General features: G+C 42.0%; 46 protein-coding genes. 21 read left to right on the top strand and 25 right to left on the bottom strand.

From position 1 onward, the window contains the following. Positions 1 to 299: 299 nt before the first annotated feature. Entirely contained in the window at positions 300 to 749 is a 450-nt protein-coding gene (locus RMY63_RS30035) for an orange carotenoid protein N-terminal domain-containing protein (RefSeq protein ID WP_322732212.1), read from the bottom strand. Positions 750 to 1110: 361 nt separating this feature from the next. Between RMY63_RS30035 and RMY63_RS30030 the strand changes: the two genes are divergently transcribed. Both RMY63_RS30030 and RMY63_RS30025 read left to right on the top strand, forming a co-directional pair. Beyond that, positions 1111 to 1830 carry a Uma2 family endonuclease gene (locus RMY63_RS30030; RefSeq protein ID WP_322732211.1) on the top strand — a complete coding sequence of 240 codons (720 nt, stop codon included), beginning with the start codon at positions 1111 to 1113 and terminating at the stop codon, positions 1828 to 1830. 158 nt (positions 1831 to 1988) lie between these two features. Further along, positions 1989 to 2723: a Uma2 family endonuclease gene (locus RMY63_RS30025; protein WP_322732210.1), complete on the top strand. Its 735-nt coding sequence runs from the start codon at positions 1989 to 1991 to the stop codon at positions 2721 to 2723. 280 nt (positions 2724 to 3003) lie between these two features. Here RMY63_RS30025 and RMY63_RS30020 read toward each other — a convergent pair whose 3' ends face one another. Next, positions 3004 to 4185: a serine hydrolase domain-containing protein gene (locus RMY63_RS30020; protein WP_322732209.1), complete on the bottom strand. Its 1182-nt coding sequence runs from the start codon at positions 4183 to 4185 to the stop codon at positions 3004 to 3006. Between the two features lie 143 nt (positions 4186 to 4328). Between RMY63_RS30020 and fdhD the strand changes: the two genes are divergently transcribed. After that, a complete protein-coding gene (gene fdhD, locus RMY63_RS30015; RefSeq protein ID WP_322732208.1) occupies positions 4329 to 5168 on the top strand; it encodes a formate dehydrogenase accessory sulfurtransferase FdhD in 840 nt (279 codons plus the stop codon). Positions 5169 to 5740: 572 nt separating this feature from the next. On the opposite strand, the gene RMY63_RS30010 is transcribed toward fdhD, so the two are convergent. Further along, on the bottom strand, positions 5741 to 6718 hold the full coding sequence (locus tag RMY63_RS30010) for a threo-3-hydroxy-L-aspartate ammonia-lyase (protein ID WP_322732207.1): 978 nt from the start codon (positions 6716 to 6718) through the stop codon (positions 5741 to 5743). A gap of 208 nt (positions 6719 to 6926) precedes the next feature. On the opposite strand from RMY63_RS30010, the gene RMY63_RS30005 reads away from it, so the two are divergent. After that, positions 6927 to 7739, top strand: coding sequence for an SDR family oxidoreductase (locus RMY63_RS30005; RefSeq protein WP_322732206.1), 813 nt, complete (start codon positions 6927 to 6929; stop codon positions 7737 to 7739). Positions 7740 to 8399: 660 nt separating this feature from the next. Then, entirely contained in the window at positions 8400 to 8930 is a 531-nt protein-coding gene (locus RMY63_RS30000) for a hypothetical protein (RefSeq protein WP_322732205.1), read from the top strand. A 322-nt stretch (positions 8931 to 9252) separates the two neighbouring features. Here RMY63_RS30000 and aroF read toward each other — a convergent pair whose 3' ends face one another. After that, positions 9253 to 10353, bottom strand: coding sequence for a 3-deoxy-7-phosphoheptulonate synthase (gene aroF / locus RMY63_RS29995; protein WP_322732204.1), 1101 nt, complete (start codon positions 10351 to 10353; stop codon positions 9253 to 9255). 58 nt (positions 10354 to 10411) lie between these two features. On the opposite strand from aroF, the gene RMY63_RS29990 reads away from it, so the two are divergent. Then, entirely contained in the window at positions 10412 to 10576 is a 165-nt protein-coding gene (locus RMY63_RS29990; protein ID WP_322732203.1) for a hypothetical protein, read from the top strand. A 54-nt stretch (positions 10577 to 10630) separates the two neighbouring features. Here the strand turns inward: RMY63_RS29990 and trpD are convergent, their stop codons facing one another. From trpD to scyA, 15 genes are all read right to left on the bottom strand, one after another. Beyond that, a complete protein-coding gene (trpD, locus tag RMY63_RS29985; RefSeq protein ID WP_322732215.1) occupies positions 10631 to 11722 on the bottom strand; it encodes an anthranilate phosphoribosyltransferase in 1092 nt (363 codons plus the stop codon). Between the two features lie 232 nt (positions 11723 to 11954). Then, positions 11955 to 13184, bottom strand: a complete 1230-nt coding sequence (gene trpB, locus RMY63_RS29980) for a tryptophan synthase subunit beta (protein WP_322732202.1) — start codon at positions 13182 to 13184, stop codon at positions 11955 to 11957. A gap of 73 nt (positions 13185 to 13257) precedes the next feature. Continuing rightward, positions 13258 to 14484: a tyrosinase family protein gene (locus RMY63_RS29975; protein ID WP_322732201.1), complete on the bottom strand. Its 1227-nt coding sequence runs from the start codon at positions 14482 to 14484 to the stop codon at positions 13258 to 13260. 138 nt (positions 14485 to 14622) lie between these two features. Beyond that, positions 14623 to 15456, bottom strand: coding sequence for a tryptophan synthase subunit alpha (gene trpA / locus RMY63_RS29970; protein WP_322732200.1), 834 nt, complete (start codon positions 15454 to 15456; stop codon positions 14623 to 14625). A 198-nt stretch (positions 15457 to 15654) separates the two neighbouring features. After that, a complete protein-coding gene (trpC, locus tag RMY63_RS29965; protein WP_322732199.1) occupies positions 15655 to 16488 on the bottom strand; it encodes an indole-3-glycerol phosphate synthase TrpC in 834 nt (277 codons plus the stop codon). A gap of 103 nt (positions 16489 to 16591) precedes the next feature. Then, positions 16592 to 18802, bottom strand: a complete 2211-nt coding sequence (locus RMY63_RS29960; protein WP_322732198.1) for an anthranilate synthase — start codon at positions 18800 to 18802, stop codon at positions 16592 to 16594. Positions 18803 to 19115: 313 nt separating this feature from the next. Beyond that, positions 19116 to 20312, bottom strand: coding sequence for a 3-dehydroquinate synthase (locus RMY63_RS29955; protein WP_322732197.1), 1197 nt, complete (start codon positions 20310 to 20312; stop codon positions 19116 to 19118). Between the two features lie 37 nt (positions 20313 to 20349). After that, complete coding sequence (gene tyrA, locus RMY63_RS29950; RefSeq protein WP_322732196.1) at positions 20350 to 21408, bottom strand: bifunctional chorismate mutase/prephenate dehydrogenase; 1059 nt, start codon at positions 21406 to 21408, stop codon at positions 20350 to 20352. A gap of 14 nt (positions 21409 to 21422) precedes the next feature. Then, on the bottom strand, positions 21423 to 22712 hold the full coding sequence (locus RMY63_RS29945; RefSeq protein WP_322732195.1) for a glycosyltransferase family 4 protein: 1290 nt from the start codon (positions 22710 to 22712) through the stop codon (positions 21423 to 21425). A gap of 114 nt (positions 22713 to 22826) precedes the next feature. Continuing rightward, positions 22827 to 24023: a scytonemin biosynthesis PEP-CTERM protein ScyF gene (gene scyF / locus RMY63_RS29940; RefSeq protein ID WP_322732194.1), complete on the bottom strand. Its 1197-nt coding sequence runs from the start codon at positions 24021 to 24023 to the stop codon at positions 22827 to 22829. A 172-nt stretch (positions 24024 to 24195) separates the two neighbouring features. Next, a complete protein-coding gene (locus RMY63_RS29935; RefSeq protein ID WP_322732193.1) occupies positions 24196 to 25572 on the bottom strand; it encodes a ScyD/ScyE family protein in 1377 nt (458 codons plus the stop codon). A gap of 158 nt (positions 25573 to 25730) precedes the next feature. After that, a complete protein-coding gene (locus RMY63_RS29930; protein WP_322732192.1) occupies positions 25731 to 27035 on the bottom strand; it encodes a ScyD/ScyE family protein in 1305 nt (434 codons plus the stop codon). Between the two features lie 207 nt (positions 27036 to 27242). Next, positions 27243 to 28211 (bottom strand): scytonemin biosynthesis cyclase/decarboxylase ScyC, encoded by a 969-nt coding sequence (gene scyC, locus RMY63_RS29925; RefSeq protein WP_322732191.1) that lies wholly within the window; start codon positions 28209 to 28211, stop codon positions 27243 to 27245. 25 nt (positions 28212 to 28236) lie between these two features. Then, positions 28237 to 29298 carry a tryptophan dehydrogenase ScyB gene (gene scyB / locus RMY63_RS29920; protein ID WP_322732190.1) on the bottom strand — a complete coding sequence of 354 codons (1062 nt, stop codon included), beginning with the start codon at positions 29296 to 29298 and terminating at the stop codon, positions 28237 to 28239. A gap of 303 nt (positions 29299 to 29601) precedes the next feature. Then, a complete protein-coding gene (gene scyA / locus RMY63_RS29915; protein WP_322732189.1) occupies positions 29602 to 31482 on the bottom strand; it encodes a scytonemin biosynthesis protein ScyA in 1881 nt (626 codons plus the stop codon). 1779 nt (positions 31483 to 33261) lie between these two features. On the opposite strand from scyA, the gene RMY63_RS29910 reads away from it, so the two are divergent. The 3 genes from RMY63_RS29910 (at position 33262) to RMY63_RS29900 (ending at position 36451) form a co-directional block, all read left to right on the top strand. Beyond that, complete coding sequence (locus RMY63_RS29910) at positions 33262 to 35253, top strand: scytonemin biosynthesis sensor histidine kinase (RefSeq protein WP_322732214.1); 1992 nt, start codon at positions 33262 to 33264, stop codon at positions 35251 to 35253. Positions 35254 to 35379: 126 nt separating this feature from the next. Continuing rightward, positions 35380 to 36258: a response regulator gene (locus RMY63_RS29905; RefSeq protein ID WP_322732188.1), complete on the top strand. Its 879-nt coding sequence runs from the start codon at positions 35380 to 35382 to the stop codon at positions 36256 to 36258. A gap of 7 nt (positions 36259 to 36265) precedes the next feature. Continuing rightward, positions 36266 to 36451 carry a hypothetical protein gene (locus RMY63_RS29900; RefSeq protein ID WP_322732187.1) on the top strand — a complete coding sequence of 62 codons (186 nt, stop codon included), beginning with the start codon at positions 36266 to 36268 and terminating at the stop codon, positions 36449 to 36451. Between the two features lie 115 nt (positions 36452 to 36566). On the opposite strand, the gene RMY63_RS29895 is transcribed toward RMY63_RS29900, so the two are convergent. The 3 genes from RMY63_RS29895 to RMY63_RS29885 form a co-directional block, all read right to left on the bottom strand. Beyond that, positions 36567 to 37769 (bottom strand): AAA family ATPase, encoded by a 1203-nt coding sequence (locus tag RMY63_RS29895; RefSeq protein WP_322732186.1) that lies wholly within the window; start codon positions 37767 to 37769, stop codon positions 36567 to 36569. Between the two features lie 864 nt (positions 37770 to 38633). Continuing rightward, complete coding sequence (locus RMY63_RS29890; protein ID WP_322732185.1) at positions 38634 to 39185, bottom strand: hypothetical protein; 552 nt, start codon at positions 39183 to 39185, stop codon at positions 38634 to 38636. Positions 39186 to 39266: 81 nt separating this feature from the next. Continuing rightward, a complete protein-coding gene (locus tag RMY63_RS29885; RefSeq protein ID WP_322732184.1) occupies positions 39267 to 39521 on the bottom strand; it encodes a UPF0175 family protein in 255 nt (84 codons plus the stop codon). A 161-nt stretch (positions 39522 to 39682) separates the two neighbouring features. Here RMY63_RS29885 and RMY63_RS29880 point away from each other — a divergent pair, with 161 nt between their 5' ends. The 10 genes from RMY63_RS29880 to RMY63_RS29835 all read left to right on the top strand — a co-directional run bounded on the left by RMY63_RS29880 (position 39683) and on the right by RMY63_RS29835 (position 49531). Next, complete coding sequence (locus RMY63_RS29880; protein ID WP_322732183.1) at positions 39683 to 40246, top strand: Uma2 family endonuclease; 564 nt, start codon at positions 39683 to 39685, stop codon at positions 40244 to 40246. Positions 40247 to 40273: 27 nt separating this feature from the next. Beyond that, a complete protein-coding gene (locus RMY63_RS29875; protein ID WP_322732182.1) occupies positions 40274 to 40438 on the top strand; it encodes a hypothetical protein in 165 nt (54 codons plus the stop codon). Positions 40439 to 40678: 240 nt separating this feature from the next. Further along, positions 40679 to 40909, top strand: a complete 231-nt coding sequence (locus tag RMY63_RS29870; RefSeq protein WP_322732181.1) for a hypothetical protein — start codon at positions 40679 to 40681, stop codon at positions 40907 to 40909. Positions 40910 to 41022: 113 nt separating this feature from the next. After that, positions 41023 to 41790, top strand: a complete 768-nt coding sequence (locus RMY63_RS29865; protein ID WP_322732180.1) for a GDSL-type esterase/lipase family protein — start codon at positions 41023 to 41025, stop codon at positions 41788 to 41790. Positions 41791 to 42193: 403 nt separating this feature from the next. Then, positions 42194 to 42628: a hypothetical protein gene (locus RMY63_RS29860; protein ID WP_322732179.1), complete on the top strand. Its 435-nt coding sequence runs from the start codon at positions 42194 to 42196 to the stop codon at positions 42626 to 42628. 179 nt (positions 42629 to 42807) lie between these two features. After that, on the top strand, positions 42808 to 43809 hold the full coding sequence (gene corA / locus RMY63_RS29855) for a magnesium/cobalt transporter CorA (RefSeq protein WP_322732178.1): 1002 nt from the start codon (positions 42808 to 42810) through the stop codon (positions 43807 to 43809). A 311-nt stretch (positions 43810 to 44120) separates the two neighbouring features. Further along, positions 44121 to 45407, top strand: coding sequence for a cation:proton antiporter (locus RMY63_RS29850; protein ID WP_322732177.1), 1287 nt, complete (start codon positions 44121 to 44123; stop codon positions 45405 to 45407). A 437-nt stretch (positions 45408 to 45844) separates the two neighbouring features. Next, positions 45845 to 48010 (top strand): cation:proton antiporter, encoded by a 2166-nt coding sequence (locus RMY63_RS29845; RefSeq protein ID WP_322732176.1) that lies wholly within the window; start codon positions 45845 to 45847, stop codon positions 48008 to 48010. 100 nt (positions 48011 to 48110) lie between these two features. Further along, a complete protein-coding gene (locus tag RMY63_RS29840; protein WP_322732175.1) occupies positions 48111 to 48593 on the top strand; it encodes a hypothetical protein in 483 nt (160 codons plus the stop codon). Positions 48594 to 48700: 107 nt separating this feature from the next. After that, complete coding sequence (locus RMY63_RS29835) at positions 48701 to 49531, top strand: AMIN domain-containing protein (protein ID WP_322732174.1); 831 nt, start codon at positions 48701 to 48703, stop codon at positions 49529 to 49531. 311 nt (positions 49532 to 49842) lie between these two features. On the opposite strand, the gene RMY63_RS29830 is transcribed toward RMY63_RS29835, so the two are convergent. Beyond that, a complete protein-coding gene (locus RMY63_RS29830) occupies positions 49843 to 51762 on the bottom strand; it encodes a transketolase C-terminal domain-containing protein (protein ID WP_322732173.1) in 1920 nt (639 codons plus the stop codon). Positions 51763 to 52059: 297 nt separating this feature from the next. Between RMY63_RS29830 and RMY63_RS29825 the strand changes: the two genes are divergently transcribed. Continuing rightward, positions 52060 to 52824 carry a DeoR/GlpR family DNA-binding transcription regulator gene (locus RMY63_RS29825; protein ID WP_104906232.1) on the top strand — a complete coding sequence of 255 codons (765 nt, stop codon included), beginning with the start codon at positions 52060 to 52062 and terminating at the stop codon, positions 52822 to 52824. Positions 52825 to 53053: 229 nt separating this feature from the next. On the opposite strand, the gene RMY63_RS29820 is transcribed toward RMY63_RS29825, so the two are convergent. Further along, complete coding sequence (locus RMY63_RS29820) at positions 53054 to 53593, bottom strand: DUF3172 domain-containing protein (protein ID WP_322732172.1); 540 nt, start codon at positions 53591 to 53593, stop codon at positions 53054 to 53056. Between the two features lie 518 nt (positions 53594 to 54111). Further along, positions 54112 to 55332, bottom strand: a complete 1221-nt coding sequence (locus RMY63_RS29815) for an ABC transporter substrate-binding protein (protein ID WP_322732213.1) — start codon at positions 55330 to 55332, stop codon at positions 54112 to 54114. 228 nt (positions 55333 to 55560) lie between these two features. Between RMY63_RS29815 and RMY63_RS29810 the strand changes: the two genes are divergently transcribed. After that, a complete protein-coding gene (locus RMY63_RS29810; protein WP_322732171.1) occupies positions 55561 to 56982 on the top strand; it encodes an MFS transporter in 1422 nt (473 codons plus the stop codon). Positions 56983 to 57050 lie beyond the last annotated feature (68 nt).

The following is a 57050-nucleotide window of genomic DNA, read 5'->3' as shown; positions in this document are numbered from 1 at the left end:
TTTATTCTTCTACCACTTTTTTATGCCGTATTTATATTTCGGATAGGTCTAATAGACCATTTGTAGAGACGCGATTCATCGCGTCTTTACCCAAGGATGTATTGCAATCATTAATTGAATTGGTATAATCAAGCAAAAATGATATAACTCGCATCAAGACTACCGCAAAGATCAGCATCTGTGCGGTAGTTCTAAGTTAACCACTATTAAAGTAGAACAAAAACAGCCAAATCTAGCTTAATTTGCATATTTTGAGTTATCCCCAATTCTAGAAAGCTATTGAAAGTTTTTGGATTTAACTAACCCATTGCTTGCACCACAGTTAGCATGAAATTAATCCGTTGCTCAAATTCTAGATTTTTGATCAATGCGACAAATTCATCCGTTTCACCAGGTAGTTGATAGTCAGACGGAACTTGAATGATGGTTCCATTGTCCATTCCTTGTGCCAGCAGCAGCCAAACGTCTAATCTGGAATTGGCACTTAGAGCATTATAGGCTTGGCTTATCTCGTTAGCTGCACCATTAATAATATCGCGTTGTGCTTGCAGTTGCTCTTCTTTAGACAAGTCCAGAAATCTGTCAAACACTGCTTTAGCAGGAACTTCTATCCTTTCAGGAGGTGCAGGCTGTAGCTGCTCTTTAAGATCCAAATAACCGAACCAAAGTAAGCCTAGCTGAGTGTCTACATCAAAGCGTTTAAAATTTTCTAAAGCCGGTTTTGTTGCTTCATCAACTGTGTAAGTCATAAAAAACTCCAACTAAGTTAAGGGTATTCTGATTTCCTCAGTTACTTACTGAGCAAATTTGCTTTCAGTGCTTCATACAACTTAACGAACAAATACAGATAGATAACCCTACTTAGGGTAGGTATAGGACTTATTACATAAGACAGATATAGATAACTGAAATTGCTAGTTACAAAAATGCCTGCTTCGATGTATGAAAAGCAAAGATAAATGTTAAAACTTAAAGTAGCGTCTGTGACAGGAAGCGATCGCTTGAAGGGGTTCCTGATTATAATGCAATAGTACGCTTAGAAAAGCAAACTTAATATTAACGCTTTCCGACTGCGACGTTCAAGTTAACATCACTCCAAAACTTGCAGCCATGTCTGTTGCCAAAGATTTTGAAACCCCAGAAGATGTTATATTTCCACCAGGGGATTTACAAAGTAACGAACCACCATTGGAAACGTATCTACATTTGCAGCAAATGCTGCTATTAATAAAATGTCTTGATTGGTGGTGGCGAGACCACAATCGCTTTAATGACTACTTTGCTGCGGGGAATATTAGCATTCATTACAGTCCACGCCAGCGTAAATCCGAAGACTTTCGGGGGCCAGATTTCTTTGTCGTTTTAAATACTGAACGCAAACCCCGTGATAGTTGGGTTGTTTGGGAAGAAGACGGCAAATATCCGAATTTGATTATAGAACTGCTTTCAAAGTCAACCGCAGCGATTGACAAGGGCTTAAAAAAACAAATTTATCAAGATATCTTTCGCACTCCTGAATATTTCTGGTTTGACCCCAAGAATCTAGAATTTGCTGGGTTTATTTTGGTGGGTGGTATGTATCAACCTATAGAACCCAACCCACAAGGATTGTTGTGGAGTCAGCAGCTAAGTTTGTACTTGGGCGTTCATAAAAATCAATTACGCTATTTCAATGCAGAAGCACAGTTAATGCCCACACCAGAAGAAATTGCCCAGTGGGAAGCGGAACACGCCCAACAACAAAGACAACGTGCTGAACAAGAAAAGCAACGTGCTGAACGCCTAGCAGCAAAACTGCGAGAATTGGGTATTGACCCAGATACGATTTAAAGTATGTAAATTTGCTTTAAAAATCATGTAGCCGATCGCTTGAAGGAGTTCCTGATTATAATGCGATCGTGTGTCTGGAAAAACAAACCTAGATGTTAAAACTCAAACTACTGCTACGGTAAGTTTTTATCACCCATATCACCCTAAAACTTGCAGCCATGTCCGCCGCCAAAAATTTTGAATTCCCAAATGATGTAATATTTCCTCTAGGGGATTTATATAGTGACGAACCACCTTTGGAAAGTGAATTACATCTACGCCAAATAATTCTGCTATTACAATCTTTGGAATTGTGGTGGCGAAATCGCAATGACTTTTACGCTGCGGGTAATCTAACAATTTACTACAGTCAACGCCAGCGGAGATCAGAAGAATTCCGGGGTCCCGATTTTTTTGTAGTGCTGGGATGTGAACGCAAAGTTCGTAAAAGTTGGGTTGTTTGGGAAGAAGACGGGAAATATCCCAACATAATTGTAGAGTTTCTCTCGGATTCTACAGCGGCAATTGACAAGGGTTTGAAAAAACAAATTTTTCAAGATATCTTTCGCACACCAGAATATTTTTGGTTCGATCCCAATAATTTAGAATTTGCTGGCTTTATCTTGATTGGCGGCACTTATGAACCGATAGAACCTAATCCTCAAGGATGGCTGTGGAGTCAGCAATTAAATTTGTACTTAGGTGTTTATGAACATAAATTGCGCTATTTGACTGCGGAAGGAAATCTAATTCCCACACCTGAAGAAGCCGCCGAACAAGAACGACAACGTGCTGAACAAGAACGACAACGCGCTGAACAAGAACGACAACGCGCTGAACAAGAACGACAACGCGCTGAACGCCTAGCAGCCAAATTGCGAGAACTGAATATTGACCCAGAAAATTTCTCGTAAATTAATCTGAAAATGTCTTTAATGCGTGAATTTTGAATTTTAAATTCAGGACTTACGCAAAATACCTCTCAAACTCTTATTACTCCGTTTCGCGCCAGTTGCTTCTCCCTTGGCGCTAGCCTCTCCCTTTGGGAGAAGGGGAGACGCGCAAGGAACAAGTCGGGGAACCCGCCCAAGGCACTGGCTTCTCTGTGCCTCTGTGGTTCGATTTTCCGTTACCTGTGCGTAAGTCCCAAAATTATTAAAATGCCAGCCCTATAAGCATAATTACAAATTAGAATCATTTATTCTCGACAACTTCTAGACCTGTCCTAGCTACTGATTTAATATCAACATTCTGATTGTTTAACAGCACTACTATAGTAGTTTTTTCATTGGGTAAATATGCAAGCAATGTTACAAAGCCATAAGCTGTACCACTATGTCCAATTGCTTTTGCTAAAGGAGATGAAAACCGTTCTACACCCAAGCCATAGCTATAGTCTGCGCCATTATCTTTAAATTTCAGCATTTCTTTTATCATCTTTGAGGAAAGTAAGGTTTTTTTGACAAATAACGCTTTGGCGAACTTGGCTAAATCCTCTGCTGTTGAAACCAATCCACCATCTCCCAAACCATTACCATCATTGACTTCGGCGTAGCTATCTAGCTTACCATCTTTATTGCGATCGCCATAACCTGTAGCGACTTCTCCAATTGTCGGTTCGCGCAATTCTGTGAAGGTATGTTTTAATCCTAATGGTTTTAAAATCTGACTGCGAATTGCTTGGGCGAGAGTTCCCCTAGTGATATTTTCAACAATCAGTTCCAAAAGAATATAGTTGCAATCAGTATAAATAAATTTTTCTCCGGGATTTGCCTGCGGTTGCTCTTGATACATATACTGAATAGCTTCTCTGGCTGTCCAAGGCTGTGAGCGACTTCTTTTTTTCGTAGCTTGAATAAACTCTTTTGTTTCTAGATATTCAGCAACACCACTGGTGTGGTTGAGGAGTTGACGAACTGTAATTTTGTCGCTGTTGACAATATGAGGACTAATATCTCTTGGTAAATAGGTTGCGATCGCTCGATCTAATTCTATCTTCCCTTGTTCCACTAATTTCAGCACAACCACCGCCATAAAAGTTTTACTCATACTGGCAATAGAAAAACCATCTGTGGCTTTCATCCGGGTTTTACTTGACAAGTTACTCACACCAGATGCTCCCAGCCAAGAACCTTTAGGTGTAGTAATATACATAACTGCACCAGGAATGTTCTGTTCTACAATTATTTCATTTAAAAGTTTCTGTAGTTGAGAACTTTTTCCTACGGTGGAGGTAGATATCACTTGTTTAGCAAGAGATTTTTCAATTACTCTGTGACTAATGTTATTAGCCACTAAATATCCTGTAAAACCAAGGGAAATCACAAAGACTACTGCAAATAAAATTTTGCTGAAAGCCAAAAGTTTTAGGTTCATTTTACTTCCTAAACAGAAACATAGCCGATTTAGCTCAACTGCACAAAGTAATTGGTAAGCATCAACCTGACATCTGACATATAAATAGCATTACTTTGTTTCCAGATTAGTATCAAAATTTCAATTCACCAACTTTCACAAATATGAGGATGCCAACTAAAAGTAAGACCAAAGCCACTGTTTGGCTAGTGGAAAAAGGTCAAGTACGGACTCGTTTAGACCAACTTACCACCGAAGAACCTTTAGAAATTCGTCTTGTTCCTTTCCAGAAGACGGTAGCTGTAACAATGCGGACACCAGGGGCAGATTTTGAACTAGCTGCTGGTTTCCTCTACAGTGAAGGAGTCGTTAATAGCAGAGAAGATATTCGACGTATCAGCTACTGCGTAGATGAATTAGTAGATGGTGAACAGCGCCATAATATTGTAAATGTGGAACTACGGGATGGGTTGATTCCAGACTTACAGCCTTTGGAGCGTCATTTCTACACAAGTAGCGCCTGTGGAGTGTGTGGTAAAGCTAGCCTTGAGGCTTTGCGTCTGCGGGGATGTCCAGTAATTTCTTCTGGGCCAACGGTAAAACCTGAGATCGTATACAGCCTACCAGATAAACTCCGGGCTGCTCAAGGTATTTTCACTGCTACAGGGGGTTTGCACGCTGCGGCTATCTTTGATGCTCAAGGACAACTGTTAAATCTGTGGGAGGATGTTGGGCGACACAATGCATTGGATAAATTGATTGGTACAGCTTTGCTCAGTGACGAATTACCTTTAAATAATTGTATTGTCCTGGTTAGCGGACGCTCTAGTTTTGAGATTTTGCAAAAATCTACAACTGCTGGAGTTCCTATTGTTTGTTCTGTTTCCGCTCCCAGTAGTTTGGCGGTATCTGTCGCCAAGGAATTCGGGATTACCTTAATTGGATTCCTGCGCGGAGAACGGTTCAATGTTTACACTGGTTTACAAAGAATAAACGCTGCTTAAGAACACTTTTGTAGTGGTGTGGCAAGACTAAAGTAGTGCATTAGCTTTACTCTTGTGGAATGGGCGTCTCGCCATTGGTAAACCGATGTCCCGCAAGGAACTGAAGTTCCTTGCTAATAGCTAAAGTCATCTCAAGATGACTAGATATCACCAAAAATTTTTAGTCTACTGAAGTAGACTGTCTTCTATTAGCCTGGGAATTGATGAGAAGACGGGTGACGAAGCCAACAGATAAGCCATTTATAGCTGAAGTTGACACCAATGGCGTCTAGCCCGCCCGGTGCGGGCTAGAGAGCTTACACTACAAGAAAATTTATTGCGTAGCGGTAATTCATGAATTACCGCTACTTTCGTTATGTTTTGCGTAAGTCCTAATCTATTGGGAATTTAACTTTTTAACAAATTCGGTGGGTTTAAGTCCCCCGGTTCTATAACCGGTAAGTATGTTAGGTGGGGTCTAAATCCCCATTACAAAACGTAATTGCGAATTGCTCTCTTCGTAGCGTTAGCGAGTCTTCTCCCAAGGGGAGACGCCAAGGGCGAACGAGCGTCATTGCGAATTGCGAATTGGTTTAATCCAATCCCACAGAAAACAATTTACCAACTTGTGCCAAATCTACATTTCCACCGCTGATGATCACACCAATTCTCGCCTCTGGTGCTGTCACCACACCTTCGAGTAAAGCAGCGGCGGCGAGTACTCCAGTTGGTTCAACGACAATTTTCAGACGTTCCCACAAGAAAAACATGGTGCGAAGAATCGCCTCTTCCGATACTGTCACCATATCATCGACGTAATGCAGCACTAAGGGAAAAGTAATTTGACCAAGGTTAGGAGTCCTGGCACCATCGGCGATGGTATCAGGATTATTGACAGTTTGCAGCGTTTTGGTGTGAAAAGAGCGGGTAGCATCGTCGGCAAGTGCTGGTTCTACCCCGATTACTTTACAATTGGGTAGAAGTGCTTTGGCTGCGATCGCACACCCAGAAAGTAATCCACCACCGCCACAACAAACTAATAATAAGTCCAATTCACCAACTTCTTGGATCAGTTCTAAAGCAGTTGTTCCCTGTCCGGCGACTACATGGGGATGATCGTAAGGGGGAATGAGTGTCAAAGAGCGATCGCGTGCTAAATTTTGAGCTAATTCTTCTCGGTTTGTTTCTTGGCGATTGTACAAAATTATCTCTGCACCATAACTACGAGTAGCAGTTTGTTTGACAACAGGTGCATCATCAGGCATGACAATAGTGGTGGGAATATTTAGTAATTGTCCAGCTAAAGCGATCGCTTGGGCATGATTTCCCGATGAATAGGTGAGAACGCCTGTTTGTTTTTCTGCTACCGATAGTTGGGCTAAGGCGTTGTACGCACCTCTAAATTTAAATGCCCCCGTGCGTTGAAAGTTTTCGCACTTAAAGAATACTTGGCTATTGGTGCGATCGTTAACGATTCTAGAAGTCAGCACGGGTGTGCGGTGGGCAATCCCCAAAATTCGCTCTTGTGCTGCTTGCACGTCAGTTATATTAACGGAATGATTCTGTGGCATTGATGAGGTTATTAAATATTCTTGCTGTTGTTTATATAGATACAGTTTTTTATATTTGCGTTTAATATCCTTGATTGAAGCATACTTGTTTCAGGTGGATAGCATCATTTATTGTCTGCATAGAAATAGCTACAGCAAATATTATATATTGCTGTAGCTAAATTTATAAAACTTAAATTAATTAATTCACATTCGCCATTTTTCTAGCATGAATAAAACATCTGAAAGTCGGCAAAAAAAAACTGCTCTAATTACAGGGGCGGCTAGTGGCATAGGCTATCAATTAACCCAGATTTTTGCTCGTCATAGCTATAATCTTGTGTTAGTAGATAAGAATGAACAAAAACTTACTGAAATTCTAGATGAATTTCCCCAAAAATTTGGCATTTCCGTGAAAATTTTTGTGAAGGATTTATCTATTCCCACATCCCCAGAAGAAATTTTTACAGAACTACAGCAAGCATCCATCAAGATTGATGTGCTAGTTAACAATGCTGGCTTTGGTACTTATGGAGCATTTAATGAAACAGACCTCAGCATTGAATTGAAAATGCTACAGGTAAATATGGTCAGCTTGACTCATTTAACTAAGTTATTCCTCAAAGATATGGTCGAGCAAAACTATGGAAAAATATTAAATGTGGCCTCAGCAGCTGCTTTTCAACCAGGGCCTCTAATGGCAGTTTATTTTGCTACTAAAGCCTATGTATTATCATTTTCAGAAGCGATCGCTAATGAATTAGAGGGCACAGGTGTCAGCGTGACTGTTCTTTGTCCAGGCCCAACAGCATCGGATTTCCAACAAAATGCTGCAATGGAAGATTCAAAGATTGCTAGCGTTAACAGAATGATGGATACGGAAACCGTCGCTAGAATTGGTTATCAGAGTTTAATGAAAAACAAAACTGTTGTTGTTCCTGGGATGAGAAATAAGATATTGAGTGAAAGCGTCAGATTTACGCCCAGAAATTTAGTAACAAAGGTTGTTAGAAGTATGCACGAACTTAAAAAAAATAGGTAGTCTTGCGGCAGGGGAGGCAGGGGAGAATTTTGGAAGTTGCTAGATTTAGAAATGTAATTTAGCCAGCACAATTGCTTAGAGGTTGTTTGAAAAGTGGTCGGCTGTGATATTAGGCACTTATTGATCCCCCCTAGCCCCCCTTAAAAAGGGGGGAAACGGAATCAAAGTCCCCCTTTTTAAGGGGGATTTAGGGGGATCTAAAAGTACTTGATACATCACTAAGGACTTTTCAAACATCCTCTTAGTCATATATCCGCCCGGTTGACGGGCGGAGTATTATTAATTAAAGCGTGGGTAGTTTATGAAAACCCGATCAACAGATTCTTTCGTCTAAAAAATCCGTTGATCGGGTTTAGCCGTTTGCAAAAAATCGTCTCAGATTACGGTCTATCTACTTTGATAGTTCTGGTGTGAAAAGAATGTGGCTTTCACCAACGCTATCAAATGCAGGTATAGACCAGCGAAAGTTTCCTGAAACCGAGCAGTAAATTTATGTTGCGTTTTGCTCAACTGCATTTTGTTTCTCACTATACTTCCTAACAAATAAAGCTAATGTGTTTTCAAGTTGTATTAACTGGGCGCTAAACCCCAATCCTATGGTGCTCAAGCCGGAATTTGGAATGACGATTAGCTTAGTCCCTTTTGTTGAAGAGGTGTAAAATGGCTGACTATCGAATTCCTTATTCTGATCCCAATGATCCTCTAGCAGTCTTTCAATACGATACTGCCATAACAGGCACACAGTTCAATAATCGTCTGCAAGGTACTAATTCTAGCGACCTTATCCGAGGAGGTGCGGGAAACGACACGCTTCTTGGTGGTAATGGAAATGATATCCTAATAGGCATAGGTAATTATGGAGCAACGGACAGAGATGTTTTAACAGGAGGCGGAGGAGTTGATATATATGTGGCTGGCGACGGTTACGCTAACTGCTACAACAATCCTGCTGCAGATGCCATAATAACAGACTACAACTCGTCGGAAACTATCGTCATAAATGGTGATAGTGAGTTAAAGTTCGAGGCTAAATCTGTTGCAAATGTTGGAACCTCATTTCCTGATCTGATAATATATGCGGGCAATTTGTCTCAAGTTATTATTCAAGACTTTGGAAGTAGCAATAACATAAATTTCTTTAATACAGACTACGTAGGGGAGAACGATCTTGGGGGTGTCTTCCTAGTGTAGAGAAACCTCTTTCTCTCTGCACACGTACAGGGTTATATAGGAATCATATTTGATTTCTGAACAAAATTAAGTACTGTAGGGTGCGTTAGGATGAAATCCGTAACGCACCATTTGTAAGGATTTGGTGCGTTACGCTGTCGCTAACACACCCTACGTATCTTTTCAAAAATCAAATACTAGTCCTATATTCCAATACGGTTCAGTTAAGGCTTAACTCTTTGTCAAAGTCAATTTTTTTAACGAACCGCAAAGGACGCGTTCGCGCAGTGTCTCGTTAGAGAAGGACGCAAAGAAAGAGGTTGATTCCTGCTTACCTACTTATCTACTTTGAGAGTTCTGGTGTGAGGAGAATTTGGTTTTTACTAATGCGATCAAATGCAGGTGTAGGCCAGCGATCAACTACTTTGCCCAGGACTGACATTTCTTCAACCAAGCGGTCAAATTTCTCAGGGGTGAGAGATTGAGGGCCATCGGATAAAGCTTTAGCTGGATTGGGGTGAACTTCAATCATTAAGGCATCTGTACCAGCGGCGATCGCAGCCATTGCCATCGATGGAACATATTCAGACCTACCCGTACCATGACTGGGATCGATCATAATTGGTAAATGGGTAAGCGATCGCAACACCGGAAGCACTGATAAATCTAAAGTATTGCGAGCATATTTACCATCAAAGGTTCTAATTCCTCGCTCACAAAGAATCACATTAGGATTTCCAGATGCCAAAATATATTCTGCTGCCATCAGCCACTCGTCAATTGTTGCAGACATACCCCGCTTCAGTAGCACAGGTTTATCTTGAGCGCCTACCTTTTTCAGCAGCGAAAAGTTGTGCATATTTCGCGCCCCGATTTGGATGATGTCAGCGACTCTCGCCACTGCTGATAAATCGGCAGCATCCATCAGTTCTGTGACAATACCCAAACCAGTAGCTTCCCGCGCTGCTGCTAACAAATCTAAAGCGCTTTCACCATAACCTTGAAAGGCATAGGGTGAAGTCCGGGGTTTGTAGGCTCCACCACGCAGAAACTGTGCCCCTGCTGCCTTCACGCGCTTTGCCGTTTCGACAATCATCGCTTCATTTTCAACAGAACAAGGCCCAGCTACCACTACAATCGGATGATGTTCGCCAAAATGGACACGACCATTAGGTGTCGGGACAACAACCTCGCTAGCTTCTCCATGACGAAATTCTCGACTAACCCGCTTGAAAGGTTGTTGCACTCGTAATACTTGCTCAATCCAAGGGCTGAACTCCTGAACCTGTAATTTATCGATGCTAGTGGTATCACCAATTAGCCCCAGCACAACTTTATGAGTGCCAACACTTTTTTCTACTGTGACTCCCCAAGTGTTACTCAGTTCTTGGCTAATACGAGTAATTTCCTCAACAGGCGTACCGCTCTTAAGTATGATAATCATCTATTTTTCCTTGTGTATAGTTTGGGTGGGCTAATCTTTACAGGTCAATGCATTAACATTGCGGGTCGATGCATTAACATTGCGGGTCGATGCATTGGCATTGCGGGTCGATGCATTGGCATTGCGGGTCGATGCATTAACATTGCGGGTCGATGCATTAACATTGCAGGTCGATGCATTAACATTGCGGGTCGATGCACTGGCATTGCAGGTTAAGGTGTAGGGCAGCTTTAGAAGACTTGCGTGTACACCGTAGCTTCTATAAGGAGAGGTTTGTCTAACGCAAAAATTCCGCAAGTTGTTCTAGTTTTGTCCAAGCTGCGCCGCTTTGCAGAATTTGCTTGGCAAGGGCAATACCTTTAACACAACCTGCTAAAATATCAGTTTCTCCATGAATGGCTTCACCAACTTGCAGGGCTAAGGCTGTATTTAAAGCGACTACATCCTGCTGCGCTTGCGTGCCTTTACCTTGCAAAACTGCCTTCAAGATTTCGGCATTTTCTTGGACATCTCCACCGGACAACGCCGCAGTGGGTGCAAAACTCAAACCCAGTTCTTGAGGATTGAGGGTTAGAGAGCGCACTTTTTTATCTTGAAGTACAGCTAAATCAGTGACATCTGCTAAACCAGCTTCATCTAAACGCTCCCGTCCGTGGAGGGCGATCGCTTGCTGACATCCCAATTGGGATAAAGCTTGAACAATCTCTTCTAGTAAAAGCGGGTCATTCACACCAATAATTTGCCCTGTCGGTCGCATCGGATTTACTAGCGGGCCGAGCAAGTTAAAAACAGTCCGCACTTTCAAAGTTTTTCGCAAAGTAGCGATCGCTTTTAGTGCCGGATGCCAGCCAGGAGCAAACAAAAAGGTGATTCCAACTTCGCCAACTGCGGTTTGTACTTTTTCAGGAGTGGCGTTGAGATTTATACCTAAAGCTTCCAACACATCAGCAGAACCAGTCTTGCTAGATGCCGAACGATTGCCATGTTTGGCAACCTTTACCCCAGCAGCAGCGGCCACAAAGGCGACAGCAGTGGAAATATTAAAGGTTGAAGCGCCATCTCCACCAGTTCCGCAGGTGTCAATTAGGGGGGTTGGGAATTGGGTACTGGGTATTGGGGATTGGGATTGTAAGACGCTGGCCATGCCGACTAATTCTTCGGCAAAGACACCTTTGGCTTGAATTGCGGCTAAAATCGCTCCTGATAGGACATCGGGAATGGCATCTGTGAGCCAACCTTGCATCAAATCCGCAGCTTGGGAAACCGTCAAGGATTGCCGATTTAGCAACTGTTGTAATAAAGCTGGCCAGTTGTAGAACTCAAGAGGGATGGAGATGTTTTCAGGTTGAGTTTGAGTTACAGCTATCATATTGGTCATTGGTCATTGGTCATTGGTCATTGGTCATTTGTCATTTGTCATTGGTCTATTGGTCATTGGTCATTGGTCATTGGTCATTTGTCATTTATCGTTGGTTATTGGTCACTTGTACTGAGAGAACGCGAATAGCCCCTCGTAGAGAAGCTGTTGGCGCAGCCTCTCCAAAAGTTGTATTGGTCATTGACCATTTACGAAGGACAAATGACAAATGACAAATGACAAATTAAGGAATTAGGACTTTGGCGACGGTTTGCACGTCTTTGTCACCTCTGCCGGAACAATTGATGACGATACGGAGATTGCCTGTTAATTGAGGACAAAGGGTTTCTAGATATGCGATCGCATGAGCTGTTTCTAAGGCTGGAATAATCCCCTCTAATTGCGAAAGCTTTTGAAATGCATCTAAAGCCTGTTTATCGGTAACACTGTAATATTCGGCGCGACTTAGATCCTTTAAATAACTATGCTCTGGCCCAACGCCGGGATAATCCAATCCGGCACTAATTGAATGGGCTTCGATTACTTGACCGTCATCATCTTGCAGTAAATAGCTCATTGCACCGTGCAATACACCTATTTTTCCTTTTGTCAAGGTCGCAGCATGTTTTTGAGTATTGACACCTTCACCGGCTGCCTCAACTCCAATTAGGCGTACAGAAAATTCAGGCACAAACTCATGAAAAAGTCCGATCGCGTTGGAACCTCCACCCACGCAAGCCAGTAAAATATCTGGTAGTCCTCCCCATTTTTCTTGGCATTGAGCGCGAGTTTCTAGACCAATTACTGCGTGGAAGTCACGCACAATCATCGGGTAGGGATGAGGCCCAGCAACCGAACCCAGGATGTAATGAGTTGTTTCTACATTCGTCACCCAATCCCGAATTGCTTCAGAAGTCGCATCCTTGAGAGTTCCTGTACCTGCCTCTACGGGACGAACTTCTGCACCCATTAATTTCATGCGAAACACATTCAGGGCTTGGCGTTCCATATCCTGGACGCCCATGTAAATTACACATTTCAAACCAAATCGCGCACACACAGTTGCAGTTGCTACCCCATGTTGACCTGCACCTGTCTCGGCAATAATCCTTTGCTTACCCATGCGCTTGGCTAGCAAAACTTGAGCCAAAGCATTATTAATTTTGTGAGCGCCTGTATGATTTAAATCTTCGCGCTTTAAATAAATTTGCACTCCCGTGCCATCTGGTCTAGCGTAATTTGCTGTCAGGCGTTCAGCAAAATATAATGGGCTGGGTCGTCCGACATAATCACGCATTAAGTTTTGCAGTTCTGCTTGAAAACTCGGCTCATTGCAATATTGGTGATACGCCGCTTCCAATTCACTTAATGCAGGCATTAAGGTTTCCGGGACATATTTACCGCCGAATTTTCCAAACCTGCCCAAAGAATCTGGTTGCACAGTTGCAGTTTTGATGTTTTGTATGCTTACCACTGGTTAAAATCCTTTCATGTTCAAGTATTTTTTAGTCTCGTTCTAATTTTTTAGAACTTATGCCACAGCTGAATCATCTTTGCGTTTTCCATTCCCAGGTTTTGTAGGTATAGCCCAGTTCTTTGTGATTCAAAACGTCTATAGGCCGCACCAAATCGTTAGAGTTAAATTTTGGTAATAGAGATAGTAAATTTCCTAACGCCGTAGCTTTGGGGGTTGACATACCGCCATCCCAAGGCCACATTAGGTCTTTAAGATTGTGACCGTAAGGCTGACCATTGGCAGGATAAAAATCACTACCTTGATGACTGTTTTCTTGCCATTCAGCCCAGAGGCGGTCTGCGTTGGCATGATGCAGCCAAAACACTGGGTCATAAGGCGAACTTGGTATATTGCTCATCGTACCCAGACCTTTAAACTTTACGGGTGTTGTGCTTGCGTCTATCTGTACCCCACCGACTAAGCCATGAATGTAATTGTGTATAAATCCTCCGGGGGTGACTTTACCTTGCTCATCTACAGAGATAAATCCTTCTAAAGCAGGGCGAAATAAAGAATAGTTATTAAGACTCAGGGCACGCTCAACATCTTTTTTGGGTACAGGATAATCACTGGCAGGAGGTAGTCTTAGAAAGCGAACAAGTGATGTACCTAATGAGGTTTGCGTGTCTGGGTCAGTGTTTAATGCTGGATTCATAACCCAGCCATTTGCAGCCGAAAAAGCGCCAGACTTGACAGGGCCGCCTGTAAAATTTCCCTGATTTGGAATTTTGATGGTTACTCCTTTACCGTTAGAACCAAGAAAATCATCGTTAAAAATTACATCAAGTGCTTTGGCGTCTGTCCAATCCCAGTATGGCAGAGTAATAGTTGGGTCTACTGCTTGCAGAGCTTGTTCAAATCTGCGGATATATTCTCGATGCCAAGGGAAAAATGCGGCATTTTCATGAGCAAGTTCTTGGACGGAACCATTTGAATGCCCTTTATGGTTATGAATCAAGCGTGTTGCCCCTAGATGTATGGCAACGAATTGGTCGTAAATACTGAGCTTGCTACCTGTGGGAATTACAGTTTTTAAGGTTTTGATAGCCTTGACAAAGGCTGTTTTCTCTGATTGTGTTAGGTCAGTTACGTTCTTTCTTACAGCTAGGTGAGCGGATTGTCCTGGAAAATTATAATGCCAATGGTATTTGTATTGTCCGTGGTCAACGCGATCGTGGGCAAAGACTGTAAGCGCACAGGCACTAACTAGAAGTACGCTATAAATTAATATTTTGAAGGATTTCAGCAGGAGTTTCATTGTCTTAATCAAGGCAGGGGGCAGGAGGCAGGGGGCAGGGGGCAGGAGGCAGTGGGAAGAAACAGAAATAATTGATACTAATTTCCTATTCCCTATTCCCTATTCCCCATTCCCTACTCCCTAAATCTGCGGGTAAATTTATCGCACTTCTTGAAGAGATGGACTTTCGCGCCGACTTTCTGTAATGGCTGTTTTAAGTTCTTGACAAAATTCTTCTACAGCTTGCAATCCTTCAGTTGGGCTACCTTCAGCTAAACGTTTCACAAAGGCGCTACCAACAATCACTGCATCTGCTCCCCATTCCATGACTTGATGTGCTTGTTCTGGTGCGGAGATGCCAAAACCAACGCCAATAGGTTTATTGGTGACGCTTTGCAACTCGGTAATTAAATGCTCTACGCGGTTTTGGAGTTGAGCGCGGATACCTGTAACGCCTGTAACACTCACCAAGTAGATAAAACCTTGAGATTGACGAGCGATCGCTTCAATTCTATCTTGAGAACTGGTAGGAGCTACAAGTAAAATTACCTCAATTCCGAAAGATGCAGCAGTTTTGATTAATTCTTCTGCTTCTTCTAAGGGTAAGTCTGGTACTACCAACCCCTGCACCCCAGCAGTGGCAATTTGCGCCAAAAACGACTTAATACCCCGGTGCAAAATGGGATTGTAGTAAGCAAATAGAATTATCGGCGCTTTTAGGCTAGGAATAACTATGTGTAACATCTCTAGCACTTGCTCTAATTTCGTGCCTTTTTGCAAAGCGCGGGTTGCTGCTGCTTGAATCACAGGCCCATCTGCGAGAGGATCGGAGTAAGGAACGCCCAACTCGATGAAGTCAGCACCGTTACGATCTAAGATACGTAAGGCTTCGGCAGTGGTTTCTAAGTTAGGATCGCCTGCTGTGATAAAAGGGATTAAAGCACACTGTTGGCGATCGCGTAAAGTTTGAAAGGAATCGGAGATAGAGGTCATGCTGAAAAATAGTTAATGATTGGTTAATAGTATTGGAATAATTAACACTTAGCAATTAGCGATGCCCATGCTAAATTTTTTGTTAACGAGTCTTTGATATTCGTGAATGAGGCTTTTATCTCCGTTAACGAGTCTTTGATACTCGTGAATGAGCCTTTTAACTCCGTTAACGAGTATCAGAGCTTCATTTTTTTAGAATTACGAATTACGAATTAGTAAAATCTCACGCACAGCTTGTTCTACATCGCTTTGTTTAACTAAAGACTCTCCAATCAAAACCGCACGTGCACCAGCCTCAGCGACAAGAGATAAATCAGCAGGTGTATACAGTCCAGATTCGCTGACGACGGTGATATCTAAGCTTTGTAATTGTTCTTGACGCTCTGCTAAAAGTTGCTGTGTTGTTCCTAAATCAAGAGTAAAATCTTCTAGATTGCGATTGTTGATTCCTACTAAATGTAAGTTGTCAAGCTTTAGCACTCGATCAAGTTCAGCCAAGGTATGGACTTCTACCAGTGCAATCATGCCCAAATCGTGAATTACTCGCAAAAAATCTTGGAGTTCTCGATCTGATAGAATAGCCGCAATCAACAATACAGCATCTGCGCCTGCTGTGCGTGCTAAATAAATTTGATAAGAGTTAATGATGAACTCCTTGCACAGTAAGGGTAATGCTACTTGTAATCGCACGCTCCGCAGATTATCAAAACCACCCTGAAAGAACTTATAATCAGTCAGGACTGATAAACAAGCTGCACCGCCTCGTTCATAAGCTTGAGCGACAGCTACCGGGTCAAAATCGGCGCGGATAATCCCCCGGCTAGGTGATGCTTTTTTTACCTCGGCAATTAAACTCGGTTGGTTGGAATTTTCTTGTAAAGCAGTCAAGAAATTTCGCACAGTCGGGGCTGTATTTAACTGTTGTTGCAAGGAGGCTAAAGGCAGTTCTTGCTGCATTTGTGCAACTTCTTGTCTTTTGTGCAATACAATCTCTTCGAGAATATGGCCAGAGGTGGTAATTTGGTTAGTCATAATCTTTTAGGGGAGTGGGGAGTGGGGAGTGGGGAGTGGGGAGTAGAGAGTGGGGAGTGGGGGGATGAGGGAGATGAGGAAGAAATAATCAGTGTCCTATTCCCTATTCCCTATTCCCTATTCCCAATGGCTCTTTCGTTTGCGTATATGCACGCACCACATTTTTAATGATTTCCAAACCGACTTCTCCACCTAAAGTCATGATTGATTCTGGATGAAACTGGACGGCAGCGATGGGAAGTGTCTGATGTTCAATGCCCATAATTACCTCGTCATCAGAAATTGCTGTTACTTTCAGTTCTTTTGGCAAACGTTGCGGTAGGGCAAACAATGAGTGATATCTACCCACTGTAAAGGATTCGGGTAAGTTTTTGAAGGTGACAGAATTAGAATTGGTGACGAAAATCCGTGAAGATTTACCATGTTGAGGATAGTTAAGAATTCCCAATTCGCCATCAAAAGCTTCAACGATGCCTTGCAATCCTAAACAAACTCCGAAAATGGGAATTTGGCGATGCAGAAGGGCGCCAACAGTCTGGGGAACCCCAAAATCACCTGGTCTACCAGGGCCAGGAGATAAAACAACTAAGTCAGGGCGTTCTGTATCGAATAGCGATTCTGAGAAACCATGACGGAGTGTGGTAACGCTTGCACCAGTTTGGCGAATGTAATTAGCTAGGGTATGAACAAATGAGTCTTCGTAGTCTATTAATAAGATATGTTTGCCAGATTTTACACCTGGGACGTGTTTACTTAATTTTAGAGAACCGGACTCATCAATTTTCTGACTCGTTTGCTTTACACGGCGAATCGTCTCAAATAAAGCAGCAGCTTTGGTAATTGTTTCTTGTTCTTCTGCTTCGGGTATAGAGTCATAAAGGACAGTAGCCCCAACTCGCACTTCAGCAATGCAATCTTTTAATCGAATTGTCCGCAGAATTAAGCCAGTATTTAAATTACCGTTGAAATTTAAATAGCCGACTGCTCCACCATACCAACGTCGGGCGCTCTTTTCGTGCCGTTCAATAAAATCTATTGCGGCTTTTTTGGGTGCGCCGGTGACTGTAACTGCCCATGTATGCGACAGAAAGGCATCTAAAGCATCAAATTGCGATCGCAGAGTACCCTCAACATGATCGACTGTATGTATCAGGTGGCTGTATAATTCAATTTGGCGACGACCAATGACTCGTACTGAACCAGGTTCGCAGATTCGGGATTTGTCATTGCGATCGACATCAGTACACATGGTCAACTCAGCTTCATCTTTGTGGGAGTTGAGTAAGTGACGAATTTGCACCGCATCGTCAAGAGCATCTTGTCCCCGCCTAATAGTGCCACTAATGGGACAAGTTTCTACCCGCCTACCTTCAACCCGCACAAACATTTCTGGAGATGCACCAATTAGATATTCTCCACCTAAATTAAAAATAAACCCATAAGGACTAGGATTTATTTCCTTTAAAGTGTTAAATAGTTTGCTGGGTTCGTCTTCATAGCCTTCAAAAAAGTTTTGACTAGGAACAACTTCAAATAAATCGCCTCGGTGGAAATAATCGAGTGCAACGTCAACTTTTTTGGCATATTCCCCTACTTTATGGTCAGCAATTAGATTTGGTAGAAGATGTTTGCCGCAATAATCTACAGACTCACCTGTTCTAGGAAGATTTTTGGTGTTGCCGTGCGCTGTTTTAAAATCATATTGTAGACGAAATGCACGTTGCTGATAGTAGTCAACAACAATCAATTCATCTGGCAAATAAAGCACCAAATCGCGCTGATCTGTTGGACGTTTCAAATGTTGGGTAATTGGTTCAAACTGAAAAACTAAGTCATAACCAAACGCACCATACAAACCTAAATGCTCGTCTTCTTGACTGGAGAAAGTAGATAAAATTTCGCGGACAACTGTAAATGATGAAGGCTGTTTACTACGTTCCTCTTCAGTAAATAATTTTTTTGTAGCTTTAATCAAGCCGACAATATTGTTATTTTCTTGGGTGACGTTCTCAAGTTGTTCTGACTGGGAGAGTCTCTTTAAAAGGAATGGTAAAAGCACTTTACCGCGTTCATTCAACGCTATCAAAGTGAAAGAATTTTCCTGTGTAGTTAACTCTAACGGTGGATTGACAAATCCGATTGCCCATCTTTTGTATCTGCCTGGATATTCGTAGCTACTCTTTAGCAAGCCTCCACGCTGAGAATTTAAATGGAACAGAATATCTTCGAGGGCAGTATCCATCTTAATTTCGGTGATGGAGCGAGAAACACTTACCCCGCCAAGGGTTTTATAGGAACGTGAATCAAAAACCATGAGTAATTTCTCTAGAATATTTGTTAGTACTTATTTTCAAACCTAGAACAGGCTTAGATAACTTTCTATCAATCTAAATCAACATGTTCTTTTTAAAAAATCTAATCAAAAAGGTTTTCTTTATTCTTCAAGAATACTAGATATCAAGCAAAGAATACATTGAATAATTTTTCGATGAAGTGTCAATTTATTCGCTTTTTACACTGCTTTTCTAGTACATTTCGCAACAACCCCATTTAAAAAAATCCACCTCCACCAAAAGTAATAGATAATCTCATAAAATCTCTGCGTACCTTTGCGCTTCCCTCTGCGTTTAAAAATCCCCCCTCAATTCCCGCAACAACAATATTGCTTGCTCATACAAAAACAAATTCACCTCATGAACCTCAATTCTTTTTCCAATCCCTTTTAACAGCGTCAAAGTCAACTCTCCCCCTAAATGTTCGCGGAATTCAGTCAAACCCCGAAACAAACAATAAGGATCTTCCAATTGTGATAACTTCTCAGTTAGTTCTGGCACATACAAAGTGAAACCCAACGCCGATAAAGTATTTAATATCCGTTGCCACTCCGAACAATCCAGCAGCCCTACCAAATAAGAATAAGTACTATCCAAAGCAATACCGATCGCAACAGCTTCGCCATGACGCAAGCGATAATTTGTCAAATGCTCCAGTTTATGAGCCGCCCAATGTCCAAAATCCAGGGGACGAGACGAACCCATTTCAAAAGGATCGCCACCATTGGCAATATGTTCTAAATGCAACTGGGCACAACGATAGATAACCTCTTGCATAGTATCCATATCTCGCCGCTTCAGGGCTGCGGTGTGAGAGTGGATAAAATCAAAAAAGCTAGCATCCTTAATCAGCGCCACTTTGACTGCTTCTGCGATTCCAGAACGCCAATCGCGATCGTCTAGAGTTGTCAAGAACGCAGAGTCATTTATAACTGCATAAGGTGGCGCAAATGTGCCAAGAAAGTTCTTTTTACCAAAAGCATTGATGCCGTTTTTGACGCCAATCCCAGAATCATTTTGCGCCAACACCGTTGTTGGCACCCGAATTAGGCGGATTCCCCGGTGAGCAGTTGCGGCTGCATATCCTACCAAATCCAACACCGCCCCGCCGCCGATCGCTAATATGTAGGAGTGGCGACATAATCCGGCGGCTTCAATCTGTTGCTGGATTTGCTCTACTAAAGTGCGATCGTTTTTGGCAGCTTCTCCTCCCGAAATTATCATCGGTTCGGCTGCGATCGCTAGTACCTCTGCATAAAATTTGGTATACGCGACTAATTGCTTCACCAATTCAGGTTGATACTTTAATATTCCTGCATCTATCACTGCAACTAATTTCTTCGGCTTAGTCTCCTCATCCGCACCAATCACTTGCGCTAGGGTGGGATTTTTCAACTCAAATAAATTTTGGGTGAAGTAAACCTCGTAGTTAAAAGTAACTGAAACACGTTGATGAATTAATCTACTTTTTTGCTTAATGTTAACTATCATATTTTTTATTTCTGTGCATCTTTGGTTGAAAATCTCGTTAGATAGCCGCTTTCACAGTTGTGTTTAAAGGCTGGAAAAAAGTATTGATTTTTTCTTCAAAAAAGCTTTGAGCCTTTTCAAATTCTTGAATTAATGCGTCTCTATCTTTCATCGCTACCAGTCTTGCCAAACTGCTGTAAGTATCAGCTAAAAAGCTAATTGCATCACACCTTTCTTCTGTAGCTAACATAATATCCACACATAAGTGAGGGTTTTGGTAAAACAAACGTTTAACAATATCAATTTCTTGACGGTAATTAGGAGTTGACATTGTTAAACTCTGTTCTATGTCAATTTTTGCTTCTGCCAAGAAAACGCCAAGACTAAATCTACAGAAATGTTGGGTTGCTTGAATAATCACCATCATTTGATCGTGTTCTTCAGGCGTGCAAGCAACTAACTCGGCCCCTTGACTTTTAAAAAAGTCTAAAAACCATTGAAATGAATCATCGTTTCGACCTGGACACACCACTATTTTTTGTCCAAAAAACGATTTGATATTTGGCCCAAACATTGGATGTAAACCTATGACTGGCCCGGAATGGTGTTCGAGCATCGCCTGAGTTGGCTGTACTTTAATACTCGTGATGTCACACAAAGCGGTAGTTGGGGCAAGGTATTTAGCTGCACGCTTGATAACATCAACTGTATGTTCAATAGGAACGCTGACTAATACTAATTCTGCCTGACTTAACAGTTTATTTGCATATTTCCAATCATCATATTCTAGAACGCTAACATTGTTACCTACTAGCGAAAGTTGCTCTTGAAATAATCTTCCCATCCTGCCGCATCCACCGATGATCGTAATTTTTCGGGGACTGACATGATTTGTTGCATATTTAGGAATCAGAGTACCATGACAACTATTTAGCACACCTGCCCAAACAGACTCAGGAATACCAGCTTCGGCGAGTAGGGGAGCGACATTAGCCACTTGTTCATCTAAAGAAGGTTGTTCTGATGCTGCTAATAATGATATGCGATCGCTCAATAAAGCGATCAACCTTTGGTCAGTTTTTTTCAGCCGATCTGAATCAGAGAATTTCAAAGGCATTTTTGTTCCAATTTTTAAATATCAACAAGTGATTCCTGAGAACTCAATTTGGGCAACATATCCAAAGTTGTTGCTCTTTTGGCAATCATATTAGAAAATAACTCTTCATACCGATCTAGCATTTGCTCAAAGGAATAGTTTTCTACCGCAAACTTTCTTCCTTCACGCCCTAATTTTGCTGCTAGTTCCGGTTGATTATATAAATCCAATACCGCAGTGGCTAAAGCATCTGCTGACTCTGGCTTAACGATAATACCGCCGCCACTTTCTCGAATAGCTTTGGCAGCAGTACCAGTGGCGGGAACTGAACCCACAATTGGACGACCACTGGCTAACAACAATGGTATTTTAGAAGGCATATTGAAAGAAATCACATTGCACTTTTGCACAATCAACCCGACATCAGCAGCTGCTAACATTTGTGGTAGTTTTTCTCGCGGTTGCAATGGTAAAAGCAATACGTTATCTGCACCACAAGCAAGACAATGTTTTTGCAACCTTTCGAGAGCTTGGGATTCACCGGCTACGACAAAGACAATATCATTAATATGGCACAAGCAAGCTGCTGCTTCTATTACTGTCTCCAAACCTTGCGTGAGAGCAATATTACCTGAATAAAGCACTATAAATTTACCATTGAGTTGATGGGTAGCTCTCCAATAGTTATTCTTTTTTGGTAAAGGGCGGATAAAATTTAGATTTACCCAATTTGGAATGCAGGCAATTTTATTAACAGGTACACCTTTATTTATTAAATTATCCACAAAGCCATCAGCAATCACACTAATGGTATGTGCATTTCGGTAGGCAAATTTTTCTAAAGCTTCGAGAGCGAGAATCATCAACTTATTTTTAATTAACCCAACACGCACAGCAGCTTCTGGGAGGATATCTTGCACATTCAGGACTACTGGACAGTTGTATAGCCAACTTATTAAGGTTGCAGGTAAGCAAACAAGTAACGGTGGCACTGTTAAGAGAATTAAATCAGGTCGCTCACCCTTGAGAGCTTGTGGCAAACTTGTAAAGACAAAGCTCAACTCTAGCAGTAGCCGATCTACAAGGTTAGGTTTAGACTTAATCCGCAGGTAACTACGCTGAATTTTGACACCATTTTTCTCTTCAGTAACGTATAACTTACCCCGATAGCGATCATAAATCTGACGCTGAGGATAGTTAGGCATACCTGTGATTACCCGCACTTGATGCCCTCGCTTCACCAGCCCTTCTGCTAGTTCAGTCATCAAAGGTGCAATACCAATTGGTTCTGGATGATAGTTGTATGAATAAATCAGAATGTGCATTAACCGTTAATGTTTTGAAGATTTGTAGTAAGGACTTTAGTCCTTACTACGAACTTGTTTACCTATTAATTTCAATTTGACACACTACTAGCACTGTTACTCAAGCATCAGAACTCAGCACTGTTTTTGCAGTTCTTTCTCTAAACTGAAAACTGGCTTTTGTTGCCTACGTCTTTGCAATGTGACGGTAGCAGCTCCAAGCCCCAGCAATGCTAAACCCAATGCTGAACTAGGCTCTGGTACTTGCCTTTTACCTTCTACGTTTAACACTTGGACGCGACCTTGGAAGAAATCCCCCACATAAAGCTTGCCATCTTTGAGGGTTGTCCCACCCGTCCAGTTAAATCTGCCGGGAGTAAGGTCGAGGGGATTGCCAAAAGGAGGACCAGTTAATGCTGGAGGGGGGACTGGTTTGCCTGATGCATCTAGGGCTGGTTGACCGTAGGAAGTTAAGAAGTTACCGTTTTTATCAAATACCTGAACGCGGCTGTTGATAGAATCAGCTACATAAACATTCTCTTGGTCGTCTACTTCGATGCCAATTGGCTGAAGAAGCTGTCCAGGTCCGCTACCTGCTGAACCAAATGTGTACAGAGGTTTACCATTTGGATCGAGTACTTTAACGCGGTTGTTATACTGGTCAGCTAGAAAGATATTTCCACTGACTGGGGAAATTCTTATACCTGCTACACCTTGAGTTTCTCCAAGTCCAGTGCCCACAGTGCCACCAATGACACCAATTTGCTTTCCGTCTGGTGTGAATTTAAGGATTCTTTCGCCATTAAAATCACCTACGTAAACGTTGCCAGTTTTGTCAAATGTTACACCAGATGGTCCAAAGAAAATCCTACCTGGTATGAGACCAGTAAATTCTCCATTTGCAAAGGATCTAATAAAGTTACCCTGAGAATCAAATTGATTGATGCGGTTATTGTAAACATCACCTGCATACAAATCCCCTGTTACGGGATTAAAGTCTACAGTTGTTGGCTCGTCAAACTGTCCGGGTCCTGTGCCGCCGGAGCCAATTGCTCCAATATACTGACCGCTTGGACTAAATTTTTCAATTTTGTCACCGAGGTTGTAGTTAGGAGTACCATCCGGGTTAACACCGCGTCCGTTAGCTATGTAGGTATTCCCTTGGTCATCCACCGTTATGCCTTGGGGAACAAATAGTTGCCCAGGACCGAAGCCAGGACTGCCGATACTTCTGTTGTAAGTTAACGTTACAGCCTTGGCTTGGGCTACTGTTGCCAGTACCATGAATCCAGTACCAAGAATGCCGATTGAGAAATTTTTGACTAATCCCATGAGTTTGAAGTCCTGGCTGTATGAGTGTATACTCTTTCCTAGACTAATTTTGTTCCCAGTCCCAGTTCGGGAACCCTAAAATTCGGGCTGCTGCCTCTTGTTTGAAATGCAACTTTCTGTATGAGGCAGCAGCCTATTCTGTAAGCTTTACCTGACACCAGGTAAAGAGGAATTAGACAGTCTCTGCTTTGGTTAGCAACTCTTCACCCAACTTTGCTGGACGTTTGCGCTTGGCGAAAGCAGCAGTTGCACCTACGCTAGCAAGTGCTAGTAAGCCAACTACTGAACCAGGTTCGGGGACTTTTTCGACGACGATACCATCCACCCGAACAACCTCTCCTAGTCCTGGGCCGACACCGCGATTGGTAATATAAATCTTGCCATCAGGGCCTATATCAATTCCATCAGCCGAATCTAGCCCTTGACCTGCGGCAACGAGTGTTGTCCGAGTGCCGTCAGGAGCAACTTGGATGAGAGATCCAGGTAGATTTGTGATGTCACCACCTAACTGGGAGGTGTCGCTAAACTGTAAAACCAGCAAATCGCCTTTGTCATCAAAGGTTAGGTCGGTGATGTGCGTAAATCCATCCAGAAAAACTTCTGGTTTGAGATCGTCGCCAATACGGAAAATCCGTGATTTACCTTCTGGATAAGGAAAACCTGTATATTCGCCAACGTATAAAGCTCCATCGGGGCCAATTACGCCACCAGTGGGTACTGATTGAATTGCTATTTTTCCTCCTGGAAGCTCATCTAATAGCCCAGGAGGTACTTGTAATCCCGGTGGCAAATCTGACTTACTAATGATGTTTTTCGGAATTGCGATCGCCTGTGACTGACTTCCATCAAGTTTAATTTTGTAAGCAGTGTTCCCACCCCCATCAACCACATAAGCACTATCGCCACTAATAGCCAAGTCATAGGGATTAGTTACTACATCACCTTTATCTGGATTTTTGGTGATTTCATTCTTGGCAAAGTCAAAAATACTGTTGAGAGATCCGGTGTTCAAGTCAACTTGGTAAAGTTGTGCTAGAAGCGGTGTATTCAAAACTTTATCGGGTGTTGATGGCGGAAAAGTCGCAAGTTGCTGTGGTGGGAGTGCGGATTGCGAACCAAGGTTAAGTGTTGCTAAATCCCGGTTTCCTGGATAACCAGCAAACCCAGTCAGCAGATAAGCATTCCCTTTAGAGTCGAATTGTATGTCTTGAATACCAGCGCCTTGGTTGCCACTGGGTTGTTCTGCTAAAGACTGAAAGTTATTAAGTAGACGCTGTTTGGTACCGTTTGGTGAAACTTTGACCAGTGAACCGCTATTACCAGCACAGATAGGCTGAAACAACGTACTCGGAGATGGTTGACAATTTCCATTACCGCCGATACCTGGCTCTGCTACGTAGAGACTGCCGTCAGGGCCAAAGCTAGCACCCCGGGCATTACTAACTCCATCGACAATAGTTGTTAATGTTGCAGCTTGTGCAGATAGTGTTCCACAAATAGCGGTAAAACAAAATGTAACAGATGTAAGAGCAAATGACTTGAGTTTCATACCTTTGGAGATTGAGAGTTAAGTAATTTGTTTGTGGAAACTTTTATGGTTTTAAAGACAAGGAATCTTAGTCTTTAAAAAACGCAGGGTAAATAATGCCTTTATTGAGAGGCAGTGATATTGGTTTGAAACTCTTTATTTGAGCGCCACGACTCTATTTATGGGAGGTTTGGTAACTCTCTCTTCTTGTGCAACCAACCAACGCCCAAGGCAGCGATCGCTAATACACCGAAAGCAGAATCAGGTTCAGGAATAGATTTGCTATTTTCAATTCTGAGAACTTGTCCAACTCCTGGGCGATCGCCTCGGTTGGTGACGTATACTGCACCATCAGCACCAATTGTCAAGGCGCTAGGCGACTCTAATCCATTGCCACTCAGAAGAGTTGTGCGTGTGCCATCGGGAGCTATTTTGATTACAGAACCATCAAAATCACCCTTCCAAGCTGACTGATTGGCGTATTGCAAAGCATATAAATTGCCCGCAGGATCGAATTGCAAGTCTGTGAGTTGGGTAAAACCATCAGCAAAGACTGTTGGCTTACCATCAGCACCAACTCGATAGATTTTTGCCCCACCTTCTGGGAAAGGAAAACCAGTAAATTGGCTGACGTAATAAGCACCATCAGGCCCTTTTGCCACACTTGAGGGTACTGGTTGAGTTGCAAACTGCGATGGGCGTTGGCGAAGCCTCTCGGAGAGAAGCCCCGCCTTCGGCGATCGCACCACTTCCCCTTGAGATGGCACTTGTGCCGGTTCATTGGATGGGGTATCAGAAGGTGGAAAGACTGGATTCGTCAAGATGTCTTCGGGGAAGGTGGTAATAGCTTGTAAATTACTGCCACCAATGTTGACACTGAGTAAATCGTTTGCACCTGCATCAGCTGCAACTAACTTATTGCCATCTATGACAAAACCCAATAGATTGCTACCGACATCACCACCATCGGGATTATTGGTGAGTTCATAGTTAGCTAAATCTGCAACACTCGTCCAGGAATTGGTATTAAAGTCGGGAGCAATGATTTTACCGAGGTCAGTGTTACCTAAATTGCGATCGCGAAAGGTTGGATTCGCCCCATACCCAATCAGAACATAAGGTTTACCTGTAGTATCAAATTGGATGTCACGAGGGCCACCGGCTCCAGTACCATCTGGTAATGCTATGGAAGGTAGTCCTGTAAGTATGCGCTCGGTTTTACCATTCTCAATTTTGGTAACTGCCCCACTTGTGCCATAGCATAAAGAATCGCCTTGACCGCTTGCTGGTGGAACACAAGCCCCACTTCCCCCGATTCCTGCCTCTGTAACATACAGATTACCGTCAGGGCTAAAGCTTAGACCACCGGCATTATATAGACCGTCAGCGATTACCGAAAAGGATGCAGCTGAGGCAGCTTTCATTCCCGAAAAAGCAGCAACACAAAAAGTGAGGATAGTAATAGTAAGTGGCTTGAGTTTCATGTGTTGCAATACAGGTAATCGTGGGGAATTGAGGGGTGAATTTTAAACGCAGAGAGGAGGCAGCGCGTCTTGGGGGTTCCCACGCCACTTGCTCCACTTGGGGAAACCCCATCGCCCTTGGCGTCTCCCCTTGGAAGAAGACCGCAGTGGCTCCCCGTTGTAGCGACTGCCGTCGCGCAAAGGGAAGCGCAGAGGGACGCTGAGGTTTTAGTTGGTAACTAGTGATTCTGGAGTTTTTGGCAGATAGCTCATTCCTCGGTCAAATGATTTTAGGTTGCCAGCTTTGGCTTCGAGTAAACGTTTGATGTTCATGCTCTCAGCACCATAGTCTTCAATTTGAAGTTTGCCGTGAGTAACAGTTCCATCTGTTTTCCAGAATGTGATTCGATGCAGGATGAAACCGGAAGCTTCGGGATCGGCGAAAGAGTATGCGGTTGGGATGAGTAACGCTACAGAACGCTGATAATATTCGTAGTCTGGATAAAAGTGTTCTTGTTCAACCAAGTAGTATTTACTCAATGAATGAACTCGCACAGAAACTTTTACTTTTTGGTCATATTCATCTTTGAATTCACCTGCTTCAGAAGTGATATCACCATTGGGTCGCAACAAATGTGCCCACTCATCTACATTTTTTAGGTCTTTTAAGTATTCAATCGCCAGATCAATTGGGGCATCAACATAAATAGTGTCTGTATCGATAAAGTGGCTTCCTTTGGCTGCTGAGGTCACACCAGCTTTGCGTTCCAAATTACCTTTGAGAGAACGACATTCGGAAGTATGTACTGTATGAATTCCCTGCATAATCATCTGAGTCTGCCGTTTGGGATCGACAAAGCTCAACCAGTGAAAGTACACACCTTTTTCATCTGTTCCTGGCTCGATGTATTCGGTGGGAAATAGCAAAACAGGGTAAACCTGAAAATATTTTTGATACTCTAATCCACAGTGCCACTCAATGCCGTAGAAAAGGGGATTTTCTAATTTTTTAACATGATAGTAAAGATTGTTGTGATAACCAGATGCAGATCCAAGCCAGGTATCTTCATCGATTTGCTCTTTCATCCGGCTGTAAAGCGTCCATTCATCTAAATTCTTTAAACTACAAAGGTATTCAAAAGCGCTCTCTGGTGAAGTAGCAATATAAGCTGAGGTAGCAAAGGTATTTTTTTCCATTGTTCACTCCTGAAGATAATAACAATTAGGCTGCGATCGCTGTGGTCTTGGTTCGCTTACTATTGTTGATCCGATCTTCTGCTAATCGTCTAGCAGCATCGTTAGTAGTAACTCCTTGCTCTTGAGCAATCTCAAAAATTGCTAATAGCGTGTCATAAATGTTATGCACTTGCTTAAAAGCTTTTTCTTCGTCATAACCAATCATTTCGTTGTAAACATTGATTAGTCCCCCAGCATTAATTACATAATCAGGGCTGTAAAGAATCCCTTTTCTGGTAAGCATTTGACTATGCAGCTGCTCATTTTCCAATTGATTATTAGCTGCACCAGCAATAATCGAAGCTTGGAGGAAAGGAATTGTATGACTATTAAGAATTCCTCCTAAAGCGCAAGGAGCAAAAATATCTACATCCAGAGCATAAATTTCGGTTGGTTCTACAACAGTTGCACCAAAAAGCCGTTTTACCTCTTCCGCTTTTACTGGATCTACATCGCTAACAAAAAGCTGGACATCATGCTCATGTAAGTGACGACAGAGATTTTTACCAACATTTCCTAAGCCTTGAACTGCAACTTTCATGCCATCAAGTCTTTTGCTCTGCCAACGAGATTCTACAGCAGCTTTAATTCCGAGAAAAACTCCTAGTGATGTTATGGGAGCAGGCCCACCAGATTTTTCTGATACCCCAACAACATATTGCGTTTCTTGACTAATTGTCCGCACATCATCAGGAGTAATATTAACATCTTGTCCGGTAATAAAACGTCCATTCAAGCTATCAACAAAACGTCCGTAAGCTCTCAACAGATCGTCTGTCTTATTTTCAGGATTAGCAATAATGACTGCTTTTCCTCCACCCGCCGGAATGTTCGCACAGGCAGCTTTATATGTCATTCCCCGACTCAGACGAAGTGCATCTTTTAAAGCAGCTTCTTCGTTGACATAAGGCATAAGTCTTGTAGCTCCCATTGCTGGGCCCAAGCTCGTATCATGGATGGCAATAATTGCCTTAATTTCGGGATTTTTACCATGACAAAAGAGAACTTGTTCGTGACCCATTTCTCTAACAGTTTCAAATAGCAGCATTTTTACCTCTCGATATTGGTTGGAATTGTTTAGAGAAAGTAATGAAGATTACAAACTGTAAAGATATAGACACAAAAACACTCTTGAATGTTAAGATAAGATGAAGTTAAAAAAGAGTAATCTTCAAAAATAAAACATTCCAGTTTTGTGGGCGTAGTTGTTGCCTGGAATAAAGTTTTTGCCGCTTCTAAATTCATCGTTTATGTTTTGCTGCATAAACTAATCCAAACTGCGTTGTAAATTCCGCTTTATTACAGTGTTTTAGTGTCTATAAAAATTGAATGAGATTGCAAACTTTTAAAATCAAACCATTGGAAATGAAACTTGCTTGGCTGGACTTTTGGCAGGAGTTGATTTAATTCCTTGGGCAGCCAAGCTTTTGTTACGTCCAGCAGAGGGTGCTGGGCGATCGGCGTCAATCACTACATCAATCAGAAAGGGAACAGTTGATGCGATCGCTTGTTCTAATGCGGCTTCAATATCCGACTCTCTGACGACTACCAGCGCTTCTGCTCCCATCCCACGAGCAATCATCGCAAAGTTTGTTGGTGGAATTGTTGCATCTGCGCCCTTTAATCCCAAAATTTTCATCCCTTGATGGCACATGTTGTAACGCGCATCGTTGAGGACAATCCAGATTGCGGGAATTTTGTATTTCACAGCTGTGCTGATTTCGTTATTCATCAGCATTGCTCCATCGCCGACAATCCCTACAGCCTTGCTATTGTTCGCCAACGCTGCACCCAACACTCCGGTGACAGCGTGACCCATTGCGCCGACTCCAGTGCTGACTCGGTAACGATTGGCTTCGGCAAATTGCAGTAGATGTGTTGACCAAGTAAAAGAGTTACCGCATTCTGCCATGACTACGGCATCGCTACCCTCAACAACGATCTTTTGAATTGCTGCCATCAATACTTCTGGTCGCACTGGATAGTCTACGTCTGGAGCAGGTTCAATTGCTTTGTGTTCTGGACGAGGTAGCGACATTGTGGAATCAGGAACATCTGGCAATTGCTGCAATAACTCTTTGACAAAGGCTCTGATATCAGAGCGAACTCCAAAAGTTTTAACGTGGGGATACGCCACTCCTGGCACTTCCGGGTCAATATCAACATGGACAAAACCTCCTTTTGGAACTAGTGCCGAACTCCAAAAGGAAGTCGGTTCGCCAAGGCGGGTTCCTAATACGAGTGTGCGTAGTGGAGGTTGCTGTTCCATATAAGTTAAGACGGAAGCATGACCGCCTAAACCTGTGACACCCACAAACTGAGGATGATCTTCAGGGAAGATACCTTTACCACGGGGGGAACACATAACGGCTGCTCCAGTTTTTTGTGCGAGTTCAAGGATTTCCTCTGCTGCCTCACGCGCACCGAAACCAACCCAGATGGCAAAGGGGCCAGATGATAATAACTCTACAGATTTAGCGATCGCTTCTTTTGAAGCTGTAATCGGAAACGGAGTAACATCTAGTTGGGGTAAGGCTATATCCTCAACTAAACTTGTCTGTACAGCGGTAGGAATGCTCAAATGGGCGACAAATCCGCCTGGTTGCGCCATAGCTAATGCAAGTTTACGAAAAATCTGCGGTAATTGAGATGCAGATTCAATAGTGATTGCATAGTTGAATAGCGCTCCTGAAGTAAAAATTCCTCCATTAGGCAAGGTATAAGTGCTGGTTTCTTGAATTGCCCAGCGCCCGCGCTGCGGTGCTGAGGTACAAGCTGATAGTAAAATTACCTTGGCACCTTCCCCACGAGCTGCAAATAATCCGGTAATGGCGTTGGTGATCCCCGGCCCTGCTGTGGTAAAAACTACACTAGGGCGATTATTCGCAAAGTGTGCTTCAGTGGCTGCAAATGCGGCTCCGGCTTCATGGCGGAAGTTCAACACCTCTATGCTGCTATTCGACAGCGCCCCCCAAAGGCTGGCCATTGCACCACCAGCGACACCAAAAGCGTAGTTTACTCCCAAATTTACCAACATTTGAGCGATCGCATCGGCAACTGAAAGTGTTGGAGCTATTTCATCGTTTAAAAAAGGCGGAATTCCCCCATTATTCTCTGATTCATCAAGCTGACGCGAGTCAGACACAGATTCTACATATCTGTTTTCTGGAAGTTCCTTGTATGGCTCAGTGGTGATTAGAGGAGAGTTTGAACCAGTATAGTTTTGACTCATTAGTTTCACGTAATTACAGAAAGTTACACAAAGGCTTTTTAGTTTACAATCACAGCACTAGTAATATTTAATACAAACAACTCTGTTGCTTTTACACCTATGACCTAGCTTGGTCGATTGTAGAAACGGTTAATCGCTGCTGATTGATGCTTGTGAGCGCAGTACCAAAAAATTTCTCCCGAAAGCATACAACAGTTGAGGCTGTGCTTCTTGTCACCAGGATAAAGGAGATCAAAACTGTTGTACAATCAAAAATCTTTTGATATGGATGTCAAATTTTTCGCTTCTATAGTGATGACTACAGTATTTAAATAGATGAGCGAGAAAAAACTAAATCATGTAAAGGTGCATAAACTGGCAACTAACCCGAAGTTAAGCGTGTCTCAGAATCTTTATAAAAATTCATATAGCTAGCTTTAATAACGCCGATCTAATTAATAAACGCCTGGTAAGGTTCTTAGCCACTACAATAAAAATCTAATTTGCAATGAAAAATCTTTTGATGTATGTGTCAATTTTTTCGCTTTTTTTGCGATCGTAATATTTGCAACTTAGTCACCTGAAAGATTGAGATTCTGCGTAGGCGTTAGCCCGCCGTAGGCATCGCACAAGCGGTACATTACCAAATTTACAATAGGAAATCTTTTGATGTGGGTGTCAATTCTTTTGCTTTAGAACTTACACAGTTTTTTATCCGAATTTAAGCATGAGGCCATTTAGCGGTCTTTATATTGCCAGCAAAAACTTTTTAAGTCAATTATTTGTAACGATAAAGACATCATTTTTTAATTTTTTATAGTTCCTTTGAGAGATGACAAAGCATTCAGGACATAAATATTTTTAAAAAAGTATTTTTGATAATGCATAAATCAGCAGTATATAGCTAATATACAAATACGGACTTTATTTTTGATAAAAAATATACAACATGATCTGTAATTTTTACGTTTACTAATAATACGAATGTACTTCTTACGACAGATGACTAAGCATATTCTTCTATAGTTAAATTCCTGAGAAGGTAAGTTAAGATAAATTAAGAAAATAAGTTGATGAGTTGAAGTTTATTCATTTATAGCGGTTCCCGACCTGGTGAGGTACATTTTCAAAGCTACTAACCTTGGTAAACAAGATTTGGGTGTACCTCAGTTGCTTAGGAAACGCTATAAGCCAGACCCAGCACTGCAAATTCATTTATGTTGGAAATCAAACAACTCTACACGAATAGTTCACCAAAGTCCTTGGTAGGGAAAATGTTAAAGGATAAAAATTTTTCTTTTTTAACCTTTCCCCAGTCAGTGGAAACCCAGGAATTTTAGGTTGGTGAACTCTTTTTTGTAAAGAGATAGCACTGCTACATCTTTACAAGGGTTTTTACTAATGCATAGTTAATTTCGGAGATGTCTATTAGTTAGTTGTGATGCAGGGCTAGTTTAAATTTAGAATATCTTTTTTACTTATAGATTAAGAGTTTTGAACTCTTATCTAATAGAGCTGATTGATTAATCTAGATTTAATTTGTCTAAAGTTTGTATTTCTATAAACACTTGTTTAAGTCAATAATTTTAAAAAAATATTTAGTTTTTTTAGGAATATTTGATTCAATAATTTACATTTTATTGATATAATAAGTTTTATTAAGTTAATTAGTACTTTTTTTAATCTACTAACTAATTTTATTTTTTAACAGCCGAACAGTACACCAAATTTTTAGTAAGTTATGACTCTTAACTCATTAATAGGCATGGTGCTGATTGATTACCAGGAGGAAGTATGAATATGAATTCTGGCGACTATACATTAGCTATATCAAACAATCAATGGGCGCTACAACCAGAACTAGAAGTGAAGTTTGCTCATTTGTTAATAAATAACGCTGTAGATGCTGCCTTTTGTTTAGGAGAAAACGCGCAGTTTCTTTACGTCAACGATGCCACTTGCCTAATGACTGAGTATTCCCGTGAGGAATTACTTTCCATGAGGCTGCATGATATAGATATAGACTTTTCTCTACACAATTGGTCAGATATTAGCTCACAGGGTTCCCTTACCTTTAAATCTCGCTATAGGACAAAAGGAGGTCGGATATTTTTAGTAGAAATATTTATTAAATATGTAAAACACCAAGATATGGAATTTGGCTGTGCCTTTGTTCGGAAGAAAACTGATGAACTAGTAGAACTGAGCATACAAAAATGTACTGATGAATTAAGGGATGCCAAAGACAATTTGCAACAAAAATTTTCTCAAGTCAAGGCAAAAGAATTAGAACTAGAAACATCTCTTTCTTTACTTCGTTCTACTCTCGAATCTACTGCTATTGGTATTGTTGCAGTTAACTTTGAGGGAGATATTCTGAGCTTGAATCAGAAATTTGTGGATATGTGGCAGATCCCGGAGTCCCTACTACTATCTAAGAAATGTCCTCGATGCAAAGCCTTTTTTGAGAACCAACTCAAAGATCCACAAGCCTTTAGTCGGCTGATTTGGGAAGTGTCTAGCCAATCTGATTTTGAAAGCTATGATATTCTGGAGTTGAAAGATGGGAGAATTTTTGCACATTACTCTAAACCTCAGTGGCTCGAAGGCAAAATTATTGGTAGAGTGTGGAGTATTTGGGACATTACTGAATCGAAACAGACTGAAGAAGCATTACGGCTGAATGCAGCTAGATTTCGGACTTTAGCAGAAACGACAGATGCCAGCACTTTTCTGATTCAAGGCAGGCGGCTTTGCTACATAAATCCAGCAGTAGAGCAACTCACTGGTTATACAAAAGAGGAACTGCTAACAGGCTTTGATCTTCGCCGACTAATTAAGAGCAAAAAACGCAGACAGATACGTAAGCAGGATGAAACAGCTAACTTTGAATACCAAGAGATAAATATTCTGACAAAAAACGGCACGGAGCGCTGGTTAGCTTGCGCGGTTGTAATGTTAGATGGAGTGCTGGATTTTGGGGGAAAACCAGTAGAAATGATTGCAGGGATTGATATTACCGATTACAAATATGCAGAATTAGGTCTTAACCAAGCTTTAGAACAAGCAAAACAACTTAGCGAACTGAGAGCGCGTTTTCTGTCTATGGTTTGCCATCAATTCCGAACTCCGCTGAATATTGTTTCATTTTCTAATAGCTTACTAAAGGAAGAAGTAGACAAACGCACACAGATAAAAATACAACCATTACTCGATCACATTCAAAAAGCCACCGAACAACTTAGCCAGATGTTGGATGATATTTTGTTCTTCTCTAAGGCAGAATCGGCAAAAATAAACTGTGACCCAAAACCACTTGAGTTAGTTGAGTTTTGTAATGATTTAGTTACACAAATGGAAATGAGTGTTAGCCAAATTCCAATTAATTTTGTTAGTCAAGATAAATCCCTAACAGCCTGCATAGATAAAAAACTGTTAGAGCCTATTTTGAAGAATTTGCTCGACAATGCAATCAAGTATTCTACCTCCAATATTGCAATTGAGTTGAAATTATATTGCCAAAATGAGAAAGTAATTTTTCAGGTTAAAGATAAGGGTATTGGTATTTCAGTAGTAGATCAACAACGAATATTTGAGCCATTTTACCGTGGTAGTAATATCGATCATATACCTGGTACTGGACTAGGACTATCGATTCTTAAAACTCTTGTAGATTTACATCACGGTCAAGTTTCTGTAGAAAGTGAAGTTGATGTCGGCACTACGTTTACTGTCATGCTGCCATTAATCAAATCAGAATTGACCTGTTCGGAGTTAGGAGTGTTGAAATGAAGATAGTTGTTAATTAACAACTTAACAATCATAACTCTCGGAACGAGTTAATTAATTTCATCTCTATTTAGATATTCACCAAAGAGTGTAGTAATTAGCTTCTGTAAAAATTTATTGTAATCGAAAATGATGTACGAATCGTCAAAGAAAATTCTTGTTATTGAAGATGATAACGTTACCCGCAATCTTTACTTAAAGGGTCTTGAGGCTAAAGGTTTTGATACCACAGGTGCTGACAATGGTCTTGCTGGTATCCAGCAAGCACAAAAGCATATACCCGATTTAGTGATTTGCGATATCACGATGCCCGATATGGATGGTTATAACGTTTTAAGTACCTTACGCCAAGATCCTGTGACAGCAATTATTCCTTTCATTTTTCTGACTGGCAGTAGTACCAGAGCAGATGTTCGCAAAGCTATGGAATTGGGAGCAGATGACTATCTTACCAAACCCTCGACACTAGACGAATTGCTCAAAGCGATCGCTACTCGCTTGGAAAAGCAAGCTACTCTCCAATACTGGTGCAATATTCAATTCGAGAAAGCTGCAAAATCAGTACTTGCAGATGATACTACAGCGATCGCTTCCGGTGTTGCCGTCGTCTCTGATAGAGAAACCAACATTTCTTCTAAGTCAATTTTTCCCTGCATTCCGCAATTAAAAGAAGTTTTCGACTTTATCGAAGCCCATTATGATCAAGGAATTACTTTGTGTGATGTGGCTGTTGCTGTTGGTTACTCATCGGCTTACTTAACTAACCGAGTAAAGGAGACAAGTGGAGAGACTGTAAACTGCTGGATTGTCAAACGCCGGATGGCAGAAGCTTGTTTTTTACTCCAAAATAATAATCAGACTGTCGAGAAGATAGCGAAAGCATTAGGCTATCAGGATGTGTCTCATTTCTCCCGCCAGTTTCGCCAACATCACGGTTTACCTCCCCAAGCTTGGCGCAAAGAGCATCAGCTTGTATCGCAAAAACAGTTCAGTAGTGCTGAGTGCTGAGTGCTGAGTGCTGTTAGCGGTAGCGGGGCGTTTAGCCCGTGCTGAGTACAACCCCATAGTTAAAACTAGGGGATTAAAACAAGGACATATTGTCTTGAAAAATCGCTCCACTTGGGGCTTTGCCCAAGACCGCGTTTTTCGCTTTTTCACAGCATGTCGTGTCCCCTTAAAAAATATTTTTATTTTTTCATAAATAAATTTAGGGGCTTTGAACCCTATATGCTGAGTGCAATTAATTTTACTTTTGACTCAGCACTCGTTACTCAGCACTCAGCACTGTTTTGGTAAAACTGGGGTGACAGTAGATTTCAAACAAATAATTGTGTAAACTCATACATTAAATCCACCCTACCTTTACGTAACATGGCTGGATCTAATCTTTCAGTAGTGTTACAAGTCATCAAGATAACTAACCGTTGCTGCATCTGAATACCAGAGTCATCAATTACACTTTGATACAAAGTGCCATCTAGCAAACTCAGAATGTGTTCGGTTTTGTTATTGTATTGGGCTACCTCCGAAGCACGATTTTGCGCTAGATTATCAGCTTCGTTAATAACGATACAAATACGCTCTATGTAAGTTGGTGGGACAAAATTAGCGATCGCATCATGATCTAAAATAAAAATTACATACCCTAAAGGTACAAGAATTTCTTTTGCTACTGCCTGTGTCCAGACTGTTTTACCAGTACCTGGTTGTCCATGTACAACAACCGCTAACTGGTTTTGATTTAAAATCGCTTGCTGTACAGAATCAGTAAAGTTTTGGATATCTGCGGGAAATGTCCGAATGTTAAATTGACTATGAACTTTGCCTACACGACTTTGATATCCACTCAGCATCACTGCTAAGTCGTAAGTTGCTTTGTTAATTAGTGGCGCGAGATTTTTCGCCATTAAAGTATATTGTCGTCGCCCGCGATCGTAGGCATCAATTTGCAACCAAATGTCATACTTAGACCAGTAAGCGTAAACAGTATTAATAACGTCTAAGCGTTCCCAGCTAACAAATTTATCTATCGGAAAATAAAAATCTCTTTCTAAGTAATACTGGGTAATAATATCAGGATTACCCAATACACCTAAAACTCGCAGTACAGTAATTTCTTGCAGTCTATTCAGAACATAATCAATGGGAATACTACTACGACTGACAAATTGGACAATAGGCGTTTCCGTACTCAAAACATCTTTGTAGCGATGATCTGGTGATTGAGGATCTGGCGTAATGTAATTCCAAAACTTTTCAACTTCGTAGCGGGTATTATCAGATACAACACTTAATAAATTAGCCCACCAAGCATAATTATTTCGTCCTAAAATATCAGCAATATTACTCGCTAAATTTAAACTTTTTTGACTTAATTCGCGGGAGTCACTGTACAACAGTTGCCACAAAAATCCCCAGTCTAATTCTCGATTAAACGGTCGCCAACCGCAAGCAAGTAAGCTTTGCCGGGTATTATTTGTAGGAGTGCCTTCATTGCTTCTAAAATAGTCAAAATCCATATTTATCGGTTATGCAGCGTTAATTAAGTTATTTTGTGTTAAGTAGGAAGCTTTGAAAATTTTTTCTCGTAATATCAACTAATTGTGTGCAAATGATAATTTTATTTCCACTGTACTAGCGAGGAAGTCTTTTTAATTTAACTCATTCCTATTGTAACATACTGTATTACAAAACAACTACTTGCGTCAACTTTTTTGACAAACCAATTCGTAAGTGAGTGTTTACTTTTAGCGATTGATTTATCTACACTACTTATCCATCTGTAGATGAGGACTTACAGCAGAGTTCAAGTTGATGAAGTACACAAGCTAATGCCGCAAGGCGGAAGTCAAAAGTCACGCATTCAAACAGGTATACAGCATAAGCGTTTTATTGATTTGGAATGATGAGGCAGTCCGCAGAAGAGGGGGTTTCCACGCCAGTTGCTTCTCCCAAGGGGAGACGCTGCGCGAACAAGTCGGCACAGCCGCCCAACGCACTGGCTCCCCATGAGGAACTGCCGTTAGCGCAGCGTAAAAGCCTTCTCTTCTCTTTCAGAGACGCTAACGCGAACGAGAGGCAACGCCTTCGGCATGGCTTCGCTTAGAGCGAGCCTGCGTACTCTTACAGAGAAGTAAGCTACGCGTAGCGTCTCGTAGAGAGCGTCACCCGTTAGCGCCGGCGGCAAGCGAGTCTTCTCCCTTGGCGCTAGCCTCTCCCTTTGGAAGAAGGGGAGACGCCAAGGGCGAACGAGCGTCAGGGGTGGTTTATTTACGCGCCCGTTGTACTAGTCTGAAGGTACAAAGCTTGTTTTACTTCTGTTAGCGCAACAGGGCCTAGCCCATTCTGACTCCTGAATTCTGACTCTTGAATTCTGCTGTATCTCATGTCCGTGGATATTTTTCAGAAGGTTTTATTTGCTGTTTACCTAGTCCGTCTCGAAAGCTGGAATGATAGAGACTGTAATGGGCTTCTGAGGCAATTGGTTTTGCTGTAAGAATGATTTGCTGGAGAAGAAGAGACAAAAACCAACTCTCCTCAGTCGCATTATCTGGAACTCCCCCTAACTGGGAAAAATCTTGCTCCCTCCTCGCTTGCGGGGAGGGTTGGGGTGGGGTGTTTAAATTATGCAACCAGTCGATTAACTGAGTATAAACAACCTTGAGAAATTCGTCAGCACGATTTTTACCCTCAAGTTCGGCATTGTAATAAATAACTTGAGGATTGTTTGTTACATATTTAGCGAGGATAGCACTTTTGCCGCTACCGGGTGCGCCAATAATAGTGAAGTAACCCTGATTATGGCGGTGGAGAAAGTTGTTAATAGCGGTGAAGACAAATTCACGACCAACAAAGTTGTGGCTTTTTTCTTGAATAATTTGCTCAAACTCCGTTGGATGTCCTCTGGGATTAGTTGTAATGTGTGATGAATTCATAATTTGAAATAGTGCGGAAGTAATTCTGCTTGTTTACTTTTAAATAAAACAATCAGAGGTGAAGAGTTGATAATGATGCGGTTAATCGACATTTTCCATTTCTTGGGCTAGTTCTTCTGGAGTGTATTGCATGAAATCAACTCGGTAACGAGATAGAGCATTAATAAATTCTGCCCGTGTTAGTCCAGCAACTTCTGCTGCTTGAGATTCAGAGATTTCGCCTAATTCATACCATTTTACTGCGGCGGCAATCCGCATTTCCTGAACGAATTCTTCAGGGTTCTTGCGGAGAGCCGAAAATACAGTTGATGGTAATTGGATTGGTACTGTTTTCATAAAATTGTCTTATTTACTTAATATTATGTTGAATTAGCAGAGAAGTAGAAGGTAGGAGGCAGTCAAAAGGACAAAATCTCACCACCGTTCACGAAAATATTTATCCCCATTCTCTATTTTGGAGAATAATTATAAAAGATAAGGCAACAGTAGAGGTGATCGTGACTGTACAATTGCTAAGACGGAAATTCACAGTTGAGCAATATCATAAGATGGTTGAGTCGGGGATTCTCACAGAAGATGACCGGGTAGAATTGATTCGGGGAGAGATTATTGAGATGTCGCCTATTGGAACAAAACACGCTGCTTGTGTAAATCGACTTGTTAATTTGTTGGTGCAGCTGTTGGGTAAACGCGTTATACTTGCTGCTCAAAATCCGGTGGCGTTGAACAATAACTCAGAACCTCAGCCAGATGTGGCATTACTTAAACCCCGTGATGATTTCTACGCCACAGCACATCCCCAACCCCAGGATATTTTTTTAATAATTGAAGTATCTGATTCGACTGTGATGTATGACCGGGAAGAGAAAATTCCTTTATATGCGGAAGCTAACATTATTGAAGTTTGGTTAGTAGATATTAACAAGGAAATTGTGGAAGTTTATCAACAACCAACAGCCGCAAGATATCAGCTTATGCAAAAGTTCGCTAGCGGTCAAATTTTATCAATTAAAGCTTTCCCTAATGTAAACATTACCGTCAATGAAATCTTTGGCAGATAAAATTATTTCTCGCCTCATCCTTCTATCATGTTCTCAAGACACAAAAAATGCACCCTGCCTGAAGCATCTCCTGCCACAATTGTCGTGCTGTCTGGTGCAACTGCACAGCAAAAGATAGAACTATCCCCGATGAAAGTGGCAATGACCTCCCCTTCTCTACGAGAGGCTGCGCCAATGGAACGCAACGCGTAGCTTGCTTCCCCGTCGGAGTACGATAAGCTGCGCTAACGCTCCCTCTTCTCTCTTCCTCAGCGTCCTCTGCGCCTCTGCGGTTCGATTCTCAGACTCATTTAGCGCACTATGAGCGCTCACTTATACCTAAAATAAAATGAAATATGGTGCTGCATCTACGCCCGTCGTAGACATCGCATAGACGTTTCCAGTACCAAACCCCAAGCTTGAGCTTTTAAACCTCAAGTTTCAGGCTCAAAGGTGCAACTTTCAAGCTCAAAGGTGCAACGTTCACCTTCAGAAGCTCAACATTCACCCTCAGAAGCTCAACGTTCAACCTCAGAGGCTCAACATTCACCCTCAGAAGCTCAACGTTCAACCTCAAAGGCTCAACGTTCAACCTCAAAGGCTCAACGTTCAACCTCAAAGGCTCAACGTTCAACCTCAAAGGCTCAACGTTCACCCTCAGAAGCTCAAATGCGGCAATATTAACCTTGAAACTGCATCAATAAGTAGAAACCCCATATATGCTTGCACACTAAAGATAGCCATCTATGGTATAGAAATGTATAGAATCTTGTAAAGATATAAAATATAGTTGTTAAATGCACACATTTCTCGCTTCTTCCTCAATGCAGCGGTCTTTACCACCAAATCACTTTCAGCCTATGAAGATTGTCGCACTGGGGGATAGCTTAATTTATGGATTCGGCGACCCGGAAAAAGGAGGCTGGATTGAGCAACTACGGCGATGGTGGATGTTGCCGGATAGTGCAGGTCATATTCTTTATAATTTAGGGGTAAGAGGCGATCGCACGCAACAAGTAGCCCAAAGGCTAGAAGTTGAATTTCGCCACCGGGGTGAACTGCGAAATCGTGTTCCCGATTTGATTATTTTATCAGTAGGGGTGAATGACTCAGCACGGTTAGCACGTCTTGATGGTCGAAGTTACACAGATTTTACATTGTTTGAAAAGGAAATTGCGTCTCTGCTAGATTTAGCACAGCAACTTTGCCCTGTGTTATTTGTGGGCATGGTGCCAGTGGATGAAGCCAAGATGCCATTTTTAGATTGCTTTTACTATAATCACGCCGACCAGTACCGCTACAAAGAAGCAACTCGCATTGCTTGCACCAAACGGCAGATTCCCTATTTGGATATTTTTGAGCAATGGATAGAACGCGGTGAAAGTTGGCGACTCAAACGCTTGAGTGAAGATGGACTCCATCCCAATACGCTAGGTTATCAAGCTTTGTTAGAAGATGTAATCAATTGGGATGCCATACCTTCTCTACGAGACGCTACGCGAACAATGGACTTTGCCAATGCAGCTTACCATTCTAAATTTGATTATCACCTGAAACCATCCTAATAATATAGATGTGTTGGTGCTTTGCGGCTAGCTAATATTATCGTATTTGCCATCCTCGCAAAAAGCACCACAATCTTACTAAATTTTTAATTAAGCGAGTCAAAATCTATCTATAAAAACTCTAATTTCTCTATATTATTCATTACCAAAAAGGGGAAAAGGGGAAGGGGAAGGGGTAAAGGAAAAAAAGAGTAAAACTTTTCCCCACACGGTACAAAGCCCCTATTTTTAAATATGGAGAATATTAAAAGAAGATAATACTCGCCACGTACGTAGTGCGATAAAAATCGCCGAGTCCATGCTTGAAACCCCTATTTTTAAATATGGGGAACCCCAAGACCCCTTCCCCTTCTTCATTTCTAACTCCTAACTCCTAACTCTTAACTCAGCACTCAGCACTCCTATGACACCAACTTTATTTGGTCGTTGGCAAACTCGATTATTATTACTTGCAACTGTGGGTTTACTTGTGTCTTTGCCTTTTGCAATTGGTTTGATTGGTTCTAGTCCTAACTCGGTTTATTTTTGGATACTTGGTTATGTTGCCGTCTTTGGCTTAGGTTGGGATGTCCTTTATAACTATCTCCAAAAATCGCGCTGGGACAGGGATTGGCCCGCAGCCTATCAACTCTTAGCTGGTATATGGGAATTAGTATTTGTGTTTTGTGGAGTCAAACTGTTTGGCTTTTTACCAATACCTTTACCGAAAGAAGAACTACCGTTAGCAGTTTTTTTGTTGCACTATAGCATCGTGTGGCTAGCAATTTTTATTAGTTCACAAAGCCTGATGCGAGTTATTTTTCCCCGTTGGCGTTTTCGGGGTGGGGAGTGGTTATGAAAAAGCAAAGAAAGAACCTCAATAAATAGATTTTAAAAAATAAAGTAGTGAGTAATACCTAAGTTAAGAAATAATAAAGAAAAAGAATTACTTAAACAGCTATGGCTAGAGTCAATCGGTTGGTTCATCCGAACCCCTCAAGATTACTGAGGACGCAGAATCGCCCATTAACATGCTCATTGACCACAGAGATTGGGCTGATTAACTACAGTCAGTCGGAAGAAGCGATTCGCCACAGACCCTATACACCAGAGGAATGTATGCCTTATCTAACGGCAGAATCGGTGAGTTGGGTCGATATACAGGGGTTGGGGCGCGAAGATATCTTACAACAATTTGGAGAAAGGTTTAACCTTCATCCTTCACTCCTCGAAGATATCATGAACGTGCCTCAGCGTCCTAGATTTGAGGATTATGATGACCAGCTATTAATAATTTGCCGCATGGTCAAAGCTGATGATCGGGGTAAGGGCTTTGACCGTCAACAGGTGAGCTTTGTCTTAGGATCAAACTATGTACTCACAATTCAGGAAGGGTTTGACCACGATAGTTGCTTTAATCCATTACGCGATCGCATCTGCCGTGACAAAGGGGCTATCCGTAAACAAGGAGCAGACTACCTGCTTTACTGTCTAATTGATGTGATAATTACTGGTTTTTTCCCAGTACTGGAAGACTATGGCGAACGACTCGAAGAACTCGAACATGAGGTCGTTCGTTCTCCTAATCGCTACACCCTAGAAAGAATCTACGAGATGAAGCGCGAGTTGCTCATGCTGCGGCGATCAATTTGGCCTCAGCGCGATGCTATTGATCGGCTGATGCGAGAAGATTCAGATCTGATTGGGAATGAGGTGCGCGTCTGCTTGCGCGATTGTTATAACCACGCAGTGCAGGTGGTCGATATGGTAGAGACTTATCGGGAGCTTGCTTCTAGCTTAATGGAGGTTTATCTCTCCTCAATGAGCAACCACATGAATGAGAATATGCGCTTCCTGACTGTATTTTCAACAATCTTTTTACCCTTGACATTTATTGTTGGTGTCTATGGGATGAACTTTAAATCCATGCCTGAGTTGGAGTGGCACTGGGCATACCCTCTCCTTTGGCTGATTATGTTGAGTATTGCTGGCTGTATGCTGTTTTACTTCTACCGCCAGGGCTGGCTAAAACTTAAATGATAAGTAACGATCTGCGATCGCTTGTGCTGATGTAGTAGTCATATATCCTACATTCCGCACCCTCAAATGTCACAATCGGTTTTTACTGTTTTTTAGAATAATACAAAGCTAGTTTATATACTTAAAACCCTTGTTTATACGTAGAATAAAAGTTTTATCGGCATAATTTATAGCTTCAAACTTAAAAAAATTAAGTGATTATGCTGTGTGACACCTTAAGGTGCGGAATGTGGGATATATGAGTAAAAATAGGACAAGCTTTGGAGTCTAGGGGGATTCTTCAATGCAGAGACATAAATTAAGGAAGTGCAATGTCAAATTTTGATCTGGTTATTCAGCTATTTCTGCAACTCACAGTTATTTTAACCACTTGTCGCATTGTCACGATTTTAGGACGACGCTATCTTGGTCAAACCGATGTTGTTTGCGAAATGATCGCAGGTGTAATGCTAGGGCCATCACTTTTAGGATTGATTGCACCAGATTTTCAGCAATGGCTATTTCCTAAGCTTCCTATCATCACTGCTGTCGGACTCAAGATACCCAATCCATCAATGTCGATTTTATATGCTATTAGCCAGATTGGATTGGTAATTTATATGTTTTTGATTGGTTTAGAGTTTAATACCAAACTCTTAAAACATCATATCAGAAGTGCAAGTTTGTTATCTGCTGCGGGGATTATCACTCCCTTTATTTTAGGAGCGATCGCATCTTTTTGGTTTTATCACAATGGCGATTTCTTTCAACCAAAAGTTATGCCTTGGTCAGCCGCTTTGTATTTGGGTGCATCGATGACAATTACGGCTTTTCCGATGTTAGCTCGGATTCTTTACGAACGCGGTCTTGCACAAACTCGCTTCGGTACTTTGGCTTTAGGTGCAGCATCGGTAGATGATGGAGTTGCTTGGTGTTTGCTAGCGATCGTACTTGCTAGCGTGAAAAATTCTTTGAGCATAGCCATATTAGCAATTGGTGGTGGCATTTGCTATGTGCTATTTGCGATTTTTCTCGGACAACCTCTACTGAAAGCATTCACACGCATGACAAAACGCGAAGGTGTGAACAGACAAACTTTGACTTTAATGTTGATAATTTTGATGTTTTGTGCATGGTTTACCGATGTCACAGGCATCTATGCAATATTCGGTGCTTTTGTACTGGGAGCAGTGACACCACGCCAAGAATTCGCCCAACAAATTCGCCAATATACGGAGTTTTTAACTACTTCTTTTTTGTTACCGATCTTTTTTGTTTTCTCTGGATTAAACACTCAAATTGGATTGGTAAACACACCGACTTTGTGGGGAGTGACGCTGTTAATTATTGCGATCGCAATTCTCGGTAAAGGTGTTGCTTGTATGTTAGCTGCAAAATTAGCCGGGGAAAATTGGCGCGAATCTGCAACTATTGGCGCTTTGATGAATGCTCGTGGTTTAATGGAGTTAATCATCCTCAATATTGGTCTGGAACAAGGTATAATTACCCCGACTTTATTCACTATCATGGTTATTATGGCAGTCATTACTACCCTGATGGCATCACCACTGATTGCCTTTTTCTTGCACGGTACAAGCTATGAGAAATATTCTAATTAAGTAAATTTAAATATCAAATTAATTACTTAGTAATTGGTTAAAATTCTCTGCTTTAACTCTGGCTATTAGCAATCCTAAATAAGTTATGAATAAAAAGATCCCCAACTTCTTCAAGAAGTCGGGGATCTGAATCCTCTCAACACAGAGCAAATCAAATAGGATTACATATAAACGCTATTTTTTTAGTAGCGTTTAAGCAGTACTAGAAAATGACTACCTATTACCTAAATTTATTAATATTGGTAGTTGGGAAGTTCTTCTAAATTGATCTACTAAAATTATCAGAATTCGTGCTTTACGGCTGGAACTGCATCGTAACAATAATTCATATAACAACGAAGCACAAATTACTCTTGGTTATATCTAACAAGCTTGACATTTCCCAGTCTTTTAAAGAATTATCTTAGGGAAACCAGATAGTTAATTTTAAGGAAACCATGCACACAGTTATTCTCGTTCTGGTTGAGGTGCTGATTGTTATTGGGCTTTCACGGCTCGTAGGGCTAGCATTCCGTTCCATTAAGCAACCACTGGTCATTGGTGAGATTGTCGCCGGAATTATGCTCGGCCCATCTTTATTTGGTTTAGTTGCTCCCCATTTAGCAGTTACCTTGTTTCCACCAGAAACATTTCCTTTTCTGAATGTTTTGTCTCAGGTGGGACTAATATTTTTCATGTTTCTGATTGGGCTAGAACTAAATCCCAAATACCTCGGCGGTCAATTAGAAGTAGCAGTTTTAACTTCTCATGTCAGCATTTTGGTACCGTTTTCTCTAGGAACATTGCTAGCGGTGATACTTTATCCCCTAGTTTCTAATGCAAGTGTATCATTCACCGCCTTTGCTTTGTTTTTAGGGGCGGCGATGTCGATTACTGCTTTCCCAGTGTTGGCGCGAATTATTACTGAAAATAATTTACAAGGAACACGTTTAGGAACGTTGGCGTTAACTTGTGCAGCAGTGGATGATGTCACAGCTTGGTGTCTCTTGGCAGTAGCGATCGCAGTTGCTCGGACAGGCGACTTTGGTGATGCGATACCCACAATTATCGCTAGCATCGTCTACATCGGCTTGATCTTGACAGCTGGCCGTTGGTTCCTCAAACGCCTTGCCAAACATTACCTCCGTGCGGGACGACTCAGCCAAGTGCTGCTAGCTGGGATTTATATGGCCGTGGTTGCGTCGGCACTAATCACCGAACTAATTGGGATTCACTTAATTTTTGGGGCATTTTTACTGGGAGCAGCCATGCCCAAAAATGAAGATTTAGTACGGGAATTGGCAGTAAAAACGGAAGATTTTGTCCTAATTTTCTTGCTGCCCATATTTTTTGCCTACAGTGGCTTAAAAACGCAGATAGGCTTGCTCAATCGTCCCGAATTGTGGCTTTTGTGTGCGTTGGTTTTAGGAGTGGCGATCGCAGGCAAATACGTTGGTACTTATATAGCGGCCCGTGTGAGTGGCATTAGTAAACGGGAAGCCTCGGCACTTGGTTGGTTAATGAATACTCGCGGTTTAACCGAACTGATAGTGCTAAACATTGGTCTAGAGTTAGGGGTAATTTCCCCCTTAATATTTACCATGCTGGTAATTATGGCATTGGTAACTACATTCATGACCTCGCCACTGCTGGAATGGACATATCCGAAGAAGCTGATTAGGTTAGATGTGGTGGAACCAGAGTTAGAAGAACAAACAGCTACCAGCGCTACTGATGCCGAAACTTACATTCGTCCCTACCGAATTTTGGTGCCAGTGGCTAATCCCAGTACCCAAAAAGGCTTGCTACAGTTGGCAGCAAGCATCGCTATCAACTCCCGACATCCCGCCCTTGTTAACCCTCTGAGCTTGATTGAATTTGAAGAAGATTATGCCTTTGAAAGTACGCCAGTTGAAGCAGACCGATTAATTGCCCAGCGTCGGCAGCAGCTAGAAGAATTGATTAATACTCTTGAACCAGTAGAAATACGCTCTCATGTGCATCCGATCATTCGCATATCTAGTAATGTTGCACGGGAAACTGCACAGATTGCTGCACTCAAACAAGCTGATTTAATTCTTGTGGGATGGCATCGTCCAGCTTTTAGTAGCAACCGCTTAGGTGGAAGAGTTGGTCAAATGCTCACTACTGCGCCAGTTGATGTTGCAGTATTTATAGACAAGGGAAGCGATCGCTTAGAAAGCTTGTTGGTGCCTTACTCGGCAAATATTCATGATGATTTGGCATTAACACTAGCTCTGAGACTGCTAATTAACCGTGAGACTTGTTTGTTACAGGTTTTGCAGGTTGTATCTGAAAATCAGCTTAAGGATGAATTGAGTTACGAATTAAATACAATGATGGAGCAATTACCGAGTAGTGTACGCGATCGCATCGAAATCAAAATTGTCCAAACTCCAGATGCAATCCAAGCTGTAGTCGAAGCCTCAAAAAATGTAGACCTGACAATTGCTGGTACTAGCCGCACTTGGGGTATCGAGCGTCAAACCTTGGGAAGATATACAGATCAACTAGCCATCCAATGTTCCTCTTCCCTGCTGATCACCCGCCGTTACAGTCAAGTCACCGCTCATTTGGCTTCTGTACTTACTGAGGTATTATAACTCATCCAGCACAATTAATTCTGACTGCGGTTAAAACCGCACGAGCCGCTTCCCTCTGGGCACGCTTTGTGCCTGAGTTTCCCGCATCCCGTGAGGTCTTATGAATCATTTCAACTTCAAATCTTTAGCTTTTTACGGAGTAGCAATAAGTTCAGTACTACTGTTGTTTAAAACTGTCAGTGTTTACGGAGAAAACAATCTTAAGGCTCCTCCTCCAATTAGCAGTCGCTATCGTCTAACCTTAGCGGAAAATTTGCCTAACTGTGAAAAATCGGATACTCTGACGTTAAACATTGAGCAGTCAGGTATTTACTTAAATGCCTCTGTATTACCGGCAAACGCTAAAACCGACACTGACGAAAAGCACTCTCTGGCAGGCATTTTCAGAAATCAACAATTAAATTTATCTGGGAAAGTAGGCAGATCAATCCTTTGTAATATTCCTCGCCCCCAAAACGATCCTCTGAATTCAGTCACAATTCAAATGCAACTTGTCGATAAAAGTAACATGACAGGTCAATTAACCGTAAATGGTATTCCACAAACTCTGAAATTTACTGCTGTGCCCGAAAAAGCTAATTGAATTGGGGAGTGCGTAGAGACGCGATGAATCGTGTCTACGGAATTGGAAGCGCGAAGTAAACAGCAATGTGAGCGCATTGTATGGGTTTTATGGAGCAAATAAACAGAATGGATCAGGGACTAAAGACTAAGCAATTTTATCAATGGGGCAAGCAGCTATTTAGCATCAGTATATTAGGCTTTTATACAGCGATCGCCCTCGAAACTTGCACTAGTGCTGCTACACCAGGGGCAAAGCTAAATAATTGGCGTTTTTCTCCCAAGACACAGCAACTCGAAATCACCCTCTCAGCAGGCACAACCCCTCGTTATTTCTACTTGGCACAACCCTCTCGTCTAGTTGTAGATTTACCGAATACTAAGTTGGGCAAAGTTATCACGCAACAAAATTATTCTGGAGCAATCAAAAGCATTCGCATTTCTCAGCTAAACGCAAATGATACACGTATTGTCTTAGATTTAGCAGCAGGGACTGTTTTTAATCCCAAAAAGGTACAACTGCAACCCGTTTCCCGAAAAAACTCCACTCGCTGGGTATTACGTCCGGTTATTTCTGGTAAAACTACTACCGTAAAACCAGGAAAGTCCGCACCTTCAGCCAAGAAACAACCTCAAACACTCCAAAAGCCGCCTAGTAACCCACCCATAACTACTAATCCACAATCGCCCTTACTCACAGCTCCGCCTCCATCCAATGAACTGCCCTCAACAACTACTACTAACTCAGGACAGCCTTTTGTCACCGTACCTCCCCTAAATCCAAATACATCCTCTCAACAACCTGCTTCGATTCTTCCCCCTCCTTCTTTCCCAAATCAACCCAATAATTTAAATAACATTCCTCCTTTGGGAATATCGGAATTTCCAGTTCCAACAATCCCCAATGCTCCCGATCCCCAGATCATTGAATTTGGTCAACCTTTACCCAAAACTAAATAAAAATAGAGAATTGGGCATTAGGAGTGCTGAGTGCTGAGTGCTGAGTTAAGAGTTAGGAGTTAAGAGTTAGGAGTTAAGAGTTAGGAGTTAAGAGTTAGGAGTTAAGAGTTAGGAGTTAGGAGTTTTGTTTACCTCCTTGTCCCCTTGTCCCCTTGTCCCCTTGTCCCCCTATCTCCCTCATCTCCCTCATCTCCCCTGCTCCCCAGGGATCGCATCTTCCTTCATCAGATCGCTCGTACTCAGCACTCCTGAAGGGCATGGGAAATCGAACCAATGCGCCATTTGCTATGCGCTATGCCCTAATAAATGAATTACCTTTTTCCAACTAACTCCTTTACCTTGTTGATGATGCTGACTGGATCGATACCTTGATATGGGTACTGTTCCCACAAACCGCCGCAACCTTCTTTATGAGTTCCAAGATGGGCATATTTGGGAGTCAACCCCCGCTCTAGCAGCCAAGAGCCGAAACGACTACCTAAGCCAGTGCGACGGTTGAAAGGTTCTACTACAAGCACAAAAGGAGCATTACCAACTTTGGTAATTGTTTCTTCATCAATGGTATTTAAAGTTGCTTTGTTAATCAAACCAACGTCTAGCCCTTCTTGTTTGAGACGCTCTACAGCATCAACGGCACGGTAAAGAGCATCGCCAAAACTGATAATGTAGCCTTGCGTCCCTTCTCGTATAACCTCATCTTTACCGGGAACAAATTTGTAGCCACTTCCAAATAAGTCATTGCCGTTGCTGTCCTGAATATTGGGCACCTTGGAACGGGTGGAGAAAATAAACCGCAGTCCAGGCTCAAAGAACACAGCTTCTACACAAGCTGTCATTTGATTAACATCTGCTGGGAAATACAACTGTGTTGCGTAGCCATCATCCAAGCCATTGTCGGCAAACATATTGTTCAAACCGAAGTGGCAGGTGTTATCTGCCATATCATCTATACCCGCATGGGAAAAATGACACAGAACATTGGAATAGTTCAGCCGTGCCATCGTGATTTCTGAGATACACATTTCTAAAAAGGCGCTGAAGGTCGCAAAAATACCTTGCTTGCCCTTCTCCATCCCGAATCCAGCCGCAGCAGAGAAGTTACCCCGTTCCATAATGCCGGAGGAAATAAATATTTCTGGGTATGTATCATGAATTTTCTTCAAACCGCAGGAGCCTTCTAGATCGCTATCAATGACCTTAACTTTTTCTTTACGCTCCGCTTCACTCATGCGACTGAGAACAGCCACCACAGCTTCGCCAAACACACTGCGGTTAGCGCCCCATTTGTCACTGGAACCCAGAAACGTATATGTTTGTTTGGGTTTCTCAATACTTTTAAGGTATTCGACAGCCGCAGTTTGTCCGCGAGATTCTAGATGCTTAACTGCTAAATCTACAGGAATTACATCATGACCATGAATAGAGCCTTCTAAACCTTCAATACCAGGACACATCGGGCGTTTATTAACGAGAGCGATCGCTCCGGGAGTATTCACAGCTTCGCAAATGCGACGGTATAAATCGTCTAAGTCTTCCCCCTCTCCCTGAAGTACTTTCAACCCGTGACCTTCTAAGGTTTTGGCGACACTAAAACCAGGTAAATATTTAGAAGGATGTCCGGCGATCGTTACATCATTGTCATCAATGAGCAGCTTGACGTTGAGATGTTGAGCTACAGCCAAGCGAGCAGCTTCAGCATCATTGCCTTCTTGCTGCGATCCATCAGAACCGAGACAGAAAACAACCTTGCCTGGATTCGCCATTGCCACACCATTGATGTAAGGCCAAATATGACCCAGGCGGCCAGAACTAAATTTCACACCAGGAGTTAGTTTTAGTTCGGGGTGTCCCGGTAAATGGGAATGTGCTTGCCGATAACGTAAAAGTTGCTCGGCAGGTAAATCACCATGCAATGTTGCCATTAGATATTGGGTGGCGACTCGATGCCCTGCTTCATCAAAGAAAATCGGTACAAATTGCTCCGATGCTCCCCGGAAAAAGGCATCGAGGATCGTCACCTCTGGCACTGTATCGTATGGCCCGCCAGTATGACCACCCACTCCGCTAGCAGCGCCAGTCGCTGTAAAAAAGACGATCGCATCTCGGCAAAGTTGAATATTCGCTTTGAGAGTCTCTCGCTGTTCAGCTGTGAGGCTGGAATTTGCGGGATTGAGCGCTAAAGGTTTGTAAGCACCGAGATCGATCGGAAATTGGGTATTCATAATAGTCATGGTTTCTTAATTGAATAAAAAACAATTTGAACAGACGGAATGCGCGCGATCGCACTACAAAAAAAATTGTTAAAACCCCGATGGGCAACAATTATCCAAACTCAAACTAACCACTCGGAACGATTGTGGAACCGTGTGATTTCATTAAATGCCAAAATTAATACATGCAATTGTGCATGAATGTGCTTGAATTCAATTGAAGTTACGGATTACCGTACAAAAACTTGCATATCAATAAGTATAAACTCACAAACATGCAATTTCAAGTCCAAAAACGCAATTTCAGGAAAATTAATTATGCTAACTGCTGAACGACGACAATTTATCTTAGAAATTCTGCGTCGTGATAAAAAGGTACTTTCGACAGAACTTAGTGCTGTTCTCAAAGTTTCTGAGGATACGATTCGCCGGGACTTGCGAGAACTGGCAGAAACCGGACTATTGCAACGCGTTCATGGGGGAGCGCTCCTTAAATCTCCAGCCACCGCCAGTTATGCCGATCGCCAAAAGCAAGCGCCAAAAGAAAAGGAAGCGATCGCTCGGACAGCAGCAAAATTAGTTTGTACAGGGCAGGTAGTAATTTTAGATGGAGGTACAACAACTCTTCAAGTAACCCGTCATTTGCCCCTAGATTTGCACGCAACAGTGATCACAAATAGTCCGCCAATCGCCGTTGCCTTAGCAGAACATCCCCATATAGAGGTTGTGATGTTAGGTGGACAACTCTACAAAAAAGCCTTGGTAAACGTCGGTACTGTCACAATTGAGACATTACGGATGATTCGTGCAGATTTGTGCATGTTGGGAGTTTGCAGTTTGCATCCAGAAGTTGGGATTAGTGTACCTAACCTAGACGAAGCGCACGTCAAACGAGCGATGATTGCTGGATCGGCTGAGGTAGTAGGATTAGTCACAGCAGAAAAATTAGATACGGCTGCTCCTTATCTAGTGGAGTCCATTCATGCCCTGACTTACCTAGTAACCGCACCTACAGTATCTAATAATATGTTGAGTGCCTACAAAGCTTTAGGTTTGACCATTATACGTGATGAGTACGAATGATCTGATGAAGGAAGATGCGATCGCAAAGGACTGGGGAGCAGGGGAGATGGGGGAGATGAGGGAGAAGAATTAATAACCAATAACCAATGCCCAATGCCCCATGCTCTTCAGGAGTGCTGAGTGCTGTTAGCGGAAGCGGGGCGTTTAGCCCGTGCTGAGTGGGGAATCTCACTTCTTTACTCAGCACTCGGAACTCGAAACTCGGAACTGTTTTGCCCCATGCCCAAATCTAAAATCTGTCCGTTTCTTGAGGTGTTCCAACTGCTCCTGGTTGAGCCGTGAAGAAGTTTTGAGCAGCTTCATTCTGATATATGCACCTAATATCAGGTTTGTCACTGTCTAAATTACCTGTGAAGCCAAAAGTGTTCAGACGATTTTTGCACTCATTTACCTGTTCAGATGTCACCAGTTTACGGTTTTCTAAAAGCGCCCAGTTATTTTGTCGGATCACACATCCAGGACGCATACTCGGCTGGGCAACATAGACATTAAAAGGGTTGAGAGTGACAAACAGTCTAGCGTCCATCACCATCGCGCTGGCTCCGTACTGCACACAAATTTCAGGATTCGGTGCTTTAGTGTCTATAAATTCACGGGAAGCTACATTTGATGGAGTCAATGTGGTTGTAGAACTAAAAGCAATGCCAATCCCAATTCCCAAAATCAACACCCCTCCCATAATTGCGATGGTGGTGAAGTTAAATAGAGGGGATTGGAAAATAGAGGGTTTAGAAGTAGTAGCCGATCTACCAGTAGATTTACGTCTCATTGTTGCTTAATCACCTTCACGCCGATTTGGGAGGGAGTGGTCTAAAGTTTTTTCTCCCTCTTTCAGTATGCCTATTCTTGACTGTAATTGCCTGTGATTTTCTCTGCGATCTTCTTGTTATATGAGAAAAATAGGAGCTTATCTAGATATCGGGACAAAAATTTAATATAGTACACTGTGGCGAAAGTTTGCCTACCTGAGACAAGTTGCTCAAGAACTTGTATGGCTAATTAAAATAATAGCTCGATTTATGTCAAGCCATACTAATCGCTTATTTTTTACATTTAGAATAATTAGTGAGTATATTTATTTGAACATTAATTAATTGTTATTAGTTATAACCTTTGTGTGCTGCTTGATTCTATCAATCACTTTAGGAATTTAGCTTATTAATTATACCAGACTTTTAATTATTATCAGATATAGCTAATTTAGTTTTCGCAATTAATCTAGTCAGAATGCTTAAACTATAGGACTCATATTTGATTGCGTGAAAAAAACTCAGTACACAAGATTACTTACTCCATCGTCTTAATTTGCTGATTAGCTTCATTCTCTGCCTTCAGCATCGCCTGCTTTAATGGTTGTTGTCCCAATAAGGCGCTGACAAACTGGTTATCAAAGTTATTCACGATCGCAGCTGGATACTGACCTACCTGCCACGGTATAGCATAATTCACACCCGCTACTAATGGCGATCGCAATGGGTCTTGGTCATAACCCAAATTCTTTGCCACTGATTTACGTGTTGGCAAAGCAAACCCTGTTCCTGTCCACTTTTGCATTCCTTCTTTACCTGTGAGATAAGAAATCAACTCCCAGGCTTCGGCTTTGTGTTGTGCTTGCTTATTCATTACGTAGGCAACTGTAAACACCATTGTGCCTTTTTTGTTATTAATCGTAGGCACTGGTGCGGTAGCAAACTCTACTTGGGGAAAGGTTTCAGTTAAATAGGGAATTGCCCAGTTACCTTCAATCACCATTGCCACTTTACTCTGACCAAACATTTCACTACCTGAGTTTGTCCCCACATCAGATTTTTGAGCAGAGGAGCGGTCTTTTTGATACTGGTTTACTACCAACTCTAAACCCTGTAAACCTGCTGCACTCGCAAAAGTAGCATAACCATTTCGATCGACAAGTTGTCCACCAAAGGCTTTAATTTTATAAGCTTGACGTGCTAATTCTGGAATTTCCCCAAAGCCATATTTGTTAACTTTGCCTGTTAATTGTTGCGAGTAGTTACGTAATTCATCCCAAGTCGCTGGCGGATTACTCAAGCCTGCGGCGGCGAAGGCTTTTTTGTTATAAAACAAAGCAAGGGTGGAATAGTCTTTGGGAAGACCGTAAATCTGGTTCTGATATTTAAAACTGTTGAGTAGGGTATCCTCGAAGTCTACTAAGTCAAATTTGGGAGTGATATAACTATCTAACGGTTCCAAGACATTTTGACTCATCAAGAAAGGAGCTTCCAGCGCATCCAGATAAAAAACATCGGGCGCAGCTTCCCCAACTAAACGAGTTTTGATTACATCCATGTATTGGTCAGAAATTACCTCATATTTGACCTTAATGGTTGGATGTTGTGCTTCAAAGTCTTGCAGTACTTGTCTCAAGAGTTTTTGCTCAACGGGAGAACCTCCCCAACCACTAAGTTTGATGGTGACTGCGGTAAATGCTAACGGTTTGCTTGGCAATTGTAGGCTTTGACAAGCAATAATAGCGATCGCGATCGCCATCACCAATGCCAAAAAATTAAATAATCCTTTATTGTTCACAAACAAATAATACGTCTCTTTCCTCGCTGATACCTTGTGTTATTAAGGAGTGATATGTTAATTATTTGAAATTTTGGTTAAAAATTGCAAGCTAAAATAACGAAAAATTATCAGCAATGCTAATTCAAGCATACTGATTTCCTGTACAACCTGATTTATCCGAGGATACTTCACCCATAATCTATGTTTATGGATTCTGTTCAGATTGAAACAACTGCGCCATTGACTCTGGAATTTACCCAAATTGCCTCACCAGCAACAGCAATCTCTTCAAACTCTCGAATTTCCAAGGATACTATTCGCACTAGTTTAAAAGCCTCTACTGCGGATTCTGTCTTAGCATCGGTTTACTCTCTTGGAACTGGCGGGATTTTACTCAGCAATTTATTGGTGGAGTTGGGTGCTAGTCCAGTGGTATTTGGGCTGCTGTCTTCTATCCCCATGTTGGTCAATTTCATTCAGCCGTTGGGTGCTTACTTGTCGGAACGCAGCACCAGCCGCTTTCAATATTCGCTTCGGACACACGGAATTGGTCGGCTGCTATGGCTGGTTTTAGTAATTGGTATTGCCAGCGCCAGCTTGGGAGTGATTGATGCTCACCAGTTAGTCATATTGACACTCTTGATTGTTCTATTTAGCAATCTTTTGGGAGGACTAGGAACTGCATCGTGGCTAAGTTGGGTGTCAATGATAGTTCCCCGGCGATTACGAGGCAGGTATTTTGGGACACGCAATAGTGCTGCTAGTCTAACTAATTTGGTTTGCGTACCAATGGCTGGTCTAGTTGTATCACATTGGTACGGGGGATCTCTACAAGGTTATGGGATAGTTCTACTGGTAAGCGTTGTGTTTGGGATTATGGGATTAGGGTGTCAGTCTTTCCAGGTGGATATGAATCCGCAATCGCAAAACACTTATTATGGCAAGTCACCACAAACCAGTGAGATTCAATCAGAGGTTGCAAAAGATGAATCTTCTGAAGTGCTTCAATCAATTCATTTGCCACAAGACCAGTCAACTAACAGCATCTGGAAAAACTCTAACTTTTTGATTTTTCTACTGTATTTCAGCTTTTGGACGCTTGCTGTTAACCTCAGCAGTCCTTTTTTTAACCTCTATATGCTCGACACGCTGGATTTGGATGTGAGCTATGTGACTATCTACAACACCTTTCAGGCGGGGGCGACTTTGCTGATGTTTATCCTGTGGGGAAAATTAGCAGACAAGATAGGCAATCGTCCCATCCTCATCTGTATTGGGATTTTGGTTGCAGCTACACCATTGCTGTGGCTGGGGATTAGTGTTAATCGCCTTGACATCTGGCTGTGGTTGCCACTGTTACACATCTTGACTGGAGGGACTTGGGCGGCAATTGACTTGTGCAGCAACAATATACAATTGGCGATCGCACCAATTAAAAATCAGTCTATCTATTTTGCGATCGCAGCTGCCGTTGCTGGAGTAAGTGGTGCTTTGGGCACAACTATAGGCAGTTTCATCGTCCAATTTGCCCAATCTGGAGGTTTACTAAGCTTGTTTGTCCTTTCTGGTTTATTCCGACTAGTAGCCCTTGTTCCACTCATGTTTCTCCAAGAGCCAAGCAGAAGTTAGGAGTTTGGAGTTAGGAGTTTGGAGTTTGGAGTTTGGAGTTTGGAGTTTGGAGTTTGGAGTTTGGAGTT

The organism is Nostoc sp. ChiQUE01b (assembly GCF_034531255.1).
Classification (GTDB): Bacteria; Cyanobacteriota; Cyanobacteriia; order Cyanobacteriales; family Nostocaceae; genus Nostoc.
Note: the sequence above shows the minus strand (reverse complement) of the source record. Positions and strands in the feature narration are given on the sequence as shown.

Excerpts from the sequence above, each read along its gene's own strand:
- trpC (WP_322732199.1), bottom strand. The coding sequence starts at position 16,488 with ATGACTAACCAAATTACCACCTCTGGCCATATTCTCGAAGAGATTGTA.
- RMY63_RS29840 (WP_322732175.1), top strand. The coding sequence starts at position 48,111 with ATGAATCATTTCAACTTCAAATCTTTAGCTTTTTACGGAGTAGCAATA.
- RMY63_RS29850 (WP_322732177.1), top strand. The coding sequence starts at position 44,121 with ATGTCAAATTTTGATCTGGTTATTCAGCTATTTCTGCAACTCACAGTT.
- RMY63_RS30000 (WP_322732205.1), top strand. The coding sequence starts at position 8,400 with ATGGCTGACTATCGAATTCCTTATTCTGATCCCAATGATCCTCTAGCA.
- RMY63_RS29955 (WP_322732197.1), bottom strand. The coding sequence starts at position 20,312 with ATGATAGTTAACATTAAGCAAAAAAGTAGATTAATTCATCAACGTGTT.
- trpD (WP_322732215.1), bottom strand. The coding sequence starts at position 11,722 with ATGATAGCTGTAACTCAAACTCAACCTGAAAACATCTCCATCCCTCTT.
- RMY63_RS30010 (WP_322732207.1), bottom strand. The coding sequence starts at position 6,718 with ATGCCACAGAATCATTCCGTTAATATAACTGACGTGCAAGCAGCACAA.
- RMY63_RS29910 (WP_322732214.1), top strand. The coding sequence starts at position 33,262 with ATGAATTCTGGCGACTATACATTAGCTATATCAAACAATCAATGGGCG.
- RMY63_RS29885 (WP_322732184.1), bottom strand. The coding sequence starts at position 39,521 with ATGAAAACAGTACCAATCCAATTACCATCAACTGTATTTTCGGCTCTC.
- RMY63_RS29890 (WP_322732185.1), bottom strand. The coding sequence starts at position 39,185 with ATGAATTCATCACACATTACAACTAATCCCAGAGGACATCCAACGGAG.
- RMY63_RS29860 (WP_322732179.1), top strand. The coding sequence starts at position 42,194 with ATGACACCAACTTTATTTGGTCGTTGGCAAACTCGATTATTATTACTT.
- scyB (WP_322732190.1), bottom strand. The coding sequence starts at position 29,298 with ATGCTGCTATTTGAAACTGTTAGAGAAATGGGTCACGAACAAGTTCTC.
- RMY63_RS29815 (WP_322732213.1), bottom strand. The coding sequence starts at position 55,332 with ATGGCGATCGCGATCGCTATTATTGCTTGTCAAAGCCTACAATTGCCA.
- RMY63_RS29930 (WP_322732192.1), bottom strand. The coding sequence starts at position 27,035 with ATGAAACTCAAGCCACTTACTATTACTATCCTCACTTTTTGTGTTGCT.
- RMY63_RS29825 (WP_104906232.1), top strand. The coding sequence starts at position 52,060 with ATGCTAACTGCTGAACGACGACAATTTATCTTAGAAATTCTGCGTCGT.
- RMY63_RS29845 (WP_322732176.1), top strand. The coding sequence starts at position 45,845 with ATGCACACAGTTATTCTCGTTCTGGTTGAGGTGCTGATTGTTATTGGG.
- RMY63_RS30025 (WP_322732210.1), top strand. The coding sequence starts at position 1,989 with ATGTCCGCCGCCAAAAATTTTGAATTCCCAAATGATGTAATATTTCCT.
- RMY63_RS29895 (WP_322732186.1), bottom strand. The coding sequence starts at position 37,769 with ATGGATTTTGACTATTTTAGAAGCAATGAAGGCACTCCTACAAATAAT.
- RMY63_RS29820 (WP_322732172.1), bottom strand. The coding sequence starts at position 53,593 with ATGAGACGTAAATCTACTGGTAGATCGGCTACTACTTCTAAACCCTCT.
- RMY63_RS29875 (WP_322732182.1), top strand. The coding sequence starts at position 40,274 with ATGTTCTCAAGACACAAAAAATGCACCCTGCCTGAAGCATCTCCTGCC.
- RMY63_RS29935 (WP_322732193.1), bottom strand. The coding sequence starts at position 25,572 with ATGAAACTCAAGTCATTTGCTCTTACATCTGTTACATTTTGTTTTACC.
- RMY63_RS30020 (WP_322732209.1), bottom strand. The coding sequence starts at position 4,185 with ATGAACCTAAAACTTTTGGCTTTCAGCAAAATTTTATTTGCAGTAGTC.
- RMY63_RS29960 (WP_322732198.1), bottom strand. The coding sequence starts at position 18,802 with ATGGTTTTTGATTCACGTTCCTATAAAACCCTTGGCGGGGTAAGTGTT.
- aroF (WP_322732204.1), bottom strand. The coding sequence starts at position 10,353 with ATGATTATCATACTTAAGAGCGGTACGCCTGTTGAGGAAATTACTCGT.
- RMY63_RS29865 (WP_322732180.1), top strand. The coding sequence starts at position 41,023 with ATGCACACATTTCTCGCTTCTTCCTCAATGCAGCGGTCTTTACCACCA.
- RMY63_RS30005 (WP_322732206.1), top strand. The coding sequence starts at position 6,927 with ATGAATAAAACATCTGAAAGTCGGCAAAAAAAAACTGCTCTAATTACA.
- RMY63_RS29905 (WP_322732188.1), top strand. The coding sequence starts at position 35,380 with ATGATGTACGAATCGTCAAAGAAAATTCTTGTTATTGAAGATGATAAC.
- fdhD (WP_322732208.1), top strand. The coding sequence starts at position 4,329 with ATGAGGATGCCAACTAAAAGTAAGACCAAAGCCACTGTTTGGCTAGTG.
- RMY63_RS30035 (WP_322732212.1), bottom strand. The coding sequence starts at position 749 with ATGACTTACACAGTTGATGAAGCAACAAAACCGGCTTTAGAAAATTTT.
- RMY63_RS29830 (WP_322732173.1), bottom strand. The coding sequence starts at position 51,762 with ATGACTATTATGAATACCCAATTTCCGATCGATCTCGGTGCTTACAAA.
- scyF (WP_322732194.1), bottom strand. The coding sequence starts at position 24,023 with ATGGGATTAGTCAAAAATTTCTCAATCGGCATTCTTGGTACTGGATTC.
- RMY63_RS29810 (WP_322732171.1), top strand. The coding sequence starts at position 55,561 with ATGGATTCTGTTCAGATTGAAACAACTGCGCCATTGACTCTGGAATTT.
- RMY63_RS29835 (WP_322732174.1), top strand. The coding sequence starts at position 48,701 with ATGGATCAGGGACTAAAGACTAAGCAATTTTATCAATGGGGCAAGCAG.
- scyA (WP_322732189.1), bottom strand. The coding sequence starts at position 31,482 with ATGAGTCAAAACTATACTGGTTCAAACTCTCCTCTAATCACCACTGAG.
- scyC (WP_322732191.1), bottom strand. The coding sequence starts at position 28,211 with ATGGAAAAAAATACCTTTGCTACCTCAGCTTATATTGCTACTTCACCA.
- RMY63_RS29945 (WP_322732195.1), bottom strand. The coding sequence starts at position 22,712 with ATGCACATTCTGATTTATTCATACAACTATCATCCAGAACCAATTGGT.
- RMY63_RS29975 (WP_322732201.1), bottom strand. The coding sequence starts at position 14,484 with ATGAAACTCCTGCTGAAATCCTTCAAAATATTAATTTATAGCGTACTT.
- RMY63_RS30030 (WP_322732211.1), top strand. The coding sequence starts at position 1,111 with ATGTCTGTTGCCAAAGATTTTGAAACCCCAGAAGATGTTATATTTCCA.
- tyrA (WP_322732196.1), bottom strand. The coding sequence starts at position 21,408 with ATGCCTTTGAAATTCTCTGATTCAGATCGGCTGAAAAAAACTGACCAA.
- trpA (WP_322732200.1), bottom strand. The coding sequence starts at position 15,456 with ATGACCTCTATCTCCGATTCCTTTCAAACTTTACGCGATCGCCAACAG.